The following is a 56,937-nucleotide window of genomic DNA, read 5'->3' as shown; positions in this document are numbered from 1 at the left end:
AACGTTTGCCGCGGCACGGCGAGTTGTCCACAGGGAATCTGTTATCCACAGACTTTCTGTTCGCGCTGGTCGGGCAGCGAGGGCGCGGTTCGGTTTCACCGATAGTTGGCGTATGCGACCAGGTCTGGAAGATGTACGGGACAAGCAATTCGGTGTCTTCACCTCATGGCAGGTGCTGTGCAAATACACCCGTACGGAAATGCGAACCTTGCTCGACCGAGGCGAATGGGTCCGGGTCTTCCGCGGCGTCTTCCGGGAGGCAACCACTCCACCCTCGGCTCGACTCCGCGTCGAAGCGGCCCGACTATCCATGGGAGTGCCGACCCTGATCGCCGCGTACCACACCGCCGCCGAACTGCACGGTTTCGCGATACCGCCCAGCCAACCCACCCACGTACTCGGCGTGCAGGATTCGCGCTCCCGCCGCCTCATCGTCCACCGCGACCACATCGACAAGGCCGAACTAGAACTGACCCACGGCATTGTGACCACCAACCCCACTCGAACCGCAATCGACGTAGCCCGCGCCGCCTCCCGCCCCGAAGCGTTGGTCACGCTGGAATCCGCACTGCGCCTCGGCATCTCCCGCAGGGCCCTCACCGCCGAACTCCAACGCCACCACAGACGCCGCGGCTATACCCAGGCCGCCGAACTCGTCCCCCTTGCCGCCCAACCCGAATCGCGCCTCTCCACCCGCCAACACTGCATCAACACCGGACTGAGCTCGTTGCGATTCGTTGAACCGCTTCGGAAAACTGGCGTTCCGTCGCCGCCCCTACACGCTCCAAATCAGCGCGGGAGACTGGAAGGCATGGGCATGGAGCGCGCATTTCCGCGCTTGAGTAGGTGACCTAGCTTTCGGTGAGGTGGCCGTTGTTCATGTGCCAGCGGCGGGTTGCGGTGATCGAGTCGAGCATACGGCGATCGTGGGTGACCAGAAGCATTGTGCCTTCGAAGGATTCGATGGCCTGCTCGAGTTGTTCGATCGCGGGTAGGTCGAGGTGGTTGGTTGGTTCGTCGAGGACCAGCAGATTTACGCCGCGGGCTTGGAGCAGGGCGAGTGCGGCACGGGTGCGTTCGCCGGGGGAGAGGGTTTCGCAGGGGCGCAGGACATGTTGACCGCGGAGGCCGAATTTGGCGAGCAGCGTGCGGACCTCGGCATCGGGCCATTCCGGCATTTCGGCGCTGAAAGTATCTGCGAGGGCGGCACTTCCGCGGAAAAGTCCGCGCGCCTGGTCGACCTCGCCGATTTCCACGCCGGAGCCGAGTGCGGCAGTTCCGGTGTCCGGCTGGATTTTTCCGAGCAGCAGAGCCAGGAGTGTGGATTTGCCGGAACCATTTGTGCCGGTCAGCACGATGCGGTCGGCCCAGTCGACCTGAGTGGTGATCGGGCCGAGCTCGAAATCCCCTCGGGTGAGGGTCGCATTCGACAAAGTGGCGACCACCGAGCCACTGCGCGGGGCCGCCGCGATGGCCATGCGCAGCTCCCACTCCTTGCGCGGCTCCTCGACCACATCCAGCCGCTCGATGCGCCGCTGGGTCTGGCGGGCCTTGGCGGCCTGCTTTTCGGTGGATTCGGCGCGCATCTTGCGGCCCGCCTTGTCGGAGTCGACCTTCTTGGGGTCGCGGGCCTTTCGGCGAGCATTGCGAACGCCGTGTTCGAGCCAGTTGCGCTGCATTTGGGCGCGGGCCTCGAGCCCGGCCTTGGTGTCGGCGTACTCCTCGTAGGCCTCGCGAGCATGCTGGCGGGCGATCTCACGCTCCATCAGATACGCCTCGTAGCCGCCGTCGTAGATCCCGACCCGCTGTTGCGCGAGATCGAGTTCGACAATGCGATTCACGGTGCGCGCCAGGAACTCTCGGTCATGACTGATCACCATCAGCGGCACCCGCACGCCGGTCACGAACTGTTCCAGCCGGGCGAGGCCGTCGAGATCCAGATCGTTCGTCGGCTCGTCGAGTAGGAGAATGTCGAAGCGAGACAAGAGAACCGATGCGAGTCCAGCTCGGGCCGCCTGGCCGCCGGAGAGTCCGGTCATCGCGGTGTCGAGGCCGTTCGGCAGGCTTTCCGCGAGTCCGAGATCCGCCGCGACCTCCTCGGCCCGCTGGTCCAGATCAGCGCCGCCGAGCGCGAGCCAGCGCTCCAGGGCAGGCGAATATTCGTCATCGCCGCCGTCGGCCAAACGTGCTGCCGCAGCATCCATGATGCGTTGTGCTTCGGCGACACCTGTTCGGCGGCAGAGGAATTCGAACACCGTCTCCCCGGCGATCCGCTCGGGCTCCTGCGCCAAGTACCCGACGGTGGCGTCGGGCGGGGACAGCGTGATGCTGCCGGTGGGCGTCGAGCGGTTCGCGAGCATGCGCAGCAGCGTCGACTTGCCCGCACCGTTCATGCCGACCAACCCGATCACATCACCCGGCGCGAGGGTGAAATAGAGGTCGTCGAACAGGGTGCGTTCGCCGTGGCCCGCGGACAGTCCACGCGCGTGCAGAGTGGTGCTCACCAGCACGAGTCTGCCGTGTCCGTGCCGCAGGCTGGCACCGCGGGGTCTCGGGGTTGCACCCTGAGTCCACAGCCTGCGGAAATCAGGGTCGGGATAGGTCATGGGACCGATGTGAGGCGATGTTTTCCCGGGCAGAGTTGATGTCGTACCGAACATCACCAGAGAGGGACCACAATGACCGCCCCCGCGCCTACCCGCCGACTCACCCGCTCCGACAACGACAAGTGGATCGCTGGTGTCTGCGGCGGCATCGCCGAATACTTCGGCTGGAACGCCAACGTCGTCCGGTTGCTCTTCGTCCTGTCCTGCCTGCTCCCGGGGCCGCAGTTCGTCGTGTATCTCGTTCTGTGGCTGATCATTCCGAAAAAGTGATCCCCGATAAATAGGGGGCTCGGAGCTGCGTACGGGACTCGCGGATGACACTATGGACCGGTACCCACCGATCGACCGCCGTGTCACCCACGCGAGTCCCGACCAGGAGGAGTCATGATCACCTCAGGTGAATTCCCGGGCATGGATCTACCCGGCATCGACGCATCCTCCGCCCTGGACGGTCTCGGTGAAGTCGAACTGCACCACCCCTCCCAGGACATCGACGGCGACGGCACCCTCGACACCGTCACCACCACCGGCCCAGAGGCCATGCAGGTGTGGACCGACTGGGACCACGACGGCATCGCCGACCAGGTCACCGTCGTCGAGAAGGACGGCGATTACTCCGCATGGGAGTTCCATCGGCATCCGGACGGGACATCCGAGTGGGTGCGGACCGATCAGGGAAAGATCGGGCACTAGGCCGCCCGAGATCCAATTACACTGTCCGACAACGGCCCCCACAACCCAGACCCTTCGTGGGTACACCCGGCCGCAGGCTGCAATGATCCGCGCGGCTGACGTGCGGATCATTGGAACCTGCGGAACAAGTCGGCCGTACTCGAGTCCATCGGACCTTATGCGACGCGTCGACGGTTGGTTGTAGCCGATAGACCCACCCAGTAGATTTCTGCTCATACGACCTGGGCCGATCGATCCGATGGAACCGAATCCCGCCTGTACGCGTCGAAGGAAGTAGGGCAAGTACTCGGCGCGAGCTGCATCGCCGCCGGACGATCGGACAACAGGACTGGAGGGGCCTTACCGATGACCGATTCGAGCCAGATGTTGGGCGTCAAGACCGGGGAACTCGGTCAGTTCGGCAGTGACCTGCAGCTGTCGGCGGCCGTTGTGACGAACAGTGCCAAGCGGGTATCCGACAATATGTTCGGCGAGGGGGATGCCGGTCGTAACTACGGGCCTCAAGGAAAAGCGATCTATTCCGGTCTGGAAAATGTGGTGAAATGGCTGAAGGCCTGGGGCTCCGCGGGTGCGGCCATCGGGGACACGGTCGGTGCGGCCAGCATTGTCTATTCCGATACCGATAAAGAGAATGCGGAAAAGACCAAAAATGCTTAGCCAAATGCCGGAGATGACGGGTTCGACGAGCGAGGAGTCTTAGCATGGCGGATACGACATCACCTGATATGACCGGTAAGAACGTCGATGCAATTCTCGACACCGGATCGTCGGGTCTCCAATTCTTTGCTCAGTTGATCGAGCGGTACAAGAAAGCGTTCGGGCACGACCCGAGTATGACGTTGAATCAAATCTACGCCAGGTATGACGAACAGCGTGGCATGAACCTGGAAAAGTTGGCCAATACCGCTACGGCTCTTCGCTCATCGCTCAACGAGGCTGATACCCAGTGGGATACGCAGTACGCATTGTCGCAGAAGCTGGAAACGATATGGACCGGGCAGGCGGCTGGAGCTGCGAAGTATATGTTCGGACAGCAACTCGCAATGGCCAAGGAGGATCGCCGCAAGGCCAGGGCTGCGCTCGATGCGATTACTACCGTGGTGCCCAAACTGCGGTCGGCGGTTCAATCGAAGGCCGATCACGTCCATGAACTGGCAAGTAGCTCTGGTGAAGTAAAGGTCGATGGCAAGTCTCCCTCGGATATCGACGAGATAATCAAAGGTGCCAATACCGGCTGGTCGGACTTTTCGTGGGAGGATGTGGGAATCACTTCCGCCCTTGGCGGTCTTACTTTCGGTGTGGGTGGCGTAGCAGCGGGCGGTAAGTTGGCTTTCGATCGAGAATCTACGAAGAAGGTCAGCCGCAAGTGGCTCGATGATGTTTTCAAGAAGAAATTCGAGGACACGCTGACCAACTTCGTGGACAAGTGCAACTCGACGGATACGGCAATCAAAGAGGCGTATCCATTGTTGGTCAAGGCCATGGCGGATCTGGGTAGCAACCCTTATCCGCGCCCGCAAGGAACCAGCCCAACCACGACTAATAACAATAACAACAATCCCACTAACACCACCACCAGCGGCACCACGACTTCGTCGACTCCCGGTACGACCACGACGCCGAGCACGACTACTTCGACACCGACGACCACAACCACGACGACACCCTCCGCTACCACCACGGCGAGCAATCTGCTGTCCGGGCTGTCATCCCTCACTTCTGCGGCATCGCAACTGACTTCGCTCGGTCAAACCGTGGGTCAAGGACTCACCTCGCTGGGCACTTCGATCAAGGACGGGATCGATAATGCGGTGAAGGAGATCGAAAAGACTCTCAATCCGACGGGCACTGAAGACAAGGATGGCGACGGCAAGCCGGATGACGACAGTAAATCGAGCGCCGAGTTCGATTTGGCCGGAAAGCATTTGAAGTTCGAAATGGGCCAGGACGGAGAGTTGAAACTGGTCTCGACCGATGCCGACGGAAAGTCGCACGAGTACAGCATGAAGCTGGACGAGAACGGTGCACCGGTCATCTCCGACCGCGAGGTCGAGACGGAAGGCGAAGAGCCTGAGGGCACTTCCCCTGACAACTCGCAGCAGGAGCAGAGCACAGGAAGTCCGGGCACAACCTCCGGCGTGCCTACGGGTACGGGCACCAAGCGGGAAGAGGACGGCGAGCACACGCCGGACCCGGCGCTTACCGGCACTGGGGAAGCGGAACCCGAGCAACCGTTCGACAGTGGAGCGCAACTTGCCGAGGCGGGCCCGCTCTAGTAATGGACGCGATTAGTGGAGGTGCGGGGTGACGAATTACTCGGAAGAGATCGAGCGGATATTCGAAGAGCACGACCGCCAGGCTCGGATGCTGCGCGAGGAACTCGTGGAAATCGAGCAGCGCAGCGCGGACCGGGGTCGCGAATTCGTCGAACAAATGAACGCGGAAATGCGCGAGTTCTGGGAAGAACACGCTGAGGAACTGGAGAAGGCACAGGCGGAGGCGGAGGAGCGAGAACGTCGCGAGGCCGAGGCCCGTGCCGAGCAGGAACGTCTCGCTGCCGAGGCCCGCGAGCAGCGAGAGGCGATCGCGCGGTCGATCGCGGCTCGTAAAGCCCACGATGTGGTCACACCGATCGACGAGGACGACGATCCAGAGTCCGAGTATTACCGCCGCAAGAGCTGGTTGATCTGAGGACTTCGGGGTCTACCAGCGGTTTCTTCGGCTTGGCGGAGGCGTTGGGTTATTTGGTCGATCCAGGTGGTGAAGGGGGTAGTCAGGTCGGTGGGAGTGGTGGGCGGATGGTTAGTTGTTGGGCGCGATGTTCGGTGTAGCGGCCGTCGTTGGTTATGTCGTGCATTGGACGGTGGTGACGGGAGCGCTGAGTTTGTTGGCGGGGCCGGTGTAGAAACGGCGGAGCCGTCGACGGGCGATTCAGGAGGCGTTGGTCGCTCGCGGGGCGGCAGTCCAGGAATGGTGGTTGGCTTCCGGAATTCCGTTGGCTACGTTGCGAACTCCGTCGGCTGCGGCTTGCTTGTCGTTCGATATCTGCGTGATCAGTGGAGTCAGCTCGTGGGCTCTGGTGACGTAGCGGTTGATCGCGTCTTCTCCGGTAATGCGTTCGCGCACAGTCTGCCGCGCCTGACCGCAGGAGCCGCACTCGGCTGCTTCGGGCCTCACCGAGCCCGGAACCGGTTCGGATACGGCGCAATTGCGCAGCGGAACAGGGGCTGGAAATTTCGACGATCTTGTAATGCGACTCCATCACCGGATAGACACTGTTGTCCGAATACCCTGGTGCTCCTGGCCGCCGGTTACATCGAACAGTGCCGGACCCCTATTCAGCTGAATCGACCGTGCCGAGCAGTTGACCGCTGTGCGAGCGCCCGACACCCGAGTTCCCGCCGGTACGCAATCCAGTCGGTTACCCGGAATGCCAACGGCCCGTTGACAGTCCGCACCTCATAGCCCTACCGTCGAATCGGAATAGGATTCCGGTTCATCATTTGACCGATAGGACGCCATGACCACCCACTGGACCCTCCCGCGAATCCTCGTCGGCGCCGTCCTGCTCAACACCCTCGTCGGCCCCCTGCTCGCCGACCTGGTCATCCCCGACATCGCCGACCTCCACCTGCACAACCCCGCTTGGCCCCCACATGCCAAATTCCACGACGCCCAATACATCGGCATGGGCACGCTCATCGGCGCGATCGGACTGGTGGTCCTATGGCAGCGAACAGGGAACCTCCGCGCCCAGTTCTTCCTGGCCGCCGGACTCGGATCGGTCACCTGGCTGGCCATGTTCGGCGCGCTGCTGTTCCCCGGCACCGCAGCCCAGGACCCTGAGCATGCGGCCGATGCCACCAAGGTCATCGGCATGGATCCGCAGCTGTTCATCGCCTTGGTAATGCTGATTGTCTTGGCGGTCGCGATCGTTGTCGAGCGCACTCGCGTACCGATCCGGGGCTAACCTACGGCCAGCAGACAGGGAGATCGATGACCGACCGCAAACTCCGCACCGACGCCGCCCGCAATCGTGACCAGGTCCTCGCCACCGCGTCGGCACTGTTCGCCGAACAGGGTGACGCGGTGCAGATGGCCGATGTGGCGCGCGCCGCCGGGGTCGGGGTCGGCACCATCTATCGTCATTTCCCGACCCGCCGCGCTCTGATCGAGGCGGCCGCCGAACAGCGGTTCGCCGGAATCCTCGAGCATGTACGCCGCACGTGCCTACCGAATCCGGATACGAGGCAAGCGCTGGCCGGTTTCCTCGGTCATGTCGCCGAAGTGCACGAGCAGGGGCGTGCACTGTCCGGCACCATCGAATCGGTGCTCGGCGACACCGAACCGCGCGGTGCGGTACGCGACGACCTCGCCGAACTCGGCGCGGAACTGCTGGCCAGGGGCCGAGCCGATGGCAGCATTCGCGCCGATGCGACCGTCGCCGACCTTTATATGATCGTCGGCGCGGTCGCAACGATCAGTCGCGACGGATTCGGCGACTGGCGGCGGTTCATCGAACTCGCCCTCGACGGCCTCCGGCCATGATCACTTGCGCAACAGTTGCGCGATCTGCATGACCGAAAGTTTCGGCTTCTCCTCCTCGCGCGGCGCTTCCGGATCGATAACAGTGGTGTGCGGGATAACCGCCTCCGGGTCGGAAAACGCCGCATATGTCTTGTCGCGCAAGAGTTTGTGCAGCAGATATCCGGTGAGCAGCGCCCGTGTGGTCCGCGCGGTCTTGGACTCATGCTTGCCCGCACCCAACGCGGCCAGCGCCCGACGTCCTTCGACAATGCCGTTATGTGACGCCCCGTCGACGGCCCGCAACACCGCCGATCCGGCCCACGCGGCGGCCAGCGGGATCGCATTCGAGCTGACCGATTCGATATCGGTTGCCCCCGCCAGCACCAACGCGGGCGTGTCGATATCGGGTGCGATGGACTCGGCGGTCGGCGCGGTCGGCGCCGGGTAGAGGGCGGCAACCGCGGCGACGCGACGCTGCCCGGCGGCAATCACCGCGGCGCCTGCGCCCATGCCGTGCCCGGCCAGCGCCAGCCGCTCCGGGTGCACGCTGATCGCGCCGTCCCCCAGCCGGACACTGGTGCAGATATCGAGCGTGGTGAGTAGATCGGTGGCCAGCCCGAGGTGTGACGGAATCGGTCCGCGCTCGGTATCTGGGGCCGCGGCCACAAAACCCCAGGACGCCAGGTGTTCGAGCGTGGCGCGATAGTTGGCGGCGCCGGTCAGCCAGCCGTGGCCGAAGGCGACCGCGGGTAGATTCAGGCCGGACTCCGGGGTGAACACCACGCCGGGCTGACCGGCGATGGCGAGATTGCCGCGCAGTACGCGGTGGGGCCCCCGGCTGGTCAGGGTGCTCAGGAGTGATTTCACAGACGCCGACACGACGTGAACGTTATCCGATAAGTACTCTGGTGAGCCATGTGCGGAATCGTGGGGTACGTCGGGTACCGGGACGCCCTCGGCGTTGTCGTTGACGCGTTGCGCCGCATGGAATATCGAGGATACGACTCGGCGGGCGTCGCGATCCTGGATGGCGCGGGCGTGTTGGCGGTGGAACGCAAGGCGGGCAAACTGGCCAATCTCGAGGCCGAACTCGCCGAAATCGGGACCGACAACTTCGCCGGTACCACCGGCATGGGACACACCCGCTGGGCCACCCACGGCGCGCCGACCGACCGCAACGCCCACCCGCACCGCGACACCACCAACAAGGTGGCCGTCGTGCACAACGGCATCATCGAGAACTTCGCGCCGCTGCGTCGGGAGCTCGAAGACGCGGGTGTCGAGTTGGGCAGTGATACCGACACCGAGGTCGCCGTGCACCTGGTGGCGCGGGCATACGCCGAAGGCCCGACCGCGGGTGATTTCGCGGCGAGCGCGCTGGCCGTGCTGCGTCGGCTGGAGGGTGCGTTCACGTTGGTCTTCACCCATGCCGACCATCCGGACATCATTGTCGCCGCGCGTCGCTCGACGCCGCTTGTCGTCGGTGTCGGCAAGGGTGAGATGTTCATCGCCTCCGATGTCACCGCATTCATCGAGCACACCCGCGAGGCCGTCGAACTCGGCCAGGACCAAGCCGTGGTGATCACCGCCGACAGCTACACGGTCACCGATTTCGCGGGCAACGACGCACTGGTGCGGACCCGCCCGTTCACCATCGACTGGGATCTTGCCGCCGCGGAGAAGGGCGGGCACGACTTCTTCATGCTGAAGGAGATCGAGGAGCAGCCCGCCGGTGTCGCCGACACGCTGATCGGCCACTTCACCCACGATGAAGCCGGTGGCCGGATCGTGCTGGACGAGCAGCGCCTCGCCGATCAGGAACTGCGCGATTTCGACAAGGTATTCGTCGTCGCCTGCGGCAGTTCCTATCACGCCGGACTGTTGGCCAAGTACGCGATCGAGCACTGGACCCGGCTGCCCGTCGAGGTCGAGCTGGCCAGTGAATTCCGTTACCGCGACCCGGTTCTGGACCGGTCCACGCTGGTGGTGGCGATCTCGCAATCGGGCGAGACCGCCGACACCCTCGAGGCGGTGCGGCACGCCAAGGAGCAGAAGGCGCGCGTGCTCGCCATCTGCAATACCAATGGCGCACAGATTCCGCGCGAGTCGGATGCGGTGCTCTATACCAGGACCGGACCGGAGATCGGTGTCGCGTCCACCAAGGCATTCCTGGCGCAGGTGGCGGCGAACTACCTGGTCGGGCTGGCCTTGGCGCAGGCTCGCGGCACCAAGTATCCGGATGAGGTGGCGCGTGAGTTCGCCGAACTCGAGGCGATGCCGCAGCTGGTGCAGCAGGTGCTGGAGACCGCGCCGCAGGTGCGCGCGATCGCCAGGGAACTGGCGCACGTGCCGACAGTGCTTTTCCTCGGTCGCCACGTCGGCTATCCGGTGGCGCTGGAAGGTGCGCTCAAGCTCAAGGAACTCGCGTACATGCACGCCGAGGGATTCGCGGCGGGTGAACTGAAGCATGGTCCGATCGCGCTGATCGAGGAGGGGCTGCCGGTGATAGTGGTCATGCCCTCACCCAAGGGGCGCGCGGTGCTGCATTCGAAGCTGCTCAGCAATATCCGTGAGATCCAGGCCCGCGGCGCCCGCACCATCGTGATCGCCGAGGAGGGCGATGACACGGTACGCCCATTCGCCGACGACCTGATCGAGATCCCCTCGGCGCCAACGCTTTTCCAGCCGTTGCTGTCGACCGTCCCGCTGCAGATCTTCGCCGCGGAAGTGGCTCAGGCTCGTGGGTACGACATCGACAAGCCGCGCAACCTGGCCAAGTCCGTCACCGTCGAATAGCGAGAGGACTTGTTCGCTCGTCCCGCAAGCGAGAGAGCGACTCCCACTAACCCCCGGAAGCGATCCAACGAGAGGCTGGTCGCCCCGCTCTCTGACCCGTCGATCTGCGCGGCACGAGACCGGTCCAAGCGGTGCCGCACAGGCAGTGACTACCTCGCACAGGCTCTACCTTGTGCGAGGTAATCACTGGGTGTGCGACAACTTGCGGGCGGATCTGTTGCTGGAGCTTCTGTGGCTATGTGCTGTGGCGCCGCCGGTGACAAGGTCTTCAGGAACGCCCGGCCGCGACCAGGGGTTCGGTTGTCTCGCTTGGCGTTTCGACTCCGCGGCGTTCGAGATTGCCCGACAGGACCGCCAGACCCAGCGCGCTCACGACCAGGGCAACGCCGACCCAGTTCGGCGAGGTGTACCCGTATCCTGCGGCGATGACGATGCCGCCGAGCCAGGCGGAGATCGCGTTGCCGAGGTTGAATGCGCCGATATTGAGGGCTGAGGCCAGCGTCGGCGCGTTACCTGCTTGGTCGAGGACGCGCTTTTGCAGCGGTGGGACGGTCGCGAACCCGAGGGCGCCGATGAGGACGACGGTGATGGCGGCCGCGATCTTGTTGTGTGCGGTGAGCGTGAATAGTGCGAGCACCAGCGCGAGGCCGCCGAGGGTGGTGTAGAGCATCGGCATCAGATGCCGGTCGGCGAATTTGCCGCCGATCAGGTTGCCGAGGAAGAAGCCGATGCCGAACAGAACGAGCAGCCAGGTGACCGAACTCGGCGCATAGCCGGTGACCTCGGTCATCATCGGTGCGAGGTAGGTGATCGCCGCGAAGACACCGCCGAAGCCGAGCACCGTCATGGCCATTGCGAGCAGTACCTGCGGGTTGGTGAGGACGGCGAGTTCGTGACACAGGCGCGCATCGTGGGGTGCGGGCTGTTCGGGTACCAGCGCCGTGACGCCGACCAGACCGGCAAGGCCGACCAGCGCGACGAGCAGGAAGGTGAGCCGCCACCCGAATTGCTGGCCGAGCAGGGTGCCCAGCGGCACGCCGACGATGGTCGCGACGGTCAGTCCGGTGAACATCATGGCGATCGCTCCGGCTTTGCGATCCGGGGCGACCAGACTTCCGGCGACCACCGATCCGATGCCGAAGAAGGCGCCGTGCGCGAGTGAGGCGACGATGCGTCCGGTCAGCATGAGACCGAAAGTCGGTGCGAGCGCGGACAATACATTGCCCGCGATCAGCAGCAACAGGCTGACGAGCAGCATGCGCTTGCGGGAGACCCGGGTGCCGAGCCCGGTCATGATCGGCGCGCCGACCAGCACGCCGAGCGCGTATCCGGTGACCAGCAGACCTGCGGTGGGGATCGACACGGTGTAGGTGTCGGCGATGTCGGGCAGCAGTCCGACGACAACGAATTCGGTGGTGCCGATTCCGAAGGCCCCAAGTGTCAGGGCGAGTAGTGCGAGCGGCATGAGCACGAGCCTCCACGTGATGTTGCGCCTGAGCTTTACAGGCGCCAACAATAATTGCATACGCGCTTTAATTGCAAGCGCGGGCTATTGCGATATTCGTCTATCCTGGAGGAACGAGCCCCGATGCAGAAGGAATGCCATGACCGCGGATGCCGCCCTGACCGGCCTGGCCGATGGTTGGTACGCACTGTCGCTGCTGCACGATCGGATCGAGGCGCATATCGAACGCGCCCTGCAATCCGGTCATGAGCTGAGCGTGCGCGAGTTTTCGCTGCTCGTCGTGCTCAGTCGCCAGCACGACGGACCCGGCGGTCACCTGCGCATGAACCAGGTCGCCGAAGCCGTGGTGCTCAGCCAGAGCGCGACGACCCGTCTGGTCACCCGCCTCGAAGACCGTGGCCTGCTCCAGCGCTACCTCTGCCCCGACGATCGCCGCGGCATCTACACCGACGTCACCCCGGCTGGCATGGAACTACTGACCCGCGCCCGGCCCACCCACGACACCGCCCTGTCCAGCGCCCTTGGCCAAGCCGCCGCGGACCCCGAACTTGCTCCATTGGTCGCCGCCGTAGCAGCGATGAACGCCAACGCCGCCCGAATCCCCCAGGCATAACCCTCGTTCGGGATCGAAGGTCGGCTGGTGCAGATCCAGCTGTTCGCCGTGCCCGGACCAAACGCCGAGGCGGGCCATCGCGCCAGGCACCTCTTCCTGGTGCCAGGAGAACCCTCACGCCAACGGACTGCAACGCCAGTCAGGCGCACCGACCTATGTGCGTGCCGCCATGGGGACATGTTGTCCGAATCGGCTGGTGCGCGGGTTGATCGACGTGATGATCTGACCCTGCCGCGCTGGGCTCGGAATGTGTATCGAGTGTCGTGGCCGGGTGATGCCGATGCGGTCGGAGGGGCCGTGATCGTGGCGAACAGGGTTTCTGCGTGAGCTGCGCTTTCGGGCATTATCCGTTCGACTTCCCGCCACTATCCCGCCGTGGAAGGCTGGGCGGACGCTGACGTGCGGAAATGCCTTGTTGCTCGAGTTATCCGAGCCGGATCCCCGGCACCGTTGGGCGTGGCGCGGGCCGGAGCGGCGGGCAGGCCCTCGCGCCCGGCTACTCGACGGTGACTGTGCCGCGCATCTGGGGGTGCAGGGAGCACAGGTAGCGGTAGGTGCCGGGGGCGAAGAAGGTGTAGCTCCATTCGCCCTTGTCGAAGATCGGGCTGTTGATGCCCATGGCCTTATCGCCGATGCCCTGAACGGTGTGCGGGACCGAGTCCTTGAACTTCCAGGTCACGGTTTCGCCGACCTTGACGGTGACATCGGCGGGGGAGAACTTCATATCCGTGACGTCTACGGTGACGGCGGCGGGCTTCGAATCGCCGGACTTGGTGGTGGTGGTCGTGTGACCGGACTTCGCCGTGCTCGATGCGGCGGTCGGATTCGTATCGCCGGAGCCGCAGCCCGCCAGCAATAGTGTCGCGGCCAAAACGAATCCGGTTGCGATCCGGGTGGATATCGCGCGGCGCACCATCGGCATGACGGCCAAGCGTAGTCTGCTGACGGTGCGGGCCCGTGCGGCACCATGGCGTCGCCGCATGGGCGTATCCCGTACCGGCCCGAGCCGCAGTGCCCGATCGACGCAGTGGAGGCGAGCGTTCATGTCCAGTCAGCGGGGCTATTACACCGCCGATGAAGTGCGCGTGGCCGAGGCCGAGCTGTTCACCCGCGTCCCCGAGGGCATGCCCATGCATCGGGCGGCCTATGGATTGGCGCGGGTAGTCGCGAGCGAATTGCGTGCGCGGACCGGCGGCATCGCGGGTAGGTCGGTGCTGCTGCTCGTCGGCTCCGGCGATAACGGCGGTGACGTGCTCTGGGCCGGATCAATGCTGCGCCACCGCGGTGTCGCCGTCACCGCGGTGCTACTGAATCCGGCACGCGCCCACGTGAAAGGCCTTGCCGCCCTGCGCAAAGCAGGCGGTCGGATCCGAAGTGCATCGGACCTGTCGCGCGCGGATGGGTCGAGCTCGTCCGGCTCGAGTGGCGCCGGATCGAGCCACGGTGCGTCAATCCTGGACGAAATCAATTCGGCTGCACCGGATCTGGTGATCGATGGCATCGTCGGAATCTCCGGTCACGGCCCACTGCGACCAATGGCTGCGGAAATCGTTGCTGCTCTGGATGTTCCGATCATCGCCGCCGATCTCCCCAGTGGAGTTGATCCGGACACCGGCGCGGTCACCGGCCCCGCTGTTCGTGCCGAGGTCACCGTCGCATTCGGCGCTTACAAGCCGGTTCATGCCTTGGCGTCGCCCTATTGTGGCCGAATCGAATTGGTACCCATCGGTTTACGGTTACCCGAACCGAACCTCGCGGCGCTGGAACCTGCGGAGATCGGTGCGCACTGGCCGATCCCGGGGCCCGCCGACGACAAATACAGCCAGGGCGTCACCGGCATCTGCGCGGGCAGCGCGACCTATCCCGGCGCCGCCGTACTGTGCACTGGCGCCGCTGTCGCGGCCACCTCCGGCATGGTCCGCTACGCCGGAACCGGCTCGGCCGAGGTCCTCGACCATTTCCCGGAAGTCATTGCCGCCCAGACCATCTCGTCCACCGGTCGAGTGCAGTCCTGGGTGTTCGGCCCCGGCGCGGGCACCGACACAGACGCCCACAAACGACTCGCCGAAATCCTCGCCACCGACCTTCCCGTCGTCGTCGATGCCGACGGCCTGACCTTGCTCGCCGCCGATCCCGACCTGGTCCGCGGCCGCGCCGCACCCACCGTATTGACCCCGCACGCAGGCGAATTCGCCCGCCTGACCGGACACGAGGTCGGCCACGACCGGGTCGCCGCCGTCCGCGAACTCGCCGAATCCTGGCAACTCACCGTCCTGCTCAAAGGCCGAGCCACCCTGATCGCCACCCCGGGCCGCCCTGTACTCGTCAACGAGGCAGGTGGTTCCTGGGCCGCCACCGCCGGTGCGGGTGACGTCCTCTCCGGCATCATCGGCGCGCTCCTCGCCGCTGGCCGCGACCCCGCCTGGTCCGCTGTCGCTGCCGCCCGCGTCCACGCCCTCGCCGCCAACCTCGCCGCCCACGAAAACCACCCCGCCGCCGCCCCCACCTCCGCATCCCCTCTCCTCGAGCACCTGCGCCCGGCAATCCGCACCTTGCGCACGCTTGCCGCGAAGTAACATGGCTGGCCCGGACACCAGTTCGACCAGACATGCTGATCTCGGCACTCCACTCCTCGACCGCCGCCGTCCGGGCACCCACGTCCTACCTGCGCCCGCCGTCAAATACCTGCCGTTGCGCCTGGAGCCGACGCCCTCGCCGCCAACCTCACCGCTTACGAAAATCACGTCTTAGCCGTTCCCGTCTGGGCGGTCCCGCTCCTCGCTATCTTCGGCCCGCGATCCGTATCTTGTGCGTTCGCGCTGTCCTGTAAATCGAGGCTCTTGCCGCCTACGAAAATCGCGTGTCCGCCGTTCCCGTCTCGGCAATGACGCGCCGCGCCATCTCCGTCCCGCGATCCGCATCCCGCGTGCCTCGCCGCCCCGTAACCCGACGCCCTCGCGCGCGTCAGGCGGCGAATGGCAGGATCACTAAGCGTGGAGGCGCAAGTGGAGACGGTTATCGATCTGGATGCCATTGCCCACAACGTGCGGGTCCTGCGTGAATATGCGGGGGATGCGGCGGTGATGGCGGTGGTCAAGGCCGACGGCTACAACCACGGCGCCGTCGAGGTCGGGCGGGCCGCGTTGGCGGCTGGGGCAGCGGAACTCGGGGTCACCACGGTCGCCGAGGCGGTCCAGTTGCGCATGGCCGGAATTACCGCCCCGATCCTGTGTTGGCTCAATAATTCCGATGCCGACTTCGGCGCCGCGATCGAGCACGATATCGAGGTCGGTGTCTCTTCCCTGGAGGTCCTGCGGGCGATCGAGGCCGCGGCGCGCGCAACCGGACGAACCGCGGTCGTCTCGCTGAAGGTCGACACCGGCCTCAACCGCAACGGCATCGCACCGCCCGACTACCAGGCCGTCCTGGTGGCCCTGCGCACGCTGGTGGACGAACAGGTGGTGCGTTTGCGCGCGATCTTCTCCCACCTCGCACACGCCGACGAGCCGGAACACCCCTTCCTCGACGTCCAGCGCGACCGATTCGTCGAGGCCATCGCCGCCGCAAAGGAGCACGGCCTCGAACCGGAACTGGTACACCTCGCGAACTCGGCCGCCACGCTCACCCGCCCGGATCTGGCCTTCGATATGGTCCGCCCCGGCATCGCGATGTACGGCCTGACCCCGATCCCCGAACTCGGCGAGTTCGGCCTGCGCCCCGCGATGACCTTCCAGGCCCGTGTTGCCTTGGTCAAGCAGGTCGCCGCCGGTGAAGGCGTCTCCTATGGCCACCAGTGGCTCGCCCCGCGCGACACCACCGTCGCCCTCATCCCAGCCGGATACGCCGACGGTGTGTTCCGTCCGTTGAGCGATCGCTTCGCAGTGTGGCTCGGCGGCGCGTTGCGCCCCAACGTCGGTCGCATCTGCATGGACCAATTCGTCGTCGATCTGGGCGACAATGCCGCGGGCGTCACCGAGGGTGATACCGCGATCCTGTTCGGCGCGGACCAACCGCGCGCCCAGGACTGGGCCGATCTGCTCGGCACCATCCACTACGAGATCGTGTGCTCCCCACACGGCCGCGTGGTGCGGCGCCATGTAGGGGGAATCCGATGAGAACAGTCGTCCGCGGCGGACTGGCAACCGCCGGTGTGGTCGGCGCGCTGGCCTCGGCCCACGCTTTGCGCCGCATCGGCGCCCGCGTGCTCCGGCCCGCCAGCGCCGATGAGTACCGCGACGAGAACTTCGACCTGCTCGCGGAGGACCGCTCCGGCGCGGTGCTCACCGAAGACGGTGTGCGCCTCGCCACCCGGGAATGCGGCCCGCCCGACGCACCGGTCACCGTGATCTTCGTGCACGGTTTCTGCAACACCATGGAGTCCTACCACTTCCAGCGCCGTCATCTGGAAAAGCGTTGGGGCACAAGCGTTCGCCTGGTCTTCTTCGATCTGCGCGGCCACGGCCGCTCGGGTACCCCGACCACCGACAGTTGCACCGTCGCCCAACTCGGTCGCGATCTGGTCGCCGTCATCGAGGCGACCGCCCCGACCGGTTCGGTGGCGCTGGTCGGTCATTCGCTCGGCGGCATGGCCGTGCTGGCCGCGGCCGCGCAGTTCCCGGAGTTGTTCGCGGCGCGGGTGATCGGGGTCGGTCTGCTTTCGACCGCCGCCGCCGAGGTCACCTCGGCGGGTATCACGCAACTGTTGCGTAACCCGGCTGTCGACGGTTTCCGCTTGGCCGTGTACACCGCGCCCGCGTTGGTGCAGGCCGGGCGCAGCACCGTCCGGCATGTGATCGCGCCGATACTGCACGTCAGCTCGTTTCACGGGCACGTGAGCCCGACTCTGTCCCGCTTCAGCACGCTCATGATCGACCGCACACCCGTGGAAACGATCGTGAAGTTCCTGAAGGCCATCGAACTGCACGACGAATCGGCCGCGCTGCCGACACTCGCGGGCCTGCCGGTGCTGGTGCTCGGCGGCGCACACGATGTCGTCATCCCGTTCCGCAATTCGCGGGCGCTGGCACGTGAACTGCCCGATAGTGAACTCGTCCGACTCGATGACGCGGCGCATATGGCGCATATGCAATTCCCGGATATCGTCAACGCCGCACTCGACCGGCTGCTCATGCGTGCGGGCGTCATCGAGGACATCCCATCGAACGCGGAGATCGCCGGTGGCTGAACGGCAGCAACGGATTCTGCCCACGGTCGCCGACACCGAGGCCTTCGGTCGCGAACTCGCCGCCGGACTGGGCGCGGGCGATCTGGTGGTGCTCGACGGGCCGCTCGGCGCGGGCAAAACCGCATTGACTCGCGGCATCGCCGAGGGCCTCGGTGTGCAGGGCCGGGTCAGCTCACCGACCTTCATCATCGCCCGCCAGCACCGGGCCGGACAGCGCCAGGGCGCCGCGCCGGTGCCGCTGGTGCATGTGGACGCCTACCGACTCGGCGGCGATCTGGACGAATTGGACGCCCTCGATCTCGACACCGATCTGCACCAGGCGGTCGTGGTGGTCGAGTGGGGCAAGGGTGTCGTGGAACACCTCGCCGAGCGGCACCTGTACGTGCTGCTCTCCCGCGAACCGAATTCCGAAGTCCGCACCGCGATCTGGGAATGGGTCGGTTAGCTCGCGAGATGGCGGATAGGCGGGGCGCCGTAACGACCGAGTAGGTCCGCACCGCGCGCAGGTACCACCCGGTATCGTTGGGTCAATCATGCTTGTATTAGCCGTCGACACCGCGACACCCGCCGTAACAGCGGGATTGGTGGAACTGGAGCAGGCCGCATCTGGCACCCTCGCCCCGGGCCGGGTGCATACCGTCGCCGCTCGCGTCCGGGTCGACGCCCGCGCCCACGCCGAGGTGCTCACCCCACAAATCCTCGAATGCCTCTCGGAGGCAGACCGTTCCAGGGCCGATATCGAGGCCGTCGTGGTCGGCATCGGCCCGGGTCCGTTCACCGGACTTCGGGTCGGCATGGCGACCGCCGCCGCCTTCGGTGACGCGCTCGGCATCCCGGTCTACGGCGTGTGCAGTCTCGACGCGATCGCCGCCGACGCGGTGCTCGAACCCGCGCTGCTGCCGGGCATCACACCCGAGAGCGAACTGCTCGTGGTCACCGACGCGCGCCGCCGCGAGGTGTACTGGGCCCGCTACCGTGACGGATTTCGCATCGAGGGCCCGGAAGTGAGCAAGCCGGGTGACCTGGATCCCGTGCAGGCCACCGTGATCGCCGGATCCGCCTCGCACGTGGACCTGTTCGACCTTCCCGTGCTTCCGGCCGAGACCCCGTCGCCCGCCGGTCTGGTGCGGGTCGCGGCTGCCGCACTGCTGGCGCGCGCCGTGCCGGAACCGTTGATCCCGCTGTACCTGCGCAGACCGGACGCGGTCGAACGGAGCTACCGCACGCTCGACCGGACGGGAGCGTGACGGCCGTGCAGCCGAGCAGACCCGCGATTCGCATCGAGCCCATGGACGTCGCGGATATCGAACGCTGTGTCGAACTCGAGCAGTTGTTGTTCCCCGAGGACGATCCGTGGCAGGCGGTGTCGTTCCGCTCGGAGCTGGCCGGGCCGCACAACCGCTATATCGTCGCGCGCGACGAGGCCGGACGGATGGTCGGCTACGCGGGTATCGCGCTGCTCGGTAATCCCGAACATCCCGAGGCCGAGGTGCACACCATCGGCGTCGATCCCGGCTGCCATCGCGGTGGTGTCGGCACGATGCTGCTGGAAGCGCTGCTCGCCGAGGCGGGAAAGCGCGGCGGGCCGGTCTTCCTCGAGGTGCGCACCGATAACGCCCCCGCCATCGCGCTCTACGCCAAGCACGGCTTCCACATCATCGGCCTGCGCAAGAACTACTACCACCCCAGCGGCGCCGACGCCTACACCATGCGCAGACCGGAACTGGCCGCGAATCCGGCCTGGCGCCCGCAACCGACCGAATCGGCACAGCCGAACGAGGTGCTGTCGTGATCGTCATGGGCATCGAAAGTTCCTGCGACGAAACGGGAGTCGGCATTGTGCGCCGACACCCCGACGGCACCTGTGAACTGCTCGCCGACGAGGTCGCCTCCAGCGTCGAACAGCACGCCCGCTTCGGCGGCGTGGTCCCGGAGATCGCCTCGCGCGCCCATCTCGAGGCCATCGTGCCCGCCATGCGCCGAGCCCTGGCCGCCGCGGGCATCAGCAAGCCCGACGCGCTCGCGGTGACCATCGGACCCGGACTGGCCGGTGCGCTGCTGGTCGGTGTCGCGGCCGCGAAAGCCTATGCGGCGGCGTGGGATGTGCCGTTCTACGCACTGAACCATCTCGGCGGACACGTCGCGGTGGACACCCTCGAACACGGCCCGATGCCGCCGTGTGTCGCGCTGCTGGTCTCCGGCGGGCACACGCATCTGCTGCACGTCACCGATCTGTCCGAGCCGATCGTCGAACTCGGCAGCACCGTCGACGACGCCGCGGGCGAAGCCTTCGACAAGGTCGCCCGGCTACTCGGCCTCGGCTTCCCCGGCGGCCCCGCGCTGGATGCCGCTGCGGCACATGGCGATCCGAAGGCCATCGCCTTCCCGCGCGGTATGACCGGCCCGCGTGATCCCCGCTACGACTTCTCCTTCTCCGGCCTCAAAACCGCTGTCGCCCGCTACGTCGAGGCGGCACAGCGCAATGGCTTCACCGCCGATGAGCTGCCGATCCCGGACATCGCGGCATCGTTCCAGGAGTCGGTCGCCGACGTACTCACCATGAAGGCAGTGCGCGCGGCCAAGGACGTCGGTGTCGAGACCCTCGTCCTCGGCGGCGGCGCCACCGCCAACTCCCGGATCCGCTCGATGGCCGAAGACCGCTGCGCCACGGCCGGATTGCACCTTCGTGTCCCCAAACCCCGCCTGTGCACCGACAACGGCGTAATGATCGCCGCCCTCGGCGCCCACGTAATCGCAGGCGGCGCCCCCCCATCCCCCCTAACCGTCGCCACCGACCCCGGCCTCCCCGTCTCCGTCAGCCAAGTCGGCTGACTCCCCCCGGATAGCAATCAAGATCAGGTGGCACTGGTGGCGGCCCCACTCGCGTTTTGCCGCCATGGTTTCCACGTGATCATCCGTCCAGCACCCGAGGCGGTGGCTGGTGCCTGTGATGGTTGGGGCTGTGGGCCTGGTGTGCCTTCGAGAGGTGTCTCGGTGTCTGATAAGTGGTTGTCGAGTGGCCTCGCGCTGGGTGCCCCGCCTGCTCGGTAGTGATTGTCCTTGCGTGAGGTAGTGGCTGCTCTCGCATTTGGGGGCGCCTGTCCTCGCGCTTGGTGCCGCCCGCTCCTGGTTGCTTGCGTGCTGGGTGGTTTTCGCTCTTCGGGTTTGCTCCCGGTTGCTCGCGTCCTGGACGGTTTCGCTCGTCCAGCTCGGTCCCGGTCGCTCGCGTCCGGACGATCATCACGTTCCAGCCTGCTCCCGGTGCCCGCGTCCCGGACGGTTTTCGCCCTCCCGGCCTACCCGGTCGCTCTCAGCCCGGACGATCATCACCCCTCCGGCCGCCCAGACGGGGATCACTCAGTCATGCGGCCCGACCAACTGCCCCGATCGTCCCGCGCTCGACCCCGAATTCCCCCTCGGCGGGAAAGGAATCCGCGATTGCGCAGGCGTCTGCGTCGGCCCGAATTGCGGCGTCGGCGTAGCCGATGAGGCCGGACCGCGTTCCTGCCCGGACGACCCCGCGCCCGGTGCATTCGGATTTCCGAACAACGGCCCGAGCAACTCGGGGAACGGGATCGGCGGCAGGTTCGGATCCGGGCGCAGTGTCGGCGCGGACGGGGTGGTCCCGACGGGCGAGGAGGCGGTCGAGGTGGCCGGTTGGCTGCGGTCCGGGGTGAGGGAGGGGATACTGGCGCCGGAGGGCCGGTTGGTGCTCTCCCGGTTCGGGCCGGTGGTCGAAGTGCCCGCGCCGGTCGGTGGCGCCACCGTCACCGGCGCCGAGGGTAGTTGGGCACTGCTTGTGGTGCCCGCGGGGGAGATCTCGTCGTCTCCGGTCGGCGCGAAAGTCTTCACCCCGTAGCCGATGACCAACCCGACCACCACGATGGCGCCCGCCAGCGTGCCGACGACCTTGGTAAAGGTACCGACCGGCGCGTCGGCCGCGCCGACCACCGGGAATACCGAAGGCTGCGCCGAATCCGCCACCAGCGCGGCACCTTTCGCGATCACCGCCTCCGGATCGTCGATGGTGTGCACCGGAATGGCCAGCTGGTGTTCGAGGGTGGACAGCACGGCCGGAATATTGGCGCCGCCGCCGATCACGATGACGGCCTGCGGCATTTTGGGGGCCCGTGCGAATACCGCGGCGGTGAAGACCGCGGTCTCGCGCAGCAGATCCGAGATCAGTTCCTCGAAGTCGGCCCTGGTCAGCTTGAGCGGCTGTCCGGCGACGTGATCGATGGTCACGGCCGGCGCGATTGATAGATGTTCCTTGGCGGCACGGCCGCGGTTGGTCAGCATGCCCCGGTTGGGCCGGGTGCCGCGCCGGGCGTAGTGCAAATCGACGAGGTGGTGATAGATCAGCTCGTCGATGGCATTGCCGCTGACCGCGGCGGTGCGCTCGGTGCGCAGGATGGTCGAATCGGCCTGGTCGGCGACGGTTACGCTGAGGCCGGTAGCCCCTAGATCGACGATGGCGACCGTGTCGTAGCGGTCCACGAGTCCGGTGTGCCGCAAATAGGTAAGTGCCGCAGTAGCTTCCGGCACCAGCCGCAGATCGCGCAGTTTGCCGGTGGCCGACCGGATCACCTGAGCCTGCTCTTTGCTGCGATAGGCGACCGCGACGCTGGTTGGCGGGCGACCGGCGGCGGAATCGACACCGACCGATTTCGCACCGGCGAAGCGCGCACCGACCGGATGCGCCGGAAACGACACGTCATAGGAGAGCTGCGTGGTCGGTAGTTGGGTGGTCATCAGCTCGATCGAGGACGCGACGAGATCGCCGAGATCGGAGTGGGCCGCGTCCGCGGAAACCACGCGGTAGTCGAAACTCTGCGCGCCATTGGACGCGGTAGCGACCAGCGCCGAGCACACGACCTCGTTACCGGCCGATATGCCGAGGGATGTTCGCATGTCACCTCCCTTCGAGCGGATGGTCATGGTGTCGCCGACCATCTCGAATGGACAGCCGGACAGCTCGCGTGGATGGCGAGCGATCCGGACGCGGGACCGGGCCGACCCGTTGTCCGGATGGGTCGCTGGGACGGCCATGGATCACGTGTGGTCTTGCCCTCTGGTGAAGCTTCTTGTGGAGAAACGCTGGTGTTGTGACGCTGGTTCGAACTCGGTACTGACGCTGATCTTGCTATGGCGGAGCGGTATTGCTCTGTGGCGCTGGGTGTTTCGTGACGCTTGGTGCTCCCCCCACGGCGCCGGTTCGTGACGAACACGGCGAGCGGAGCACGACCGTCGTCAATACTGTCACAATCCGTTATCCGAACGTTACAGATTTGCCGAAGTCTTGGGAAGCCCCAGACAACTGGGCGTGGCGTGGCGCACGCGTGTCGGAAAACGACACGCGGTGCCTGGGACCAACGGTTTTGGCACAGTCCAACCTTGAGCGCTGGCACTCGCATGTATAGAGTGCTAGTCGGCACTGTGTGATGTGCGTGTGCCAGTTCGACTACTGAGCAGGGGTCCCGGCACCCGCGACGACGGGGCTGATGCGCAGGGTCGAGTTCGAGTGGCCGCTGGCGACTGCTTGCCGGTCGCTCGATACAAACCGATACCGATGGTCCGGGACAACAGTTCCGGACGACCGTAAATCCCCTGAAAGTGGAGGGCTCAACGTGGCGAGCGTGAACATCAAGCCGCTCGAGGACAAGATCCTCGTCCAGGCCAACGAGGCCGAGACGACGACGGCCTCCGGCCTGGTCATCCCCGACACGGCGAAGGAGAAGCCGCAGGAGGGCACCGTCATCGCCGTCGGCGAAGGACGCGTCACCGACAAGGGTGACCGCATCCCGGTAGACGTCAAGGAAGGCGACGTCGTCATCTACAGCAAGTACGGCGGCACCGAGATCAAGTACCAGGGCGAGGAATACCTCATCCTGTCGGCGCGCGACATCCTGGCCGTCGTCACCAAGTAGCCGATAGGCACATGCGTTCCGCCCCGGTGTCTTTCGCGACCCGGGGCGGAGTGCGTTCGGCCCAGAACACACAGGAGCTGACAAACACATGGCAAAGCAGATCGAGTTCGACGAGAAGGCTCGTCGTGCTCTCGAGCGCGGCGTCGACAAGCTCGCCGACGCGGTGAAGGTCACCCTCGGGCCGCGTGGTCGCCACGTCGTGCTCGCGAAGGCCTTCGGCGGCCCGACCGTGACCAACGACGGTGTCACCATCGCGCGCGATATCGACCTCGAGGATCCGTTCGAGAACCTCGGCGCGCAGCTGGTCAAGAGCGTCGCGACCAAAACCAATGATGTCGCCGGTGACGGCACGACCACCGCCACCGTGCTGGCCCAGGCGCTGGTGCGCGCGGGCCTGAAGAACGTTGCCGCTGGCGCGAATCCGATCGCGGTCGGTTCGGGCATCGCCAAGGCCGCCGACGCGGTCTCCGAGGCGCTGCTCGCGCTGGCCACCCCGGTCTCCGGCGAGCAGGCCATCGCACAGGTCGCCACCGTCTCCTCGCGTGACGAGGAGATCGGCGAAATGGTCGGCAAGGCGCTGACCACCGTCGGCAAGGACGGCGTCGTCACCGTCGAGGAGTCCTCGACGCTGCAGACCGAACTCGTCGTCACCGAGGGCGTGCAGTTCGACAAGGGCTACCTCTCGCCCTACTTCGTCACCGATGCCGACAGCCAGCAGGCCGTCCTCGAGGACGCCTACATCCTGCTGAACCGGGAGAAGATCAGCTCGCTGCCCGATCTGCTCCCGCTGCTGGAGAAGATCGCCGAATCCGGCAAGCCGGTGCTGATCATCGCCGAGGATGTCGAGGGCGAGGCGCTGTCCACCCTGGTGGTCAACTCGATCCGCAAGACCCTCAAGGCCGTTGCGGTGAAGGCCCCGTTCTTCGGTGACCGGCGCAAGGCCTTCCTCGACGACCTCGCCGTCGTCACCGCGGGCACCGTGGTCAACCCGGATCTGGGTATCGCGCTGCGCGAGGCGGGCATCGAGGTGCTCGGCAAGGCGCGTCGCGTGGTCGTCACCAAGGACGACACCACGATCATCGACGGTGCGGGCACCGCCGAGGACATCGCGGCCCGCGGCGCGCAGCTGCGGCGCGAGATCGAGGCCACCGATTCGGATTGGGATCGGGAGAAGCTCGAGGAGCGCCTGGCCAAGCTGGCCGGTGGCGTCGCGGTGATCAAGGTCGGCGCGGCCACCGAGACCGCGCTCAAGGAGCGCAAGTACCGGGTCGAGGACGCGGTGAGCGCGGCCAAGGCCGCCGTCGACGAGGGCATTGTGCCCGGTGGTGGCACCGCCCTCGTGCACGCCGCCGCCAAGCTCGTCGAACTGCGCGACTCGCTCTCGGGCGACGAGGCCATCGGTGTCGAGGCGGTGCGTACCGCACTGTCGGCGCCGCTGTTCTGGATCGCCACCAATGCGGGCGTGGACGGTTCCGTGGTGGTCAGCAAGGTCGCCGACGGCAAGGAGGGCTTCAACGCCGCCACCCTCGCCTACGGTGATCTGCTCACCGACGGTGTCGTGGACCCGGTGAAGGTGACCCGTTCCGCGGTCGTGAACGCGGCGTCGGTGGCCCGGATGATCCTCACCACCGAGAGCGCCGTGGTCGACAAGCCCGCCGAAGAGGAGCACGACCACAGCCACCACGGTCACGCGCACTGAGCGCAGGCCGCACGGCAAAAAGCCCCCGGGACCGCACGTCCCGGGGGCTTCGTTTTGTGAACAATATGAACGCAATGCCGCGCGAGAAGTCGGAAAATATCAATCGCGACGCGTCGGCGAAGTTCTAAGAGGCGACGGGTGGCTGCTCAGCGGCGATGGCGGCGAGCAATCTGGTGCGCAGGGCGGCGGGCGGCTCGGCCGCCGTCGCCTCCGCGAGAGCGGCGAGGACTTCGGCCGTCTGCTGGACCTCGGTCACGAATTCCGCGCGTAGTGCGGGGTCCTCGCCGTCGAGCACTTCCTGTACCGCATTGTGGTCTTCGTCGTCGATCGATCCGAGCGCGACGGCGTGCGCGAGATCGATCCGGGCTTCGTTCATCTCACGTCACCCCCAAACTTTTCTTCAGTCGTGTCAATCCGTCCCGTATACGGGACTTAACGGTCGGTAACCCTACGCCGAGGAAGTCGGCGACTTCCGCGTAGGTTCGCCCGCCGTAGTAGGCGAGCGAAATGGCTTCCCGCTGAGTCTGTGTCAATGTCCCTAGACCCTGCTGGACGGCCTGCTGCTCGAGCCTTCGCTCTACTTCTTCGGTGACCTCATCGAATTCGTTACCGAGAACCCTTATCCCGTAAGCGACTTCGCGCAGGGTATGGGCCTGTTCGGCGCGGACCCGGTCGACGGCCCGCCGATGCGCGAGTGTCATCAACCAGGTCACCGCGGAACCTTTGGTCGCGTCGAAACTGGACGCGGTCCGCCAGATCTGGAGATACACCTCCTGGGTGGTCTCCTCCGCGTAGCCGGGGTCGTGTAGGACGCGTAGCACCAGACCGAATACGCGCGCGCACGTTCGGTCGTAGAGCTCGGCGAATGCCTCCTGGTCGGACCGGCCGCAACGTTCGAGAAGTGCGGCGAGTTCGATACTTTCGGCGGCGCGTGCCGTTACCGCAGATTCCACCCGGTTGGAAGCAATGGTGGGTGGGATGGCTTCTCTTCGGAACGAGTCGCCCTCTGCGGCCGGCGGCCGCGTTGTCACAACGCTCCATTCTGTGTCATCGGTCACTACCGTAGCGGGCCGCTATCGGACCCCGTGCGGTGGGGTGTCAGCGAACCGCGTACCGACTAGCAACTTCCCTGTAAACCTCGACACGCCAGGCGTTTCTGGCGGGGGGACACGCCGTGACACGCCGATGGTTTTCGCGAAACGCCGTATGCACAACCGACTTCGGCTTGTGGCCATCGCCGGGTGTTTGCTAGGCATTCGGCGCGCCGCGACGCGTGGATGGGAAGAAGTTGGCTCAAACGGCCATGCGACGACGGTTGCGCCGGGCGTGCATCTCGCGCTCGGTTTCGGACATACCGCCCCAGATGCCATACGGCTCGCTGACTTTGAGCGCGTGGCTGCGGCACTGCATGAGCACCGGGCAGGCCCGGCAGATCTCCTTGGCGCGCATCTCGCGGGCGGTACGGGCGCGGCCGCGTTCACCATCCGGGTGGAAAAACACCGCGGAATCCTGACCGCGGCACGATCCCCGCATCTGCCAGTCCCAGACGTCCGCGTTCGGTCCGGGGAGGTGGGTCGGCATGGGCATGGTGAACTCCTCATGGTGCGAGCTCGTCAGCGTTGTCGAGCAGTTGTTCTGCAACAGTTGTGGCCACGGCGCTGGGTCGGCGGCGTGCCATGGGGCTCGCCTATTGCGGTCGCTGCAATTTCGCGCGGCGCCGACCGTGGCGATGAGCTACGTTAGGTCCAGCCGCGAAATTCCGTCAATAGTTCGATGCAGCAGTTTTCTAAATCTTAAGCTGCGAAATTTAACCTCGAAGCTGTTTACTTTTCAGAGCCGTCCGGTAATACTGATCGGTTGACCAGAGGCCGGTATGTCTTCGCATGGCATCAGTATTCCGCATTCCCGCAGGTGGGAACGGGTCGACGGTTGCATCCTCGAGTGGTAGCGAGTAGGCGCGGACGTGGGTCCTATCACATCGTCGACCGGCCGCTGCGATGTCCGTTCGATCGGAGATGGCAGAAACGGGGCGCTGAGGTTAATTGCGCGAAACGCATGTGAATTCCGGTCACACACGCTATGTGATTGCCAGAAGTACTTTTACTTGATGGAAACATCGCGGCGGCGAGGAAATGCTCAATATTAGCCGGAAGTACCTGACGGCCGGTTTCTCTCGCGCGGGCGCCTGCCCGCGCGCGGGTTAGAGTTCGGCCGTGCTCGTGCCCGCTTCCCCCATATATATCGAGTCCGCCATGCTTGCCGACGCGGCTTTCGGTACCTGTCCCGGCCGTGCCGCTGCCGAGTTGCCAGCTGCGGTGAGCCCGCTCGATTGCTGGTATCGGGCGGTGATTTTCGGTGGTCAGGGCTGCTACGCCGCGGCACGCGAAGAGTTGCGGGTGTTGCGCGCGCGCACCACCGATCCGGTGTTGCTGTCGCTGGCCGCGAGTACCGAAGGCTCGTTTCTGCGGCAGCTCGGCTGGCATGCCCGCGCCGCCGCCTACGACGGCCGCGCGGCCGCGTTGATCCTGCCGACCGGAGATGCGATCGGACCCGCTCGCGTGGACGCGATCTGTGACGCGCTGACAGGTCTGGCGGCCGACGCGCTCGGCACCGGCCGCCTGGCGCTCGCGGCCCGGCTGCTCCGGCGCAGCCATGACGCGATGACCCAGGCGCAGTCACCGCACGGCTGGCGAACCCTGATCCGCTGGCATTGGGTCTGCGCGGAGACCGCACTCGCTTCCGGCGCCGCCGAAACCGCCGCACCCCATGCCGCGACGGCCCTCGCGCTGGCCGAGGACGGACCCTCGGTCCGACACCGGATCAAGTCCCGGCTCCTGGTCGCCGCGACCGCCGCGGCATCCGGTGATATCGAACGCGCGAGCACGCTCGCCGATACGGTCGCCGAGCAGTGCCGCGAGCACGGATTGCTCCCATTGCGTTGGGCCAGTTCGATGTTGCGCTCCGGCGTGTGCTCGGGGGCTCGCGCGAGCGCCGCGGCAACCGATGCGCGGGAGTGCGCGCAGACCATCGGCCGTCGTGGCGGGCACTTTCGTCCCATGAGTGATTCCCGAGTCTGATCAACAGACCACCGTGTTGCCCGGATCCACGCGTTGTATCGCTATTGTTAGACCCGTTCCGCCCCTTCGGCGGAAGCACTGGTCATCACCGCCGGTGCCACTTGTAACGCCAGGAAATTCTCTGACGATGACGAACACGGGCGAAGAGTTGGACCTCGCCGTCGCTGCCGCTGCGCAGGGCGACAGATCCGCTTTAGCCCAGGTACTCGAATTGGTCCGCCCGTTGGTGGTGCGCTATTGCCGCGCGCGGATCGGCGCCGCGGAGCGTGGACAGCTCTCCGCGGACGACGTTGCGCAGGAGGTATGTCTGGCCGTGATGACAGCTCTGCCCCGGTATCAGGACCAGGGCAGGCCCTTCATGGCCTTCGTATACGGAATCGCTTCGCACAAGGTTGCCGACGCTCATCGCAACGCCGCCCGTAACAAGGCGGAGGCAATGGCCGAAGTACCAGATGTCATATCCACCGACCAGGGGCCGGAACAGCGAGCTCTCGAGTCCGAAACGAGCAGGCAGATGAACAGCCTGCTCGCGACGCTTCCGGAGAAGCATCGAGAGATTCTGATCCTGCGTTTGGTCATGGGTTTGTCAGCAGAGGAAACCGCAGTCGCCGTGGGCAGTACGGCGGGTGCGATACGCGTCGCCCAACACCGGGCGCTCGCGAAACTGAAGTCACAAGTGGCGAGGGCAGGTGAAATGTATGGCTAGGGATGGCGAGCGCGGTCGGGGCGACTGGAAGGCGCGACGTGGATCGCGGAATAGCGGTCCCTATGCCGGGAGCGGTGACACCGGTCCGGTCGACATCGCGGCGGTGCGCAGAGACGATGCGCTGATCGATGCCATTGCTAGCAACGGCCCGGTACAGACCGATAGCGCGGAGGAGTTTCAGCTCGCCTCGCTGCTTGCGGACTGGCGAGCGGAGCTGATTTCTCCGCCGCTGCCCGCCGGACCGAACCTGGACGAGATCGTTGCCGCGGTCAATCAGGAGATCGGCGCCCGGCAGGTCCGTATCGGTGCGCAGTCCGGTGGGCGACTACGGCTTATCCGTCCGATTCTCGGGACGGCCGCCGCGCTGGCTCTGGTCATCGGTGGTCTGTCGGCGTTCTCCTATGGCGCCGCTCCGGGTGATCCGCTCTGGCGGGTCAAGGAAGTCGTGTTCAGCGAACAGGCGCAGTCGACCGTGGTACAGCGTGCCGACAGCGATCTTGCTACCGCGAAAGCGGCGCTCGCTCAGGACAATCCAGAGCAGGCAAGGGCAAGGCTGGAGGGCGCCAAGGCGAATGCGGAGCTGATCGACGATCCGGTCAAGCGGGACAAGCGAATCAACGAATTCAACCTCTTGCTCGCGGAGTTGAACAAGATCGCTCCGGAGATCGGCAAGTCGCTCGCGGTGAGCACGACACCGACGACGCCCAACCCGGCGGCAACCGATGCCACCAACTCGCCGACCACCAAGCCTTCCGGCGAGACCGGTTCCACCTCATCGGTGGTTCCGCCGGTCGATACGAAGGTGCCGTCGACGGGCGCGAACTCACCGGGCCAGTCGACACCGCCGACCACCGCGCCGCCGGTAAGCACTCCGGAACAGCCGACCCAGCCCAGTCAACCGCCCCAGGCTCCGCCGACCACCGTGGTACCCAAGCCCACGGGGGTCGTGCCGAGCGCGGATACCGGCCCGCCTGCGCAACCCCCGACTTATCAGCAGCCGCCGACGTTCGTGGTTCCCACCGGTTTGCCGTCTTTGCCGGGGTTGCCCGGATCGGGCCCGGCCACTTAATCGGAGTCGATACTCCAACAGCGCTTTGGTTCGTGAAAAGCGCTCGATCCAGCAGAAGCGCTGTGGCGGATGCATATCCGCCACTTCCGCGCGTGCGTGGGTGCGCGGGCATCCGAATAATCGTGCATGAACCGATCGCCGACCGGCGGTCGGCTTCTTGTATGTCAGCTATTTCACATCGCGCCCGCGCGTCAGCGCGCTGTGTGGGCGCGCGATGTCAGCTGTCGAACCCGTCGAATCCGTCGCCGTGGAAGGCCTCGTTCATCGAGGCGTCCGCGTATCCCCGGCAGTAATCCCAGGTGACATACGCTTCCGGCATCGGGTCGTAGGCGGGCTCGTGCGGGCGCACCGTGCCGTCGACCAGCAGCTGAAGCAGGTTGGCGCGCAGCATGTCCCAGTCGTGGTAATGATCTTGTCTGCAGTCTTCGCAGCTGACCACGAGTCCTCGGATGCCGCGGTGCGCTAGTAGTGCCTCGTACACCGCAAGGTCGGCGAGATCCTCCTCGACCGCAAGGCGCTCGTGGGGATCCAGCGGTTCACCGGGCTCGATGGCATCGAGCGCGGCGGACGGGTCGGAGGGGTCTCCGGCGAACGGATCCGGCGGCAAGCCAGGTGGTAGATGGTCACGCACACCCCCACGGTACGCAGAACAGGGGGCTCTTCGCCAGCTATGTGGGGCGCAAGTTTCGGTGGTGGGCTCAGTTCCGTGAGCGAGCGCAGCGAGTGAACCATAGACACAGGCGCTCACGCGCGCGGCGGGGCCGAGCGTTAGCGAGGCGCCGTCGGGCGCGTGTTTGCGGGACAGATACCATGGGTGACAGGCCCCGGCCAGTATCCGACAGCGCTGGCGGAGCCGTCACCGTCCATCCCATCAGCTTCCACGACGCCGGCCACCCCGGCGTTCGTTGCTTTCGACGTCCAGGAGGGGTCGATCCGAATGAGTAATCCCGTATCGGGCGAACGAATCACGGTCCGCCCTCCTACGGGTGGTGACGATCCGAACAAGATCGCCATGCTCGGCCTCACGTTCGACGATGTGCTGTTGCTGCCGGCCGCTTCGGATCTCATCCCGAGCTCGGTGGAGACCTCCAGCCAGCTCACCCGCGAAATCCGATTGCGCACCCCGCTCTGCAGTTCCGCGATGGACACCGTGACCGAGGCGCGCATGGCCATCTCCATGGCGCGCGCGGGCGGCATGGGCGTACTGCACCGCAATCTCTCCGTCGCCGATCAGGCCGCGCAGGTCGAGACCGTCAAGCGGTCGGAGGCGGGCATGGTCACCGATCCGGTGACCTGCCGCCCCACCGACACCCTGGCCGAGGTCGACGCGATGTGCGGGCGCTTCCGTATTTCCGGTCTGCCGGTGGTGGATGAGACCGGCGCGCTTGTGGGCATTATCACCAACCGCGATATGCGCTTCGAGGTGGATCAGAACCGTCGGGTCGCCGATGTGATGACCAAGGCGCCGTTGATCACCGCGCAGGAGGGCGTCACCGCTGAGGCCGCGCTCGGTCTGCTGCGCCGCCACAAGATCGAGAAGCTGCCGATCGTCGATGGCAACGGCCGCCTGCGCGGACTCATCACCGTCAAGGATTTCGTCAAGACCGATCAGTACCCGAACGCCACCAAGGACCGCGACGGCCGCCTGCTCGTCGGCGCCGCGATCGGTGTCGGCGAGGACTCCTGGTCGCGCGCCATGACTTTGGCCGACGCCGGGGTGGATGTGCTCATCGTCGATACCGCGCACGGCCATCAGGCCGGTGTGCTGCAGATGGTCACCAAGGTCAAGGCCGAGGTCGGCGATCGCATCCAGATCGTCGGCGGCAATGTGGCCACCAGGGCCGGTGCGGCCGCGCTGGTCGAGGCGGGCGCGGATGCGGTGAAGGTCGGTGTCGGTCCCGGCTCGATCTGCACCACCCGGGTGGTCGCCGGTGTCGGCGCGCCGCAGATCACCGCGATCCTCGAGGCTGTCGCCGCGTGTAAGCCGCACGGCGTTCCGGTGATCGCCGACGGCGGCATCCAGTTCTCCGGTGATATCGCCAAGGCCATCGCGGCGGGCGCGTCCACCGTGATGCTCGGCTCGTTGCTGGCCGGTACCGCCGAGTCGCCGGGTGAGCTGATCCTGGTGGGTGGCAAGCAGTTCAAGAGCTACCGCGGCATGGGATCGCTCGGCGCAATGCAGGGACGCGGCCAGGCCAAGTCCTACTCCAAGGACCGCTATTTCCAGGACGACGTACTCGCCGAGGACAAGTTGGTGCCCGAGGGCATCGAGGGCCGGGTGCCGTTCCGCGGACCGGTCAACCAGGTGATCCATCAGCTCGTCGGCGGGCTGCGGGCGGCCATGGGCTACACCGGGTCGCAGTCCATCGCGGATCTGCAGGAGGCGCAGTTCGTGCAGATCACCGCGGCGGGACTCAAGGAGAGCCACCCGCACGACATCACCATGACCGTCGAGGCGCCCAACTACACTGGTCGCGGCTAGCCTGCTCGAGGGTTGTGTACTGGACGGAATGGTCCGGGCATGATTGAGCTGCTCGCGAGTCGTTGCGGATAGAGCAAAGAACTCGCGAGGCGAGGCGAGAGGTCGGGATGATCAGTCCTGACTATCGCACCTACTTGCCCACAACGGAGCGAGTCTTACGAGCGACCGTTCGCGGCCCGTCTCGCGTCCGAGTCGTCGAAGCGCATGCGACGAAGTCGCGAGTCTCGACGGCTCGGACGCGAGACACCAGGGGGGCCGCGAACACGCCGCGCCGCAGGCGCGGCCAAAGACACAGAGGAGCAAGCGTGCGCGACATGGTCGAGATCGGTATGGGTCGGACCGCCCGGCGTACCTATGAATTGGACGATGTCGACATCGTCCCGTCGCGACGGACTCGTTCGTCGAAGCAGGTATCGCTCGCGTGGCAGTTGGACGCCTACCGATTCGAGATCCCGTTCCTGGCGCACCCGACCGATGCGCTGGTCTCGCCGGAGTTCGCCATCGAACTCGGCAGGCTCGGCGGACTCGGCGTCATCAACGGCGAGGGGCTGTGGGCCCGGCACGCCGATGTCGCCGCCAAGATCGACCAGCTGCTCGAACTCGTCGCCAAGGGCGGTTACGAGCGTGCCGTCGGGCTGCTGCAGGAATTGCATGCGGCGCCGATGCAGCCGGATCTGCTGGCCGCCGCGGTCGCGCAGGTGCGAGCCGCCGGTGTGACGGTGGCGGTGCGGGTGAGCCCGCAGAACGCACGTGCGCTGACTCCGGCGCTGCTGCAGGCCGGTATCGACCTGCTCGTGGTGCACGGCACGATCATCTCCGCCGAACACGTCGGCGACGGTGAGCCGTTGAACCTCAAGACCTTCATCGCCGAACTGGATGTGCCGGTGGTGGCCGGTGGCGTGAGCGATCACAAGACCGCGCTGCATCTGATGCGCACCGGCGCCGCGGGCGTCATCGTCGGCTACGGCTCCTATCCGGGCGCGACGACCACCGGCGAGGTGCTCGGCATCGGAGTGCCGATGGCCACCGCCATCGCCGATGCCGCCGCCGCACGTCGCGACTACCTGGACGAAACCGGCGGACGCTATGTGCACGTGATCGCCGACGGTGATATCGCCACCTCGGGTCAGCTGGCCAAGGCCATCGCCTGTGGCGCCGATGCCGCCATGCTCGGTGTACCGCTGGCGCTGGCCGCCGAGGCGCCTGGGCGCGGCTGGTACTGGCCGTCCTCGGCCGCGCATCCTTCGGTACCGCGCGGTTCGCTGCTGCATGTGGAGGATCCGTGGGATCTGGGCGGCGAGCTGTCCGGTGATACCGGCGAGACGGTGCGCCCGAGCCTGGAGCGGGTGCTGTACGGCCCCTCCGACGACCCGTTCGGCTCGCTGAATCTCGTTGGCGGCCTACGTCGCTCGATGGCGAAGGCAGGCTACTCCGATCTCAAGGAATTCCAGCGGGTCGGCCTCAGCGTCCGCGCCTGAGCGCCGACCGTAGTCGAATGGCGGTCGCCGGGACCGTTCGAAGGCACCGTTTGACTACCCTTGCCGCTGAAAGCACCGACACTGGACAATGCGGTGAAGTTGCCGAGAGTAGTTGGATGGTGTGGTCGAGACGGTTCGGATATTCGACTCCGCTCGGCGGCTGTCAGCGGATGTGGCTGGGGATGGTGCGGTCTCGGAGGAACTGCTGAATGGCCTGGTTGACCGGGTCTGGGTGGGTCATGGTGACCGCTAGGCGCGCGCCCGCGATCTCGACGAAGGTCGATGCGGTGAGACCGGCGGCCAGTTGCTGGGCGCGCTCGCGGGCGATGCCGCTGTCGGTAGCGTGAATCACCAAGGCGGGGCAGGTGATTTCGGATAAGCGGTCCGATACCGAATCGCGGCCGAGCAGACAGCCCGCGGCGACCTCGATGCCGCGGCGGTCGCGGGCCAGCCAACGCTTGGTCCAGATCGCCCGGTACCACTCGTCGTCGCCGATCAGCCAGTACGCGAGCTGTTCGACCGCCTCCTGCCGGGAGCCGTCGTCATACCATTCGTCCAGGAATTTCTGGGTCGCGGTGGATTGTTCCGGCGTCGGGCCGTGCGCCTCGGTGCTGATCAGGATCAGTGCGGAAACCCGCTCGGGCGCGATGAGCGCGGTGCGCAGCGCGGTGAATCCGCCTTGCGCGGTGCCGCCGATCACAGCGCGTTCGGCGCCGAGATGATCGAGCACGGTGAGGGCGTCGCGCGCGGCGGTCCAGTAGGTGAACGGTAGCCCCTCGTCCCTGGTGCGGCCGTGTCCGCGCGCATCCCAGGACACGATCCGGAATTCCGGTGCGAGCGCGGCCATCTGGGATGCGAACATGGTTCGGTCCATGAAGAATTCGTGTGCTAGTAAGACCACCGGACCGTCGCCGCCACTGTCCTCGTAATGGATGTCGGCGTCTATCGCGCGGGCGAAGGGCACGGCATGAGGATAACCAGCGGTGCGGGGGCGCGCGGGACGATTTCACCCGCTCACTAAACTGTGTGAGTGGCAGAAACTCAGAGACCGGTCCTCGTCGTCGACTTCGGCGCACAGTACGCCCAGCTGATCGCCCGGCGGGTCCGTGAATCGAGTGTGTATTCGGAGGTGATCCCGCATTCCGCCACGGTGGAGGAGATCGCCGACAAGCAGCCGCTCGCGGTGATTCTGTCCGGCGGACCGTCCAGCGTGTATGCCGAGGGTGCGCCGCAGCTGGACGCGCGGCTGTTCGATCTCGGTATCCCGGTCTTCGGCATCTGCTACGGCTTCCAGGCCATGGCGCAGGCGCTCGGTGGGACCGTCGCGCACACCGGGACTCGCGAATACGGCCGCACCGAGCTGAGTGTGGACGGCGGTCTGCTGCACGGCGGCCTGCCGACCAAACAGCCGGTGTGGATGAGCCACGGCGATGCGGTCACCGACGCACCCGAGGGCTTCGAGGTCACCGGAACCAGTGCGGGCGCACCGGTCGCCGCATTCGAGGATCGGGCGCGCAAGCTGGCCGGTGTGCAGTATCACCCGGAGGTGCTGCACTCGCCGCACGGTCAGCAGGTGCTCAGCCGCTTCCTGCACGAACTCGCCGGAATCCCCGCCACTTGGACCCCGGCCAATATCGCCGATTCGCTGATCGCCTCGGTGCGCGAGCAGATCGGCGACGGCCATGCGATCTGCGGACTCTCCGGCGGTGTGGACAGCGCAGTCGCGGGCGCACTGGTGCAGCGCGCCATCGGCGACCGACTGACCTGTGTATTCGTCGACCACGGCCTGTTGCGAGCGGGGGAGCGCGAGCAGGTGCAGCGGGACTTCGTCGCCGCGACCGGCGCCAAGCTGGTGACCGTCGACGCGGTGGACAAGTTCCTCGGTGAATTGAAGGGTGTCTCCGATCCGGAGGAGAAGCGCAAGATCATCGGCCGGGAGTTCATCCGGTCGTTCGAGGATGCGGTGTCCGAGGTCGTCATCGAACAGAGTGGCGGCGCCAAGCCGGAGGTCGAATTCCTGGTGCAGGGCACGCTCTACCCGGACGTCGTCGAATCCGGCGGCGGCAGCGGCACCGCGAATATCAAGAGTCACCACAATGTCGGCGGTCTGCCCGACGATCTGGAGTTCGACCTCGTCGAACCGCTGCGGTTGCTGTTCAAGGACGAGGTGCGTGCGGTCGGCCGCGAACTCGGACTGCCCGAGGAAATCGTTGCCCGCCAGCCGTTCCCGGGTCCCGGCCTGGCCATCCGCATTGTCGGCGAGGTCACCGCGGACCGTTTGGAGACGCTGCGGCAGGCCGATGCCATCGCACGCGAGGAGCTGACCGCCGCCGGACTGGATCGCCAGATCTGGCAGTGCCCGGTGGTGCTGCTCGCGGATGTGCGCAGCGTCGGCGTGCAGGGTGACGGCCGCACCTACGGTCATCCGATCGTGCTGCGCCCGGTCTCCAGCGAGGACGCGATGACCGCGGACTGGACCCGGCTGCCCTATGACGTACTCGAGCGCATTTCCACTCGCATCACCAATGAGGTGGCCGAGGTCAACCGGGTTGTCCTCGATGTGACGAGCAAGCCGCCGGGCACCATCGAATGGGAGTGACCCCGCAATCGGGCCTGATTTGCCGGATTTCGGGAGTACCGTCAGCCGGATAGACCAGTTCCCCAGGGAGTCCGGATGGCAGCGAAGAAGCCGCTCTGTACTGTCAACGCGGTCGTCGAGGCGCCGTGTGGCGTGGTAGCCGCGCTGCTCACCACGGTGAGCGCCGGTCCGGTCGGTCCGGACAACGCTTTCTTCCTAGCCGACGGCCCCGATCCCGGAATGCGCTTGCGCGGCGGCCCGAACGAATTCCGGGCCGCGATCGCCGGAGATCCCAACGGGATTCGGGTCGAGGTGGATCGGGCGCAGGCGATGCTCGCGGTCGAGGGGCAGCGGTGGTTTCGTGCCGAGTGTCGAGTGTTGCCGCATCCCAAGGGTGCTCGGGTGATCCAGCAGATGTTCAACGTCGCGACAAGTGCGCGGTGGATGGTGCCGATGATCGCGCGGGGTGTCGAGGGTAAGCAGCGGGTGAGTATGCAGCGGCTACTCGACCGGATCAGTGAGCATTTGGGCTGCCCGGCCTATTTGGAGTAGTCGGGATTCGTCGTGGGCGGCGGTGTGCGGCCGAGGATGAGCTGTCCGAGTAATAAGCCGCCGCCGAGGTAACTCCGGCTCGGTGTCAGCGGCATGAAGCGGCCGATCGGGATTCCCGTATGGTCGGTCGGGTCGTCATCGGTGTCGAACTGTTCCATGGGCATTGGCGTTGTGCTCCTCCGGAAGAAAATGGCCCGTCCACCGGACGGGCCATTCGGGTGGTCAGCGCGGTCTGCGCGGGGAAATGACCAGCAGGATGCCGACCACGATGGCGGCGATTACGACGACCCAGCCCAGTGAGGCCACGCTGGTGGCGGTCATGGGGGCCGGGCCGACGAAGGCCCAGATGCTCACGCCGAGGGCGAGCAACCCGACGATCAGCAGGGAGACGGACGGCCCCCGCTTGGTGACGTTTTGTTCGGTGGGGTCAGCCACGGTGCACCTCCGCATTGCCGGTCCGGACATGGACTTTCAGATCGAGTACCGGTGCGCCGTCGGGATGCGGGCCGGTAATGCCGGTGGGGCAGTTGACATCTCCCAGATTGACGGTGCAGTCGGTGCGCACCGCCATACTCTCCGGCAGCAGGATCTTGGCATCGCCGAGTTGGACCGCGACCTCGACTGTTCGGTTCTCGGTCAACTGCAGCGAGCGCAGATCCAATGTGCCTGTCCCCACGGTCAACTCGTACTTCGCGGCCAGATCGGTCATCGTGGTCGGTGCCCAGGTGCGATCGCCGACGGTGGCGCTGTCGAATTCGATCGGACCGAGCATCGAGGCCAGCACCACGAATCCGGCGAGCGGTGCGGTCAGTACGAGCAGGCCGAAGCCGCGGCGTAGGAATGCGCCGATCACCAGCCCCAACCCGATCACCGCCAGCGCCACCGCGGCGATGCGTCCCGGTGTCATCCACTCGACGCCGGAGGCGGCCAGCGCACCCGCACCCGCGGCGGCCAGGATGGCCAGGCCGAGCACCACCGGGGTGAGCCGGGAGCGGGGGCGCTTCGGCGGAGGTGCGACGATGGTGCGGGTCGGGGTGGGGTCGGGCAGATCCCAGGCGAGTGGGGCCACGCCGAGCGGGTCCCAGGCGGGTGGCGTGAGTCCGGTCGGGTGCGCGGGTGTCGCGGTCTCCGTGCGGGATGGGGGAGCGCTTGTGCGCGAAATGGATTCGGCTGCGGCAATTCTCGTGGGTGTTCCGTCTTCGGGCGCTGCGGTCTCGACGGGAGGAGCTTTGGTTCCCGCGTCGCCCTTGTCGAGCAACACGGTGTCGGCGTCTTCCTTACGTATCAGGACGGTGTCGGGATCGGCTGGCGTAGCGCCCGCGATCGGCGCGCCGGTCTTTTCGATCAGTTCGGTTTCGGTCTCGCCATTTTCGGTGTCCGGCAAGAGGATCGGATCCGCCTGCTGCGCCGGGGAACTCGGCGCCGCCTGTGCGGGAGCGTCCGGGACATACGCGTCCGGCAACTTCGTGTACGGCGTGTACATGCCGGTCTCCGGCGTATAGAAGTCGCCGGGCATCGTGCGCTGCGGGAATACGGCCCCGGGGTAGCCGGTCGCGGTGAGACCACCATCGAAGCCGCCCAGTGAACTCGTGCCGGGCGGTGGCTGCGGGGTGCGCATATGCAGCATCCACCATCCGGCCAGCATGAGCGCCATGCTGATCATGCCCGAACCGGCCAGTCCGACGCCGACCGGTCCGATGGTGCTGACCGCGATGGCCAGTGCCACGATCAGAACGATGGTCTTGGTCTGCGACTGCGAGCTGTGCCCCTTGCCGAACAGCGACTCGGCCGCAGAGGACTGGTCGCCGGCCGCGCTGAACAGCAGCCAGGCGAGCAGGTACAGCACAATGCCCGCGCCGCCGAAGATCGTCGACACCACGAGTGCGACCCGCACGAGCACCGGATCGATCCCGTAGCGCTGCCCGAACCCGGCCGCGACGCCCGCGATCGGACCTTGCCGCGGCAACCGGACGGGCCGCGTCTGCCACATCTGGTGAATCTGATCGCCGAAGCTCGTTTTCGTCATGGTTTCCATGGTGGGCGTGACCAGTGCTTCGGCACATCGGGGGGAACCCTGAAACTATGGCTGATCCTTTTGGACCAATCGGTCTCTTGGGTTATTGGTCGCAGGGCGGACGGTAGGGGAGCTGGGGCAGGTAGCGCTGCCATAGTTCGGGAGTCATCAGGCTGGCGCTGGCATGACAGATGCGTTCGATCGCGTGCTGCTCGTCCAGATCCCACAGTCGACGCTCGCCACTGCTACTCGAGGCGGACAGGTATTCGCCTTGTGGATGGAACTGGATGAACCAGACGTTGGGGCCGGGCGGTGCGATGGAACTGGACATGAGGCGGGGATGACGGCGATCAGTGAAGTCCCACATCCGCACCGAACCGTCGTTTCCGCTGGTAGCCATGGTTTTGCCGTCGGGACTGAACGAGGTCGAGATGATCGCCAGATTATGTGCGGTGACCCGCTCACCGATCGGTTCGGGCGATGCCGGGTTGCTGATGTCCCAGACCTGGAAGGTTTCGTTCGCCACGGTGACGGCGGTACGGCCGTCGGGGTGCATGATCACGTCGAGCATCAGCGGCGAGTGATCCGGCGAGGATATACCCACCCGGACCGGGCGGTCCGGGTTCGAGATATCCCACAGTGCCAGCCTGGTTCGCAGGGCCATCGACGGCGAACTCGGTTCGGACAGCGTCGTTTCGATGATCGCCAGGGTTGGCCCGGTCGGATTGAATCCGATGGCTTGGACCTGCGCGGGAGCCACCGACGTCGGTGTTCCCAGTAGCACTGGGCGGGAGCGGTCGGCAATGTTCGTGAGTTGGAAGGTATCGACCTTGGGATCCAGCGTCTGCGCCGCCAAGGTCCAGTCGCGATCGAAGCTCAGACGCGACCATTGCGACGATGCGGCCTGCCAGTCGGCCGATATCCGAATGTGCTTCGGATCAGAGAGGTCGACCAGGACCAGCGGCCCCGTCGGACCGTCGCGCGCTATCAGGGACTTCCCATCAGGGCTCAGGGCCCGGATCGACGACCCCGGTTTCGCCCGGAATTCCCCTATCCGGACTGGTGCCCGCGGGTTACCGGTATCCCATAGGCCGAATGTGCCATCGCTGGAATCGCTCACCATTCGGGTGCCGGTGGCATCGAATATCGGACTCCTGCCCCAATCGGTGTGTCCAGTGAGAACCGCCGGAGCCAGCGACCACAGTCGCACGATCCCCTCGGTGCCGCCGACGGCCAATATTTTTCCATCCGAGCTGAATGCCAATCCAGTCGGTTCACCGGTGCACCGGGTGGGAATTCTCGCGTCGTTGAGGCAGCGGGACGGAATCGCCGTCAGCTGCGCGCCCAGTGGCGTCGGCTGGGCGGGATCGGCGATATTCCATAGTTTCGCGCCGGTGGCGCCGCCGGTCGCCAGTGTGTGGCCGTCCGGGCTGAAGGCGAGCAGGGGTACAGGCTGTTGAACCACGTTGTCCACCAACGGATTTCCGAGTGGGCGCGGGTGGGCGGGATCGTCGACGGCCCATAACTGCGTCACGCTGACGTAGGTGTGTCGTACGGTCAGGCGTGGACCGGCCAGGGCGAAGGCCGTGTTGTCGGGGCTGAACCGGATCGCTTCGACATCGTGGGTCACCTCGAATGGTTTTCCAGCGCGGGTGATTTCCCCCGCGTCCGGGACGGACCACAATTCGACCGTCGCGATGCTGTGGTCCCAGTCGCTGGTCGCGACCGCGAGTAGTCGCCCATTGCCGCTGAACGCGAACGCGGACAGGTCCCGATTGTGCGGCGCGGGGATGAGCCGCCCCTGGCTCGGTTCGGCCGGATTGCCGACATCCCAAAGGGTGATGGCATTGTCGCGTGTTGACCCGACTGCCAGCGTCCGTCCGTTCGGACTGAAGGACACCAGATAACCCGTATCGCTGGTCGTCGTCGGCGGTGATCCGAACAGCCGGGGATGCACCACATCACGGACATCCCACAGCTGCGGTCGTGCCGAGGTGCCGGTGGTCGCGAGCACCGTGCCATCCGGGTTGAATGCCATGGACATCGCCCCGGAAGGGGATTCGCGTAAGGGCTCGCCCAGCGGGTGGGGATGGCGCGGATCGGCGACGTCCCAGAGCCGGATGGTGTTGTCGTTGCTGGCGGAAGCCAACACCCGACCATCGGGTCGGTAGGCGATGGTCCTGATTCCCTCGTCGTGTGCGACGAATGGTGTTGCGAGTGCGAGGTTCTGGGTCGCGAGCAGCCGTGCCCGCACCTCGGGATCGCGCGGCCTGAGTTGTCCGGCAACGAGATACAGCTGCGCGGACAGCGACGGATCGATTTGCTGTAGTCGATCCGCCTCTGCCAGTACCGATCCGAAGTTCTTGTCGTTGCGTTGCTGTTCGGTGAGCTCGACCTGCGCGTAGGCGAATGTGCCCAGTACGAGTAGGCCGACGCCGAGCATGGCGAGGACTACGCGGGTCACCGACGACCGTCTGCGGGTATGTGTTCGCGCTGCTCGGGAACTTTCGAGGAAGGCGCGGACCTGGCCGCCGACCACCGGTGGATCGACATGACCGAGAGCCGTCTCGAGCCGGGTGCCGCGATAGAGCAGTGAGCGATCCTGTCCGGTCGAATCCCATTCCGCGGCATCGGCTTCCAACCGCTGCCGGACCAGGTAGCCGACGCGGTCCTCATCGATCCAAGTGTGCAGTCGCGGCCACGCGTCCAGCACGATCTCGTGGGTCAGGTAGACCGAGTCGGAGTCGAGGGTGATCAGGCGGGTGCGGGCAAGCAGTTCCAGTGCGGCCGTGGCGGATACCGGGTCGGTGGTGCGTTGCAGCAGGTTCGGACGGACGGCGATGCGCCGGGTATCGCGCGAATCATTGGCGACGGCAACGAGTCCGAGCAGCACGTCCTTCGCGGAGGACTGCTGAGCGTCGGATAGTTCGCTCCATGCCTGTTCGGCGGTGGCGGCGATGGAGCCGATGACACCGCCCGCCTTGCGATATCCGGCGACGGTGAGTTTTCGGCCTTCGCGGTGCTGCCAGGTGGCTGCCATGACGTGCGACAGCAGCGGCAGTGCGCCAGGATCGTAGCTCTGACGGTTCTCGTGATCGCCGACTCCACAGAGTTCGGTGATTACCAGTTCTGCCAGGCCGGATTCCAGTTCGAGCCCGGCGTGGTCGGCCGGACCGATGAGTGCCTGGGCCAGTTCGTCCAGCCGCATGGGGCCGAGTAGATAGCTGCGGTGTTCGAGAGCGTGCTGCAGGATCGGGTAGTCGAGGCACTTGGCGTAGAAATCGGCGCGCAGGGCAATGACCACGGTGAGGGCATTGTCGGCCCGAGTCGCACAGCGGTGCAAGACATTCAGGAAGGCCTCGCGCTCGCGTTCGTCCGGGCAGGCGGTGAACAGCTCCTCGAACTGATCCACGATCAGCAGGCGGGGTCGGTCGGTGCTCCAATGGTCGAGTGCGGTGAACACCTTGTCGGCGGATGGCTTCGCGATCGCGTTGTCCGCGTGAAAAGCCTTGGCCAGCGCGTGCAATGGTCTCGCGCCGGGTGTCATCGCGGCGGTCGACCAGTTGTCGGTGACGGCGGGTACGAGTCCGGCGGCCAATAGCGAGGACTTGCCCGCGCCCGATGCGCCGATCAGCACGACGACTCCGTCCGCGTCCGCGGCGGCGTCCTGGACCAAATCGACGAGTTCGGCAGTGCATCGGGTTCTGCCGAAGAAGATGTCCCGGTGCTGCTCGCGATAGGAGGTGAGTCCTAGGTAGGGACAGGCCGCGTCGTCCTCGTCATTCGGTGTCCAGGTGATGGCGGCCTGCCACAGCCGTTGCCACTCACGCACTTCCAGCAGATGCCGACTGGCCTGCGACTCGGCCTTCTTGGCCAGGTCGATCAGGGTGAGCACAACCGGAAGCATCGATTCGAAGCGAGCCGGGACATTGCGCCCCGCCTTCCAGTCGCTGATCCGCTGCACCGAAGCACTCGCGGCAGCCCGCGTCCCTTGTGCGGCCCGCATCCGCGCTTCGGCGGCGGTGGCCACCCGTCGCAGCGTCGGATTACCTGCGGCCGCATAGAGATCGGCGAACCGTTGCGCGAAAACCACACGCGGTGATCGGATTTCCCCCCGGCCCTCGGCGGTGGTGTCCCCGGTCACCACGTGCGCCCGAACTTTTTGGGCGACACAGACATAGGGACAATTTAGCCGGTTCGAGGGCAGGTACGGATCGGGCGGCGGTGCGATCGTCGATCGCGCCGCCGCCCTGTTTCCGGGTTACAGGAAGATCCGGTCTCCTGTTACCGCGTCGGCGGCGGTGACCTCGGGTGTGTCGGCAGTGAGGGTCACATAGGACTGGATGGTCAGTGGGCCGCCGCAGTTCTCGACCACCAGGTGGTAGTCGTGGCTGACCAGATAGCCGGTGCCGCCGAGAGCCAGGTTCTTGGTGCCCACTTCGATCGGCTTGATCTCGCCGGGGCCGATCGACATGTCGAGGCTGACCCCGGCATAGATCTTCGGGCCGATGCTGGCGTCGAAGTTCGGTGACGTCGAGTCGCCGCTGCCGCTGACCCCGATACTGAATCCGGCGTCGAAGCCGATCCCGGCCTGGATATCGACCGTGAGATCGAGATCGACCGCACAGGCGACCAGGTAGCCCGCCTTCATGGTGCCGGTCGCAGTCGCGGGGATGGTGCCGTAGAAGGTGTTGTCCAGGAACACCTCTCGGTTGGTCGGCATGCCGTTGAGCGGAGGGACCGGGCGGAACTGTTCGTCCATATGGCCGACGGTGAGCTCGAATCCCCCTGGGCCCGAGTAGTTCTTCTCGTGCGGCGCCATCCCCTGGGCGGCGGCGAGTGGCGCACCCGCCGATGCGATCGCGACCAAGGTGGCGGCGGTGCGCAGTGCCGACTTGATATTCATGATTCCTCCCCGAACCTGTGCTCGGCCCCCTGCGGCGCGAGTCCCGGTGTTGAGTGGGACGTTTCCGGCCCGAAAGAAACGTATGGCGCGGGGTGCTGCGCCGCCGAGGCGATTGATCGGCGGGAGGTATGAAATGCGCTGGTAGACGTGGTAGTGACGAGTTATCCGGTCCGGCAGCGGGCGAATCGGCCGGGTTCGGGTCGCTGGTCCGGTCCGTGCGTCGTGCGACCGCTGAGCGGCGGATAAGAACGAGAGGTCAGCGCGGCTTTTTTGTCCGGACCGGACATTCGGGCAGCCGTTATGGCCGATGTCCGGCTGTGGGCGGACGGTGCGGATAAGCCGCCCGGCCACACCGAGGTGAGTGGCACGACGGCACCATTCGCTGATCGCCGGTGGTCACGATCGGTGAATCAGGGTGATTCCTGATGGTCTTGTGTCGGTGGGCCGTGTCAGTATCGAAGGCATGTACCCGTCCGTGCCCGCGTTCGATGCTGCTCGGGGGGCCGATCCCCGGGGGTTCGGCGCCGCGCCCGGGTTCGCGCCCGGCCCCGGTCGCTTCGGCGCCGCGCCGGTCCTTCCGCCCACTCCGCCGTATCCGAGGATGGTGCGGCGTTCGGGTGGCCGGATCGTCGGCGGTGTGGCCGGTGGTGTCGCCGATCATCTCGGGCTCGATGTGTTCAAGGTGCGGATGGCATTCGTATTGCTGTCCGCACTCGCGGGCGCCGGAATCGTCGGCTACGGGATGCTCTGGATCTTCACTCCGGGCGGCCACGATGCGGTGAAGCCGACCGGTAAGGAGCGCCGTCAGGCGATCGGGTTGGCCTTGCTCGGGCTCGGACTCGCGGTCGGGGTGTCGTGGCTGTTCAGCGGCACCGCGGCGAAGGTGATCGTGCCGATCGTCGTGGTGGCGGTGGGTGCGGCGCTGGTGTGGCGCGAATACGACACCGACGGTCCGCGGTCGCTGCTCGGGCTGCCCGCGCGCCCCTCGGTGGTGACCTGGTCGCGCATCGTCGCCGGGATCACGATGATCGTGCTCGGACTCGGCGTGGTGGTGCTGGCCAGAATCGATCTGAGTTCGCTCGGCTCCGCGCTGATCGCGGTGGCGGTCACATTGATCGGCGCCGGTCTGTTGACGGTGCCGCTGTGGCTGCGCATGATGCGCGCGTTGAATGCCGAGCGCGCGGCCCGCATTCGCAATGAGGAACGCGAGGAAATCGCGTCCCACCTGCATGATTCGGTGCTGCAGACGTTGGCGCTCATCCAGCGTCAGGCCGATGATCCGCAAGAGGTTGCCCGACTGGCCCGCAGTCAGGAGCGGGAACTGCGCCGCTGGCTCTTCGAGGATTCCGGGCCCGCGCAGTCGAGTCTGGCCGCGGCGCTGCGCACGATCGCGGGCGAGGTCGAGGATCAGCACGGGGTGAAGGTGACTCCGGTCACCGTCGGCGATGTGGCGATGGACGGTGCCGACAGCGGATCCGGCCTGCCGAAGGAGCATTTCACCGCATTGCTCGGCGCGAGCCGGGAGGCGCTGGTGAATGCCGCCAAACATGCGGGCGTGCCGGAGATCGATCTGTTCGCCGAGGCGGAACCGCATCAGGTGAGCATCTTCGTGCGCGATCGCGGGGCCGGATTCGATATCGCGGCGGTGCCGCAGGATCGGCGGGGTGTCGCGAAATCCATTCGCGCCAGAATCGAGCGGCGCGGCGGTTCGGTCGAGATCCTGTCCACGCCCGGTCGGGGCACCGAGGTGCGGATCATCATGCCGCGCACCGATTCCGGTGATCAGGATCGAGTAGAGGATGCGCCGGTCGGCGACGAACAGGTCGATAGGGTGCGACAAACGGTTCGCAACCGCCGATAATCGTGGCGTCGAGCAGCTGGTTCGGTGCTGACGGCGTTCGGCCGCAGGTTTGCGGCTCGGCCGATGGTGTCGGATAGATGGAACTCGGGACCGGGCGATGCGGTCGTTCGAATCTCGGGGCGTCTGGTCTGGGTGGCGGGCTGCTTCGCTGGCGGTGGTTGTGCGGTAGTGGCACCGATGACGACGGATGCGGCGCCGGTTGTGGTACCGATGAAGTGCGGACGGCCTGCGGGCGGTCCGCGCGTCAGGGTGGGTCGATCCACCGAGGGTGAGGAGAAGTAGGTGGCCGTGCGGGTCTTTCTCGTCGATGATCACGCCGTATTCCGCTCGGGTGTGCGGGCCGAATTGAGCCGGGAGACCGATATGGAGGTCGTCGGGGAGGCCGGGGGCGTGGCCGAGGCGGTCGCCGGAATCAATGCCGCGCGCCCGGATGTCGTACTGCTCGATGTGCATATGCCCGACGGTGGCGGGGTCGCGGTGCTGTCCGGGATCGATGACGGTCCGGTATGCCTGGCATTGAGCGTCTCCGATGCGGCCGAGGATGTGATCGCGGTGATCCGTGCGGGTGCGCGCGGCTATGTGACCAAGACGATCTCGGGATCCGAACTGGCCGACGGCATTCGGCGGGTCGCCGGTGGTGATGCGGTGTTCAGCCCGCGGCTGGCCGGTTTCGTCCTCGATTCGTTCACCGGCAAATCGCCGGTGCCGGAGCCGCCGCTGGATCCCGAACTGGATTCGCTAACCCCGCGCGAACTGGAGGTGCTGCGGCTGCTGGCCCGCGGCTACACCTATCGGGAAATCGCGGAGAAGCTGTTCATCTCGGTGAAAACCGTTGAGACACATGCCTCCAATGTGCTCCGCAAGACCCAGCAGTCCAACCGCAACGCCCTCACCCGCTGGGCGCACCGACGCCGCATCGACTGACTTCGCGCATTCTGGCGTTCCGCATACGGATTCGCTCGCTCGCACGGTTTCGCCGTGCAAGTTCGTGCGGGCCGGGCAAGTTCGTGCGCGCCGGGCTGGTACATCTGCGGCTGGCCAGTTTGTGCGCGCCGAGCTCAGCTCGTCGGGGCTCGCGGCCAGAGTTCCTGCGCGCCGCGCCATTTCGTCCGCGCCGTAGTGCCATTTATACGAATATCGCCGCGGCGGAGGCGGCGAATTCCGCTGCGTCATCATTGGTTTCGACGGCAACGGGAAGATCGGGCCGCCCGCACGGTACTGGCTGTCGACAAGGGTCCGGCGCCACAGCGCGAAGCGGTGCCAGAGTTCGTGCGCGCCATGTCAATTCGTCTGCGGTGCCATTTTTGCACGCGGTGCCATTTCGTGCGTGCTGCGCGGTCATGCGAAAGCTGAAGAGCTGTGGCGCAGCGGATTACATCATCGCGATGATGACGGCGATGATGAGGACCAGGCCGATCAGCAGGCCGATGGCGATGGCGAGCGGGGCATTGCTCGGTTCCTTCGACTTCGCCTTCGGGCGCTGGGGTGCGGCGGCCGCTGGACCCGAGGTGTTGCTGCGGTGTGGGCGCGGCAGTGGAGTCGAGTGCGGACTGCGCAGGCCCGATGCCGAATTGCGGGCGGCCCATGCCGGAATGGTGCCGTCCTCGGTGCGCACGGGAGCGCCGAGGATATACGGACCGGTGCCGGGACCGAATGCGGCGGTGAGGATTTCGTCCCGCGCCTCGGCCATGGTCGGCCTGCGCTGTGGGGCCGGTTCCATCATGTGCAGCAGGGCGTTGGTGAGCATGCCGCTGCGGCTGGGCGGGATGATCTGAGCCATGGCCGCGCGATAGACCACGGCATCGGTGTCGTCGTCCATACCGAACGGCGGTTGCCCCTCGATCGCGGTGTAGAGCGTGGCGCCGAGGGAGAACACATCGCTGGCCGTGGTCGGCTGTGCGCCGCGAGCCACCTCCGGGGGCAGGTATGCCGGAGTGCCGGTGATCACGCCGTCGGGTTCGTCGGAGTTGTCGGTGGCACCACGGGAGATGCCGAAGTCGCTGAGCTTGGCCATGCCGACGGCGGGTCCGCGGTCGGCGACGAGAATATTGCCCGGTTTGATATCGCGGTGCACGATGCCCGCGGCGTGCGCGGCCGCCAACGCATCGGCGACCTGCGCTCCGATCTGCGCAACTTCGATCGGTGGCAGCGCGTTCACCAGCGCCAATGCCTTTGCGACACTGCGTGATGGCAGATGTTCCATCACCAGCCACGGCTCGCCCGCCTCGAGCACCACGTCGTAGACGGCGATGGCGTGCTCATGCGAGAGCTTGGCCGCGACCCGGCCCTCGTGCATGATCTGGTTGCGGATTTCATTGGCCTCCGCTTCCGGGAGCCCGGCGGTGGTGAGCACCTGTTTGATCGCGACGTCCCGGTTGAGTAGGCGATCGTGGGCGAGCCATACCGCGCCCATACCGCCGCCGCCCAGTTTCGACTGCAGACGGTAGCGGCCAGCGACCAGATAATCGGGGCCGACAATGGGACGAGCGCGTTCGGTCACGGTGCGAGGGTAGCGGAAAACGAGGCCAGCTGGCCTGATTCGCGTCGTGCCGGTTATTGCGTCAAGAGACGATCCGGGTGCATACCGTCCACCATGCCGATGAAGGGCGGGTGAATGCTGTACCCGAGCATGTGCCGGATTTCGGGCGAGACCGCGCGCACGGTATCGCGACTGGTCGAGAGGGTGAAGGCCTCCTGGGTGCGCAACCACGGCTCGCAGTACTGCGCGGTGGCGGCCAATCGCGAGTTCGCCGAGCGGTTCGCGCCGCCGCCGTGCCAGAGGGTGCCGAGGAAGAAGACGCACGATCCGGCGGGCATGACGCCGGGCACGCGCACGTCGTCCTGCTGTGGTGTCCGACCTTCCGGCCAGCGGTGACTGCCCGGGATGAGCATCGTCGCGCCGTTCTCGGCGGTGAATTCGTCGATCGCCCAGATGGTGGCCGCCGACAATGCCTTTCGTGGTCGCGGCACCGGATAGAAGCCGTCGTCGGGATGCAGGAGCTGGGCATTTTCGCCGGGGGCGATATTGATGATCTGCAACTGCGACAGCAGATATCCGGGTAGCAGAAGCCGATCCAAGAGGGCGAGCACGCGGGGATGGTCGACCAGCCGATCGACCATGCGCGTCTTGCCGAGCACGCTGTAGAGCCGCTGAGTCCGATGGCCTTCGAACGCATTTCGCCCGTTCGGGCCTAGCAGGGGCAAGAGTTCTGCGCGCAGTGCCGCGCACTGCGCCGAGTCGAGCAGGCCCTCGAGGATCACATAGCCGTCGCGATCGAGGACGGCGAGATCGGCGTCCACCTGCACGGCGGGGACGTCGCGTACTTCGTGGACCGTTCGATGGGTTCGAGACAGATCGCGCGCGAGGTCCTCGAGCCGTTCGACTTCCGGTTGTGCATTGCTCATCGTTCTTCCTTCCCCGCGCCGGTTGCTCCGGCCACGAATTCCCATACCTGGTCGGCGACGACGGCCCGGTCCGGGCGCGGGCTGCGGGTGAGCGCCACCGCGACGGCCATGTGCACTCCGCCGAGGACGGCCGCGACGAGCAATTCCGGATCGCGGTCCGCGGGCACCATGCCCTGTCGCTGGCCCTGGGCCATATTCCGGATGCCGACCTCGATCGCCTGCTGCAGCCGTTGCCGTTCCACGCCCGCCGCCTCGGCATCACCGAATCGTCCGAGTGCGACGGGGGCGAGCGGATCGTCGTAGAGGAAGTTCACCCAGGCCACCACGCGCGCGTGTTCGCGTTCGCGCCAATCCTTTCCGGCGAACTCCGCATAGGTGACTTGTTCGCCGAGCCGGTCGTAGAAGTCGGTGATGACGGCGGTGAGCAGTCCGCTGCGCGAGCCGAAGTATCGGTAGGGCAGCCCGACGCTGACCCCGGCGCGGCGGGCGACGGCGGCCACCTCGAGTTCGCCGGTCTCGCTCAGCTCCGCGTGCGCCGCCGCCAGCAGTCGCCTGCGTGCTGTCGCGCCGCGGCCGGTCCATTGCTCACTCATGACTCCGATCCTAAGTTGAGTTCAACTCAAAAACAACGGCAGCATTGCGAAGCGGTCGCGGTCGGTGCACGTACTTGACGGAAGTTGGGGGCGGGTTTCTACTGGGCGGGTATCGAACGTATATTCGATATCGATCGATAGCTGGATCGGTGCTGGCCCTTGTTCGTGAGGGTTCGGGCCGCGTCTTCGCCTCGGGTCCATCGTTGGAAGTAGGTGGTTGTGATGGGTTCGGATGAGGATTCAGGGGCGGGGAGACGGCGGGACAGGATGCCGCCGAGGGATAAACCGACACTGGATGAGCTGCGCCGACGGATGGCGGCGATACCCGGGCGCGGGGAAGCGGCGGCCGAGCGGATTCCGCTCGCCGCCGAATCGCGCAGGAAAGCACTTGCGGTGCCGCCAGCTCTTGCCGAGCTTTTGCCTGATGGCGGCCTGGCCAAGGGGTCGGTGGTGGCCTATTCGGGTGCGAGTTCGCTGCTGGCCGGGCTGCTCGCCACAGTGACCGAGGGCGGTGGGCATGCCGCTGTGGTCGGGATGCCGCGGCTCGGACTGCTCGCCGCGGTCGAGATGGGCGCGCAGTTGCAGCGCCTCGCCGTGGTCGCCGATCCGGGGCCGGATCCGGTGGAGGTGGCCGCGGTGTTGCTCGACGGCCTCGATCTGGTGGTGCTCGGCCTCGCCGGTGCCGCCGTCGCACCGTCCCGCACCCGCGTCATCGCCGCCCGCGCGCGTAGCAAGGGTGCCACCCTGGTGGTCACCGACGGCCGCTGGCCCAATCCGTCCCTGCGCGTGGATACCCGAATCGCCGGGTACGGCGGTCTGGGCGCGGGCCGCGGGCGCCTACGTTCGCTCCGCTTGGAGGTCTCGGTCCGCGGCAAGGCGGGCCCACCCTGTCACGGCCGAATCGAACTGCGCCCCAGTGCGAGCCGAGTGGAATGGGTGGCACTGGAAACGGTCGCCGCGGCCGATGAAGCGACCGTCGAGGCGCACGGTGCGGCGTCATGAGTCGGCCCGTCGCGCCATGAGTTCAGCTGCGCGAAGCGGCCTTTCCATCGATTCCGGGTTTCGATGCGGCGGCGAGGCCCCGGGTGGACTGCGCAGCGAGGTGCCGGGGCGGTGATCCGGCCGAGTCGGGTGGGTGGGATGCGGGTGCTGGCGCTGTGGTGTCCGGACTGGTCGGCGGTGACGGCGGCGGCGGTGGCGCGGGTGCCTGCGACGCGGCCGGTGGCGGTGTTGTTCGCCAATAAGGTGGTGGAGTGTTCGGCCGTTGCCAGGGCCGAGGGGGTGCGGCGAGGGCTGACCAAGCGGGAGGCGCAGGCGCGGTGTCCGAATGTGTATGTCGCGCAGGTGGATCCGGATCGGGATGCGCGATTGTTCGAGCCGGTGGTGGCGGCCATCGATGCGACGGTGCCGGGAGTGGAGGTGCTGCGTCCGGGGCTGTTGGTACTCGGTGCGCGCGGTGCGGCCCGGTTTTTCGGGTCCGAGGAGGCAGCGGCCGAACGGCTCGTCGACGCGGCCGCCGCGGTAGGAGTGGAGGTGCAGATCGGCATTGCCGACGAGTTGTCCACGGCGGTGATCGCGGCGCGTTTCACCGCGATCGTGCCGCCCGGCGGCGGTGCGCGATTCCTGGCCCCACTGCCGGTGCGCGAACTCGCGCTGGAACCGAGCCTGTCCGCACCGGAACGCATCGATTTGGTGGATCTGCTGCACCGCCTGGGATTGCGGCGGATCGGTGATTTCGCCGCATTGACCCCGATCGAGGTCACCTCGCGCTTCGGCGCCGATGCTGTGCTGGCGCATCGCTGTGCCAGGGCAGCGCCGGAGCGTCCGCCGTCCGCGCGTCGTCCGCCGAAGGATCTGACGGTGCAGCATCGCTGCGATCCGCCGATCGATCGGGTCGATGCCGCCGCCTTCGCCGGACGCATGCTCGCCACCCAGTTGCACGAGGCGCTGTCCAAAGCCTCGATGGCCTGCACCAGGTTGTCGGTGCTCGCGGAAACGGAAGCGGGCGAACGGCTTTCGCGCATCTGGCGGTGCGCCGAACCGCTGACCCCGGAGGGCACCGCGGATCGGGTGCGCTGGCAGCTGGACGGCTGGCTCACCCGCCGCGACCGGCCGACCGCACCGATAACACTGCTGCGCCTGGAGCCCGTCGAAGTCGTTGCGGCGAGCGCACTTCAGCTCGGTCTGTGGGGCGGCGTCGGCGAGGAGGACGAGCGGGCCCGCCGTGCCCTGATCCGGGTGCAGGGTCTGCTCGGCGGTGAGGCGGTCCGGGTCGGTGTGCTCAGCGGCGGTCGCGGGCCCGCCGAACGCATCACCATGGTCGCGCTCGGTGACGAGCCGATTCCGGCCGCCGACCCGGCCCTGCCGTGGCCCGGCCGCCTGCCCCGCCCCGCACCCGCGGTGATCCTGGTGAACCGTCCGGTGGTGCGTCTGGAGGCCGCGGACGGAACGCCGGTGCAGGTCACCGACCGCGGCCTTTTCACCGCCGACCCGGCCCTGCTGCGCTGGGGCAGTAAGCAGTGGCCCCTTGCGGGCTGGGCCGGTCCGTGGCCGGTGGACGAACACTGGTGGACCCCGGAATCCGCCACCCTCTGCGCCGGAATCGCCGCCCGCATTCAGGTGCAGCTCGCCGGTGAACCGGCCGATGTCCGTGTTCTGCTGCTCATCTACAACGATCAGACCTGGCGCGCCGAGGGGCTCTACGGCTGACTACGTGCGCGACCACACCAGCGCCAGCGTGAACGGATGTCCGCGCAGCTGCGCCCATTTCGGCTTGGCCGCGATCCACGCGTCATCCACCAGCGCCTCGGCCATCTCGGTGAGCACCCAGCCCGCCGCCGATGCCGCCGACACCTGCTCGCTGATCAAATGCAGATGCGTGCTGATCGCGACCGGCTCACCGGACGCGGGGGTGTAGTGCGTCGGCATGCCGGTCACCATCATGAACTGCGGGTGATAGCTGACCGTGACACAGGTGCCGCCGGGTGCGGCCAACCGCCAGGCTTCCGCGTAGAAGGGCGACAGCTCGTCCAGGTGCTCGTCGATCAGCGAGGAGATCACCAAATCGTATGCGCCACTTGATAATCCGGTGTCACGCACATCGGCCTGGGTGAGTGTGGTGTGCACCCCGCGGTCGCGGGCGCGCGCCAGCATTCCCGCACTCACGTCGACCCCATCGATATGCCGAATTCCTCGCTCCCGCAACCAAGCTCCGGTCCGCCCGGTCCCGCAGCCCAGATCCGCGGCGCATCGCACCCCGCCCCAGTCCGGTCGCCGCAGCCGATTCAGCAGCGCGAGATCCATCTCGTCCATGACGGTCTGCTCATATGTCGGCGCCCACCCGTCGTACCCGGCGGCGACATCGACGGTGCGATAGTTGCGGCGATCGAAGTCCGCGAAGGAGGGCATGGCCGCAATATTGCCGCGATCCACCAGCCGCCGCCAGACGTTTTCCGGCACCGCACTCCGTACAACCGGCTCGAAATTCCGCGCAACTGAGTCGGACGGACGATCACCGCCATCACCAACCACCACGGAGCGAGTCTTACGAGCGACGTTCGCGGCCCGTCTCGCGTCCGAGTCGTCGAAGCGCATGCGACGCAGGCGCGAGTCTCGCCCCCATCCGACCGAGTGCACCAAGTGTCGAATGTCCCGCCATCACCAACCACCACGGAGCGAGTCTTACGAGCGACCGTTCGCGGCCCGTCTCGCGTCCGAGTCGTCGAAGCGCATGCGACGAAGTCGCGAGTCTCGACGGCTCGGACGCGAGACACCAGGGGGCCGCGAACACGCCGCGCCGAGGCGCGGCAAATCAAACACAGTACCCTCGGAAATCGTGGATCTAGCGGTGACCAGGGCTGTGCTCGACGGCGTGCGGATCGCCTATCGGGATTCCGTGGTGGGCGATGGCGTGCCGGTGGTGCTGGTGCACGGTATGGGCGGGGACGGGCATACCTGGGATCGGTTCGCGCACACGTTGGTGCGGGGCGGACGGCGGGTCATCATTCCCGATCTGCGCGGGCACGGGCGCAGCGCACACACCGAGTCCTATCTGTTCGCCGAATTCGGCGCGGACGTGCTGAACCTGTGTGACCGGCTGGAGCTGGATTCGGTGGATCTGGTCGGACATTCGCTGGGCGGCTATGCGGTTTCCTGTGTCGCGCAGGAGCGGCCCGAACTGGTGCGGCGGCTGGTCATCGAGGAGTGCCCGATGCCGCTGCGTTCCGGCGATGAAGAGGTGAAGCTGACCCGTCGCTTCCCGACCATTCCGGAACTCTGGCACGCCACCACCAGCCTGATCCGGCATCCGCGCGCGGTGCTCGCCTTCGATCGCTCGATGACGCGGACCGCGCTGGAACAGTTCCGCAAGCCGCATCCGGAGTGGTGGGAGCGGCTCGCCGACATCAGCGCGCCCACCCTGGTGCTGCGCGGCGGCCCCGGCGGCATGGTCGATCCGGAGAAGCTGGCCATTCTGCGCGACACCATCCCGGACTGCGCGGTCACCGCCTTCACCTGTGGTCACAGCATTCACCGCGACCGCTACCGCGAATTCGAGGCAGCCGTGCTGCCGTTCCTCACGACGCTCTCTGCCGCCGCTATCTAGAGTGAAGCGGTGCCCGCGCAAGACCGTCCGGTTCTGTTCTTCCCCGACGAGCAGTCGTTCCGCGACTGGCTCCTGGTCAACCATGCCTCGGTGGATGGGGTCTGGCTGCGCTTCGCCAAAAAGGGCTCCGGACGCGTTTCACTGAACCATGCCGGTGCGCTGCGGCAGGCACTGTGCTTCGGCTGGATCGATGGGCAGGCGCGCGGTGAGGACGCGGAGTTCTGGCAGGTCGGCTTCACCCCGCGACGCAAGCGCAGCCCATGGTCACTGCGCAATATCGGCTTGGTCGCCGAGCTGATCGAGCAGGGGCTGATGCATCCGGCCGGACAGGCCGAGATCGATCGGGCCAAGGCAGACGGCCGCTGGGACGTGGCGTACGGCGACGGACAGACCTTGGGCTGATGACCGGATTCGAAGGGATGCTCTGCTCGGCGGCGGCCGCGGTCGATGTGCCCTTGCCCGGCACGGCGACTCGGGTGACGGGGTGGTTGTGCGTCGAACAGCCGGGCGCGTGGGGTCGGGATGTGATCGGTGACGAAGTGCTCGGTCAGGAGATCACCGCCGAACTCGCCGCCCGCACCGCTGCCGCGAAGGTGCGTCCGACGCTGATTCGGCGGCCGGGTCGCAATGAATTCACTGGTGTTCGAACGGTTTTCATCGCCAGCTCGGGTCCGCGGGGCTTCTGGTGCGAACGCTTCGAGATCACCGACCTGAAGCAGCTGCTCGACTTGGACCTAGACCTGCTGAACGGCCCGTCGCCGGGAATCGGTGCGCCCGTGCGCGATCCGCTGGTCTTGGTGTGCGCGCACGGCAAGCGCGATCAGTGCTGCGCGCTGTTCGGTCGTCCGATCGCCGCGAATCTGGCCGCCGACTATCCGGACCGAGTCTGGGAGTGCTCGCACACTGGCGGTCATCGCTTCGCGCCCGCCATGGTGTTGCTGCCCTCCGGACTGACCTACGGCCGCGTCGATACCGCGGCAGCCATCGCGGCGGTCGAAGCCGTGCGGCGCGGTGCGGTTTCGCTGGCGGGACTGCGCGGTCGCAGCGGTCACCCTCCCGTCGAGCAGGTCGCGGAAATCGCAGTCCGCGAACAGGTTTCGGCGGGACTCGACGAGCTCACCGTGCACCGCGAAACCGATTCCACCGCAACCGGTTCCGACCAGGCCGTGGTAACCCATCGCGACGGGCGGCGCTGGCGTGTGACGACTCGCACCGTCGAACTCCCACCGCGCCAAGCCAGTTGCGGTGCCGCACCGAAACCGGTCACCGCCGTTGTGGCCGATCAGATCCAGCCGTTGACCACAGGGGAGTAGCCCTGAGAACGACGAACGGGACATGGTTGCGGCAGAATCCGCCGCAGCCATGTCCCGTTCGCGGCGACCTTTATCGCCCCCTGCGGGATGAAGGTCGCGGGCTTACCAGTGCGTGCCCGGCACCCAGCGGGCGGCGCGGCGCAGGGCGGTGCCGGTGACGCGGCGGGTCGTCGACTGCTGACGCGGTTCGCGTTGCGGCACAGGGGATTCCGCTGGTTCCCCAGTGTCCACCTGCTCACCCTTGGCGGCGGGGGAGTCGGGCAGGGCACGGTAGTAGCGGTGCAGGATGCGATCGCGCAGCTTCGGAGTGAGCAGCGCGGCGTATTCGGCGAATGTGCCCAGCGGGACGTCGATGCGCTTGGGCCGCTCGCTCAGCGCGCGCACGATGGTGGCGGCCGCCCATTCGGGGGACGCCGACGGACCCTGATCGCCGCTCGGCGTGATCATCGGGGTACGCACCAGCGGCATGTGGATGGTGGTGAAGGTGACGCCGTCGGCCATGGTTTCGACCGCCGCGACCTCGGCGAACTTATCCAGGGCCGCCTTGCTCGCGAGGTAGGCGGCGAAGCGCGGCGTGGCCACCTGCACGCCCGCACTGCTGATATTGACGATGTGACCGAACTTGCGCTCACGCATCTGCGGCAGCAGCGCCAGCGTCAATCGCACGGCGCCGAAGTAGTTGACCGCCATGGTGCGTTCGAAATCGTGCAGCCGGTCGGTGGAGCGGTGGATGGCGCGGCGGATCGATCGGCCCGCATTGTTCACCAGCATGTCGACGTGGCCGTGCTC

54 protein-coding genes and 1 pseudogene (1 of these 55 only partly in view) are annotated in these 56,937 nt (G+C 66.5%); 33 read left to right on the top strand and 22 right to left on the bottom strand.

The genetic code is table 11. The features are described from left to right. Nucleotides 1–112 precede the first annotated feature (112 nt). Nucleotides 113–850, top strand: a complete 738-nt coding sequence (locus tag NA5_RS06910; RefSeq protein ID WP_062983044.1) for a type IV toxin-antitoxin system AbiEi family antitoxin — start codon at nucleotides 113–115, stop codon at nucleotides 848–850. A gap of 1 nt (nucleotide 851) precedes the next feature. Here NA5_RS06910 and NA5_RS06905 read toward each other — a convergent pair whose 3' ends face one another. Continuing rightward, nucleotides 852–2,504: an ABC-F family ATP-binding cassette domain-containing protein gene (locus tag NA5_RS06905; protein WP_062983347.1), complete on the bottom strand. Its 1,653-nt coding sequence runs from the start codon at nucleotides 2,502–2,504 to the stop codon at nucleotides 852–854. Between the two features lie 174 nt (nucleotides 2,505–2,678). Between NA5_RS06905 and NA5_RS06900 the strand changes: the two genes are divergently transcribed. The 5 genes from NA5_RS06900 to NA5_RS06880 all read left to right on the top strand — a co-directional run bounded on the left by NA5_RS06900 (nucleotide 2,679) and on the right by NA5_RS06880 (nucleotide 5,990). Further along, complete coding sequence (locus NA5_RS06900; protein ID WP_062983042.1) at nucleotides 2,679–2,876, top strand: PspC domain-containing protein; 198 nt, start codon at nucleotides 2,679–2,681, stop codon at nucleotides 2,874–2,876. A 114-nt stretch (nucleotides 2,877–2,990) separates the two neighbouring features. Beyond that, nucleotides 2,991–3,299, top strand: coding sequence for a DUF6802 family protein (locus tag NA5_RS06895; protein WP_062983039.1), 309 nt, complete (start codon nucleotides 2,991–2,993; stop codon nucleotides 3,297–3,299). A 345-nt stretch (nucleotides 3,300–3,644) separates the two neighbouring features. Then, nucleotides 3,645–3,956 (top strand): hypothetical protein, encoded by a 312-nt coding sequence (locus tag NA5_RS06890; protein WP_062983037.1) that lies wholly within the window; start codon nucleotides 3,645–3,647, stop codon nucleotides 3,954–3,956. A gap of 44 nt (nucleotides 3,957–4,000) precedes the next feature. Continuing rightward, complete coding sequence (locus NA5_RS41610) at nucleotides 4,001–5,575, top strand: hypothetical protein (protein WP_062983035.1); 1,575 nt, start codon at nucleotides 4,001–4,003, stop codon at nucleotides 5,573–5,575. A gap of 28 nt (nucleotides 5,576–5,603) precedes the next feature. Next, on the top strand, nucleotides 5,604–5,990 hold the full coding sequence (locus NA5_RS06880; RefSeq protein WP_157110266.1) for a hypothetical protein: 387 nt from the start codon (nucleotides 5,604–5,606) through the stop codon (nucleotides 5,988–5,990). 240 nt (nucleotides 5,991–6,230) lie between these two features. Here the strand turns inward: NA5_RS06880 and NA5_RS06875 are convergent, their stop codons facing one another. Continuing rightward, nucleotides 6,231–6,476: a hypothetical protein gene (locus tag NA5_RS06875; protein ID WP_157110265.1), complete on the bottom strand. Its 246-nt coding sequence runs from the start codon at nucleotides 6,474–6,476 to the stop codon at nucleotides 6,231–6,233. Between the two features lie 343 nt (nucleotides 6,477–6,819). Here NA5_RS06875 and NA5_RS06870 point away from each other — a divergent pair, with 343 nt between their 5' ends. After that, the gene (locus NA5_RS06870) at nucleotides 6,820–7,269 is read left to right on the top strand and encodes a DUF6640 family protein (RefSeq protein ID WP_062983029.1); all 450 of its coding nucleotides are present in this window, start codon (nucleotides 6,820–6,822) and stop codon (nucleotides 7,267–7,269) included. A 26-nt stretch (nucleotides 7,270–7,295) separates the two neighbouring features. Next, the gene (locus tag NA5_RS06865; RefSeq protein WP_062983027.1) at nucleotides 7,296–7,847 is read left to right on the top strand and encodes a TetR/AcrR family transcriptional regulator; all 552 of its coding nucleotides are present in this window, start codon (nucleotides 7,296–7,298) and stop codon (nucleotides 7,845–7,847) included. Here the strand turns inward: NA5_RS06865 and NA5_RS06860 are convergent, their stop codons facing one another. Continuing rightward, entirely contained in the window at nucleotides 7,848–8,705 is an 858-nt protein-coding gene (locus NA5_RS06860; protein ID WP_062983025.1) for a dienelactone hydrolase family protein, read from the bottom strand. It lies immediately after the preceding gene. A gap of 36 nt (nucleotides 8,706–8,741) precedes the next feature. On the opposite strand from NA5_RS06860, the gene glmS reads away from it, so the two are divergent. Then, the gene (glmS, locus tag NA5_RS06855) at nucleotides 8,742–10,622 is read left to right on the top strand and encodes a glutamine--fructose-6-phosphate transaminase (isomerizing) (protein WP_062983022.1); all 1,881 of its coding nucleotides are present in this window, start codon (nucleotides 8,742–8,744) and stop codon (nucleotides 10,620–10,622) included. Nucleotides 10,623–10,890: 268 nt separating this feature from the next. Here glmS and NA5_RS06850 read toward each other — a convergent pair whose 3' ends face one another. Continuing rightward, entirely contained in the window at nucleotides 10,891–12,087 is a 1,197-nt protein-coding gene (locus NA5_RS06850) for an MFS transporter (protein ID WP_062983020.1), read from the bottom strand. Between the two features lie 139 nt (nucleotides 12,088–12,226). Between NA5_RS06850 and NA5_RS06845 the strand changes: the two genes are divergently transcribed. After that, a complete protein-coding gene (locus NA5_RS06845) occupies nucleotides 12,227–12,700 on the top strand; it encodes a MarR family winged helix-turn-helix transcriptional regulator (protein WP_062983018.1) in 474 nt (157 codons plus the stop codon). On the opposite strand, the pseudogene NA5_RS40205 reads toward NA5_RS06845, so the two are convergent. Together NA5_RS40205 and NA5_RS06840 are read right to left on the bottom strand one after the other, a co-directional pair. Then, nucleotides 12,689–12,811: pseudogene (locus NA5_RS40205) on the bottom strand (amidohydrolase); the annotation flags it as partial. The gene NA5_RS06845 and the pseudogene NA5_RS40205 sit on opposite strands and share 12 nt — an antisense overlap. A 385-nt stretch (nucleotides 12,812–13,196) precedes the next feature. Further along, nucleotides 13,197–13,682: a cupredoxin domain-containing protein gene (locus NA5_RS06840; protein ID WP_245672123.1), complete on the bottom strand. Its 486-nt coding sequence runs from the start codon at nucleotides 13,680–13,682 to the stop codon at nucleotides 13,197–13,199. A 61-nt stretch (nucleotides 13,683–13,743) separates the two neighbouring features. On the opposite strand from NA5_RS06840, the gene NA5_RS06835 reads away from it, so the two are divergent. The 7 genes from NA5_RS06835 to tsaD all read left to right on the top strand — a co-directional run bounded on the left by NA5_RS06835 (nucleotide 13,744) and on the right by tsaD (nucleotide 20,717). After that, complete coding sequence (locus NA5_RS06835; protein ID WP_062983016.1) at nucleotides 13,744–15,276, top strand: NAD(P)H-hydrate dehydratase; 1,533 nt, start codon at nucleotides 13,744–13,746, stop codon at nucleotides 15,274–15,276. Between the two features lie 399 nt (nucleotides 15,277–15,675). Beyond that, a complete protein-coding gene (gene alr, locus NA5_RS06830; protein WP_062983014.1) occupies nucleotides 15,676–16,815 on the top strand; it encodes an alanine racemase in 1,140 nt (379 codons plus the stop codon). After that, nucleotides 16,812–17,885, top strand: a complete 1,074-nt coding sequence (locus NA5_RS06825) for an alpha/beta fold hydrolase (RefSeq protein WP_062983012.1) — start codon at nucleotides 16,812–16,814, stop codon at nucleotides 17,883–17,885. The genes alr and NA5_RS06825 overlap by 4 nt, the downstream gene beginning before the upstream one ends. After that, nucleotides 17,878–18,330, top strand: a complete 453-nt coding sequence (gene tsaE, locus NA5_RS06820; RefSeq protein WP_062983010.1) for a tRNA (adenosine(37)-N6)-threonylcarbamoyltransferase complex ATPase subunit type 1 TsaE — start codon at nucleotides 17,878–17,880, stop codon at nucleotides 18,328–18,330. Before NA5_RS06825 ends, tsaE begins: the two co-directional genes overlap by 8 nt. An 88-nt stretch (nucleotides 18,331–18,418) precedes the next feature. After that, nucleotides 18,419–19,132 carry a tRNA (adenosine(37)-N6)-threonylcarbamoyltransferase complex dimerization subunit type 1 TsaB gene (tsaB, locus tag NA5_RS06815; RefSeq protein WP_062983008.1) on the top strand — a complete coding sequence of 238 codons (714 nt, stop codon included), beginning with the start codon at nucleotides 18,419–18,421 and terminating at the stop codon, nucleotides 19,130–19,132. A gap of 41 nt (nucleotides 19,133–19,173) precedes the next feature. After that, nucleotides 19,174–19,677, top strand: a complete 504-nt coding sequence (gene rimI, locus NA5_RS06810; protein ID WP_062983343.1) for a ribosomal protein S18-alanine N-acetyltransferase — start codon at nucleotides 19,174–19,176, stop codon at nucleotides 19,675–19,677. Next, the gene (gene tsaD, locus NA5_RS06805; protein ID WP_062983001.1) at nucleotides 19,674–20,717 is read left to right on the top strand and encodes a tRNA (adenosine(37)-N6)-threonylcarbamoyltransferase complex transferase subunit TsaD; all 1,044 of its coding nucleotides are present in this window, start codon (nucleotides 19,674–19,676) and stop codon (nucleotides 20,715–20,717) included. Before rimI ends, tsaD begins: the two co-directional genes overlap by 4 nt. A 525-nt stretch (nucleotides 20,718–21,242) precedes the next feature. Here tsaD and NA5_RS06800 read toward each other — a convergent pair. Beyond that, on the bottom strand, nucleotides 21,243–22,796 hold the full coding sequence (locus tag NA5_RS06800; RefSeq protein WP_062983342.1) for a DUF7159 family protein: 1,554 nt from the start codon (nucleotides 22,794–22,796) through the stop codon (nucleotides 21,243–21,245). A 716-nt stretch (nucleotides 22,797–23,512) separates the two neighbouring features. Between NA5_RS06800 and groES the strand changes: the two genes are divergently transcribed. Together groES and groL are read left to right on the top strand one after the other, a co-directional pair. Next, complete coding sequence (gene groES / locus NA5_RS06795; protein WP_040686722.1) at nucleotides 23,513–23,812, top strand: co-chaperone GroES; 300 nt, start codon at nucleotides 23,513–23,515, stop codon at nucleotides 23,810–23,812. 88 nt (nucleotides 23,813–23,900) lie between these two features. Beyond that, nucleotides 23,901–25,511, top strand: a complete 1,611-nt coding sequence (gene groL / locus NA5_RS06790) for a chaperonin GroEL (RefSeq protein WP_062982999.1) — start codon at nucleotides 23,901–23,903, stop codon at nucleotides 25,509–25,511. A gap of 124 nt (nucleotides 25,512–25,635) precedes the next feature. On the opposite strand, the gene NA5_RS06785 is transcribed toward groL, so the two are convergent. From NA5_RS06785 to NA5_RS06775, 3 genes are all read right to left on the bottom strand, one after another. Beyond that, a complete protein-coding gene (locus NA5_RS06785; RefSeq protein WP_062982997.1) occupies nucleotides 25,636–25,887 on the bottom strand; it encodes an RskA family anti-sigma factor in 252 nt (83 codons plus the stop codon). Between the two features lies 1 nt (nucleotide 25,888). Further along, the gene (locus NA5_RS06780) at nucleotides 25,889–26,464 is read right to left on the bottom strand and encodes a sigma-70 family RNA polymerase sigma factor (RefSeq protein WP_040686725.1); all 576 of its coding nucleotides are present in this window, start codon (nucleotides 26,462–26,464) and stop codon (nucleotides 25,889–25,891) included. A 340-nt stretch (nucleotides 26,465–26,804) separates the two neighbouring features. Further along, nucleotides 26,805–27,098 (bottom strand): WhiB family transcriptional regulator, encoded by a 294-nt coding sequence (locus NA5_RS06775; RefSeq protein WP_014981828.1) that lies wholly within the window; start codon nucleotides 27,096–27,098, stop codon nucleotides 26,805–26,807. 626 nt (nucleotides 27,099–27,724) lie between these two features. On the opposite strand from NA5_RS06775, the gene NA5_RS06770 reads away from it, so the two are divergent. From NA5_RS06770 to NA5_RS06760, 3 genes are all read left to right on the top strand, one after another. Beyond that, nucleotides 27,725–28,588: a hypothetical protein gene (locus NA5_RS06770; protein ID WP_245672122.1), complete on the top strand. Its 864-nt coding sequence runs from the start codon at nucleotides 27,725–27,727 to the stop codon at nucleotides 28,586–28,588. A gap of 127 nt (nucleotides 28,589–28,715) precedes the next feature. Continuing rightward, nucleotides 28,716–29,294: a sigma-70 family RNA polymerase sigma factor gene (locus NA5_RS06765; RefSeq protein WP_040686727.1), complete on the top strand. Its 579-nt coding sequence runs from the start codon at nucleotides 28,716–28,718 to the stop codon at nucleotides 29,292–29,294. Next, complete coding sequence (locus NA5_RS06760) at nucleotides 29,287–30,363, top strand: anti-sigma-D factor RsdA (RefSeq protein WP_062982993.1); 1,077 nt, start codon at nucleotides 29,287–29,289, stop codon at nucleotides 30,361–30,363. The genes NA5_RS06765 and NA5_RS06760 overlap by 8 nt, the downstream gene beginning before the upstream one ends. 217 nt (nucleotides 30,364–30,580) lie before the next feature. Here the strand turns inward: NA5_RS06760 and NA5_RS06755 are convergent, their stop codons facing one another. After that, nucleotides 30,581–30,994 carry a DUF5319 domain-containing protein gene (locus tag NA5_RS06755; protein WP_040686729.1) on the bottom strand — a complete coding sequence of 138 codons (414 nt, stop codon included), beginning with the start codon at nucleotides 30,992–30,994 and terminating at the stop codon, nucleotides 30,581–30,583. Nucleotides 30,995–31,300: 306 nt separating this feature from the next. Between NA5_RS06755 and guaB the strand changes: the two genes are divergently transcribed. Together guaB and NA5_RS06745 are read left to right on the top strand one after the other, a co-directional pair. Further along, nucleotides 31,301–32,845, top strand: a complete 1,545-nt coding sequence (gene guaB / locus NA5_RS06750) for an IMP dehydrogenase (protein WP_084483936.1) — start codon at nucleotides 31,301–31,303, stop codon at nucleotides 32,843–32,845. A gap of 305 nt (nucleotides 32,846–33,150) precedes the next feature. After that, nucleotides 33,151–34,323 carry a GuaB3 family IMP dehydrogenase-related protein gene (locus NA5_RS06745; protein ID WP_040686730.1) on the top strand — a complete coding sequence of 391 codons (1,173 nt, stop codon included), beginning with the start codon at nucleotides 33,151–33,153 and terminating at the stop codon, nucleotides 34,321–34,323. A 163-nt stretch (nucleotides 34,324–34,486) separates the two neighbouring features. On the opposite strand, the gene NA5_RS06740 is transcribed toward NA5_RS06745, so the two are convergent. After that, nucleotides 34,487–35,287, bottom strand: coding sequence for an alpha/beta fold hydrolase (locus NA5_RS06740; RefSeq protein ID WP_062982991.1), 801 nt, complete (start codon nucleotides 35,285–35,287; stop codon nucleotides 34,487–34,489). Nucleotides 35,288–35,353: 66 nt separating this feature from the next. On the opposite strand from NA5_RS06740, the gene guaA reads away from it, so the two are divergent. Both guaA and NA5_RS06730 read left to right on the top strand, forming a co-directional pair. Next, entirely contained in the window at nucleotides 35,354–36,922 is a 1,569-nt protein-coding gene (gene guaA, locus NA5_RS06735) for a glutamine-hydrolyzing GMP synthase (protein ID WP_062982989.1), read from the top strand. A 75-nt stretch (nucleotides 36,923–36,997) separates the two neighbouring features. Beyond that, nucleotides 36,998–37,453, top strand: coding sequence for a hypothetical protein (locus NA5_RS06730; protein ID WP_062982987.1), 456 nt, complete (start codon nucleotides 36,998–37,000; stop codon nucleotides 37,451–37,453). On the opposite strand, the gene NA5_RS40200 is transcribed toward NA5_RS06730, so the two are convergent. From NA5_RS40200 to NA5_RS06710, 5 genes are all read right to left on the bottom strand, one after another. Continuing rightward, nucleotides 37,441–37,617: a hypothetical protein gene (locus NA5_RS40200; RefSeq protein WP_157110263.1), complete on the bottom strand. Its 177-nt coding sequence runs from the start codon at nucleotides 37,615–37,617 to the stop codon at nucleotides 37,441–37,443. The genes NA5_RS06730 and NA5_RS40200 overlap by 13 nt on opposite strands. 58 nt (nucleotides 37,618–37,675) lie before the next feature. Further along, on the bottom strand, nucleotides 37,676–37,888 hold the full coding sequence (locus NA5_RS06725) for a hypothetical protein (RefSeq protein WP_245672121.1): 213 nt from the start codon (nucleotides 37,886–37,888) through the stop codon (nucleotides 37,676–37,678). Then, a complete protein-coding gene (locus NA5_RS06720) occupies nucleotides 37,881–39,479 on the bottom strand; it encodes a PspC domain-containing protein (protein WP_063813229.1) in 1,599 nt (532 codons plus the stop codon). Before NA5_RS06720 ends, NA5_RS06725 begins: the two co-directional genes overlap by 8 nt. Before the next feature lie 91 nt (nucleotides 39,480–39,570). After that, nucleotides 39,571–43,611: an NACHT and WD repeat domain-containing protein gene (locus NA5_RS06715; protein WP_157110262.1), complete on the bottom strand. Its 4,041-nt coding sequence runs from the start codon at nucleotides 43,609–43,611 to the stop codon at nucleotides 39,571–39,573. A gap of 117 nt (nucleotides 43,612–43,728) precedes the next feature. After that, entirely contained in the window at nucleotides 43,729–44,373 is a 645-nt protein-coding gene (locus NA5_RS06710; RefSeq protein WP_062982978.1) for an MspA family porin, read from the bottom strand. Between the two features lie 463 nt (nucleotides 44,374–44,836). Between NA5_RS06710 and NA5_RS06705 the strand changes: the two genes are divergently transcribed. Next, on the top strand, nucleotides 44,837–46,234 hold the full coding sequence (locus tag NA5_RS06705; RefSeq protein WP_084483935.1) for an ATP-binding protein: 1,398 nt from the start codon (nucleotides 44,837–44,839) through the stop codon (nucleotides 46,232–46,234). 288 nt (nucleotides 46,235–46,522) lie between these two features. Then, nucleotides 46,523–47,158: a response regulator gene (locus NA5_RS06700; protein ID WP_062983336.1), complete on the top strand. Its 636-nt coding sequence runs from the start codon at nucleotides 46,523–46,525 to the stop codon at nucleotides 47,156–47,158. A 448-nt stretch (nucleotides 47,159–47,606) separates the two neighbouring features. On the opposite strand, the gene NA5_RS06695 is transcribed toward NA5_RS06700, so the two are convergent. The 3 genes from NA5_RS06695 to NA5_RS06685 are packed head-to-tail and all read right to left on the bottom strand — an operon-like array spanning nucleotide 47,607 to nucleotide 50,232. Then, nucleotides 47,607–48,734, bottom strand: a complete 1,128-nt coding sequence (locus NA5_RS06695) for a serine/threonine-protein kinase (RefSeq protein ID WP_062982977.1) — start codon at nucleotides 48,732–48,734, stop codon at nucleotides 47,607–47,609. A gap of 53 nt (nucleotides 48,735–48,787) precedes the next feature. Next, a complete protein-coding gene (locus NA5_RS06690; RefSeq protein ID WP_062982974.1) occupies nucleotides 48,788–49,639 on the bottom strand; it encodes a phytanoyl-CoA dioxygenase family protein in 852 nt (283 codons plus the stop codon). Next, nucleotides 49,636–50,232, bottom strand: a complete 597-nt coding sequence (locus NA5_RS06685; protein WP_062982972.1) for a TetR/AcrR family transcriptional regulator — start codon at nucleotides 50,230–50,232, stop codon at nucleotides 49,636–49,638. Before NA5_RS06685 ends, NA5_RS06690 begins: the two co-directional genes overlap by 4 nt. Before the next feature lie 267 nt (nucleotides 50,233–50,499). Between NA5_RS06685 and imuA' the strand changes: the two genes are divergently transcribed. Both imuA' and NA5_RS06675 read left to right on the top strand, forming a co-directional pair. After that, nucleotides 50,500–51,234, top strand: a complete 735-nt coding sequence (gene imuA' / locus NA5_RS06680) for a DnaE2-dependent mutagenesis accessory factor ImuA' (RefSeq protein ID WP_084483934.1) — start codon at nucleotides 50,500–50,502, stop codon at nucleotides 51,232–51,234. A gap of 138 nt (nucleotides 51,235–51,372) precedes the next feature. Beyond that, nucleotides 51,373–52,941 carry a Y-family DNA polymerase gene (locus NA5_RS06675; protein ID WP_062982968.1) on the top strand — a complete coding sequence of 523 codons (1,569 nt, stop codon included), beginning with the start codon at nucleotides 51,373–51,375 and terminating at the stop codon, nucleotides 52,939–52,941. Here NA5_RS06675 and NA5_RS06670 read toward each other — a convergent pair whose 3' ends face one another. Further along, entirely contained in the window at nucleotides 52,942–53,691 is a 750-nt protein-coding gene (locus NA5_RS06670; RefSeq protein ID WP_245672120.1) for a class I SAM-dependent DNA methyltransferase, read from the bottom strand. A 376-nt stretch (nucleotides 53,692–54,067) separates the two neighbouring features. Here NA5_RS06670 and NA5_RS06665 point away from each other — a divergent pair, with 376 nt between their 5' ends. From NA5_RS06665 to NA5_RS06655, 3 genes are read left to right on the top strand one after another with little or no spacing between them, the layout of a single operon-like run. Continuing rightward, nucleotides 54,068–54,835 (top strand): alpha/beta fold hydrolase, encoded by a 768-nt coding sequence (locus NA5_RS06665; protein WP_062982965.1) that lies wholly within the window; start codon nucleotides 54,068–54,070, stop codon nucleotides 54,833–54,835. Between the two features lie 9 nt (nucleotides 54,836–54,844). Beyond that, nucleotides 54,845–55,237, top strand: coding sequence for a YdeI/OmpD-associated family protein (locus NA5_RS06660; protein WP_062982963.1), 393 nt, complete (start codon nucleotides 54,845–54,847; stop codon nucleotides 55,235–55,237). Beyond that, entirely contained in the window at nucleotides 55,237–56,148 is a 912-nt protein-coding gene (locus NA5_RS06655; RefSeq protein ID WP_062982961.1) for a ferredoxin family protein, read from the top strand. Before NA5_RS06660 ends, NA5_RS06655 begins: the two co-directional genes overlap by 1 nt. 102 nt (nucleotides 56,149–56,250) lie before the next feature. Here NA5_RS06655 and NA5_RS06650 read toward each other — a convergent pair whose 3' ends face one another. Beyond that, a protein-coding gene (locus NA5_RS06650; RefSeq protein ID WP_062982959.1) for an SDR family NAD(P)-dependent oxidoreductase crosses the window boundary here: on the bottom strand, nucleotides 56,251–56,937 show its 3' portion. It continues 297 nt past the right edge of the window; the window shows 687 of its 984 coding nt (coding positions 298–984); its start codon lies off the right edge, out of view; the stop codon is at nucleotides 56,251–56,253.

The organism is Nocardia anaemiae NBRC 100462, from assembly GCF_001612725.1.
Taxonomy (GTDB): domain Bacteria; phylum Actinomycetota; class Actinomycetes; order Mycobacteriales; family Mycobacteriaceae; genus Nocardia; species Nocardia anaemiae.
The sequence above is the reverse complement of the archived record's forward strand: the minus strand, read 5'-3'. Positions and strand labels throughout refer to the sequence as shown.

Coding starts and splice junctions, on each gene's coding strand:
- NA5_RS06910 (WP_062983044.1), top strand. CDS start 113: ATGCGACCAGGTCTGGAAGATGTACGGGACAAGCAATTCGGTGTCTTC.
- NA5_RS06900 (WP_062983042.1), top strand. CDS start 2,679: ATGACCGCCCCCGCGCCTACCCGCCGACTCACCCGCTCCGACAACGAC.
- NA5_RS06895 (WP_062983039.1), top strand. CDS start 2,991: ATGATCACCTCAGGTGAATTCCCGGGCATGGATCTACCCGGCATCGAC.
- NA5_RS06890 (WP_062983037.1), top strand. CDS start 3,645: ATGACCGATTCGAGCCAGATGTTGGGCGTCAAGACCGGGGAACTCGGT.
- NA5_RS41610 (WP_062983035.1), top strand. CDS start 4,001: ATGGCGGATACGACATCACCTGATATGACCGGTAAGAACGTCGATGCA.
- NA5_RS06870 (WP_062983029.1), top strand. CDS start 6,820: ATGACCACCCACTGGACCCTCCCGCGAATCCTCGTCGGCGCCGTCCTG.
- NA5_RS06865 (WP_062983027.1), top strand. CDS start 7,296: ATGACCGACCGCAAACTCCGCACCGACGCCGCCCGCAATCGTGACCAG.
- glmS (WP_062983022.1), top strand. CDS start 8,742: ATGTGCGGAATCGTGGGGTACGTCGGGTACCGGGACGCCCTCGGCGTT.
- NA5_RS06850 (WP_062983020.1), bottom strand. CDS start 12,087: ATGCCGCTCGCACTACTCGCCCTGACACTTGGGGCCTTCGGAATCGGC.
- NA5_RS06845 (WP_062983018.1), top strand. CDS start 12,227: ATGACCGCGGATGCCGCCCTGACCGGCCTGGCCGATGGTTGGTACGCA.
- NA5_RS06840 (WP_245672123.1), bottom strand. CDS start 13,682: ATGCGGCGACGCCATGGTGCCGCACGGGCCCGCACCGTCAGCAGACTA.
- NA5_RS06835 (WP_062983016.1), top strand. CDS start 13,744: ATGTCCAGTCAGCGGGGCTATTACACCGCCGATGAAGTGCGCGTGGCC.
- alr (WP_062983014.1), top strand. CDS start 15,676: ATGGCAGGATCACTAAGCGTGGAGGCGCAAGTGGAGACGGTTATCGAT.
- NA5_RS06825 (WP_062983012.1), top strand. CDS start 16,812: ATGAGAACAGTCGTCCGCGGCGGACTGGCAACCGCCGGTGTGGTCGGC.
- tsaB (WP_062983008.1), top strand. CDS start 18,419: ATGCTTGTATTAGCCGTCGACACCGCGACACCCGCCGTAACAGCGGGA.
- rimI (WP_062983343.1), top strand. CDS start 19,174: ATGGACGTCGCGGATATCGAACGCTGTGTCGAACTCGAGCAGTTGTTG.
- NA5_RS06800 (WP_062983342.1), bottom strand. CDS start 22,796: ATGCGAACATCCCTCGGCATATCGGCCGGTAACGAGGTCGTGTGCTCG.
- groL (WP_062982999.1), top strand. CDS start 23,901: ATGGCAAAGCAGATCGAGTTCGACGAGAAGGCTCGTCGTGCTCTCGAG.
- NA5_RS06785 (WP_062982997.1), bottom strand. CDS start 25,887: ATGAACGAAGCCCGGATCGATCTCGCGCACGCCGTCGCGCTCGGATCG.
- NA5_RS06775 (WP_014981828.1), bottom strand. CDS start 27,098: ATGCCCATGCCGACCCACCTCCCCGGACCGAACGCGGACGTCTGGGAC.
- NA5_RS06765 (WP_040686727.1), top strand. CDS start 28,716: ATGACGAACACGGGCGAAGAGTTGGACCTCGCCGTCGCTGCCGCTGCG.
- NA5_RS06760 (WP_062982993.1), top strand. CDS start 29,287: ATGGCTAGGGATGGCGAGCGCGGTCGGGGCGACTGGAAGGCGCGACGT.
- guaB (WP_084483936.1), top strand. CDS start 31,301: ATGAGTAATCCCGTATCGGGCGAACGAATCACGGTCCGCCCTCCTACG.
- NA5_RS06730 (WP_062982987.1), top strand. CDS start 36,998: ATGGCAGCGAAGAAGCCGCTCTGTACTGTCAACGCGGTCGTCGAGGCG.
- NA5_RS40200 (WP_157110263.1), bottom strand. CDS start 37,617: ATGCCCATGGAACAGTTCGACACCGATGACGACCCGACCGACCATACG.
- NA5_RS06720 (WP_063813229.1), bottom strand. CDS start 39,479: ATGACGAAAACGAGCTTCGGCGATCAGATTCACCAGATGTGGCAGACG.
- NA5_RS06710 (WP_062982978.1), bottom strand. CDS start 44,373: ATGAATATCAAGTCGGCACTGCGCACCGCCGCCACCTTGGTCGCGATC.
- NA5_RS06705 (WP_084483935.1), top strand. CDS start 44,837: ATGTACCCGTCCGTGCCCGCGTTCGATGCTGCTCGGGGGGCCGATCCC.
- NA5_RS06690 (WP_062982974.1), bottom strand. CDS start 49,639: ATGAGCAATGCACAACCGGAAGTCGAACGGCTCGAGGACCTCGCGCGC.
- NA5_RS06685 (WP_062982972.1), bottom strand. CDS start 50,232: ATGAGTGAGCAATGGACCGGCCGCGGCGCGACAGCACGCAGGCGACTG.
- imuA' (WP_084483934.1), top strand. CDS start 50,500: ATGCCGCCGAGGGATAAACCGACACTGGATGAGCTGCGCCGACGGATG.
- NA5_RS06675 (WP_062982968.1), top strand. CDS start 51,373: ATGCGGGTGCTGGCGCTGTGGTGTCCGGACTGGTCGGCGGTGACGGCG.
- NA5_RS06655 (WP_062982961.1), top strand. CDS start 55,237: ATGACCGGATTCGAAGGGATGCTCTGCTCGGCGGCGGCCGCGGTCGAT.